Origin of the sequence: Brachybacterium vulturis (assembly GCF_043641765.1) — a bacterium.
GTDB lineage: Bacteria > Actinomycetota > Actinomycetes > Actinomycetales > Dermabacteraceae > Brachybacterium > Brachybacterium vulturis_A.
Window position 1 is genome coordinate 84,927 of the sequence record NZ_JBHZRO010000002.1, and the last position, 56,931, is coordinate 141,857.

At 70.8% G+C, this 56,931-nt stretch carries 49 protein-coding genes and 3 tRNA genes (1 of these 52 cut by a window edge); 40 read left to right on the forward strand and 12 right to left on the reverse strand.

Annotated elements, in window-relative coordinates; genetic code table 11:
• The first annotated feature begins 226 nt into the window (after positions 1-226).
• From serA to ACHUEU_RS01895, 12 genes are all read left to right on the forward strand, one after another.
• The gene (gene serA, locus ACHUEU_RS01840) at positions 227-1,834 is read left to right on the forward strand and encodes a phosphoglycerate dehydrogenase (protein WP_394214178.1); all 1,608 of its coding nucleotides are present in this window, start codon (positions 227-229) and stop codon (positions 1,832-1,834) included.
• A 34-nt stretch (positions 1,835-1,868) separates the two neighbouring features.
• Positions 1,869-2,966 (forward strand): 3-isopropylmalate dehydrogenase, encoded by a 1,098-nt coding sequence (locus tag ACHUEU_RS01845; RefSeq protein WP_394214179.1) that lies wholly within the window; start codon positions 1,869-1,871, stop codon positions 2,964-2,966.
• A 49-nt stretch (positions 2,967-3,015) separates the two neighbouring features.
• On the forward strand, positions 3,016-4,107 hold the full coding sequence (locus ACHUEU_RS01850; RefSeq protein WP_394214180.1) for a branched-chain amino acid aminotransferase: 1,092 nt from the start codon (positions 3,016-3,018) through the stop codon (positions 4,105-4,107).
• A gap of 4 nt (positions 4,108-4,111) precedes the next feature.
• Positions 4,112-5,740, forward strand: coding sequence for a citramalate synthase (cimA, locus tag ACHUEU_RS01855; protein ID WP_394214181.1), 1,629 nt, complete (start codon positions 4,112-4,114; stop codon positions 5,738-5,740).
• A 48-nt stretch (positions 5,741-5,788) separates the two neighbouring features.
• Positions 5,789-6,343, forward strand: coding sequence for a glycine cleavage system transcriptional repressor (locus ACHUEU_RS01860; protein WP_394214182.1), 555 nt, complete (start codon positions 5,789-5,791; stop codon positions 6,341-6,343).
• Between the two features lie 249 nt (positions 6,344-6,592).
• Positions 6,593-7,816 (forward strand): MFS transporter, encoded by a 1,224-nt coding sequence (locus ACHUEU_RS01865; protein WP_394214184.1) that lies wholly within the window; start codon positions 6,593-6,595, stop codon positions 7,814-7,816.
• Positions 7,817-7,880: 64 nt separating this feature from the next.
• Positions 7,881-11,633: a nitrate reductase subunit alpha gene (locus tag ACHUEU_RS01870; RefSeq protein ID WP_394214185.1), complete on the forward strand. Its 3,753-nt coding sequence runs from the start codon at positions 7,881-7,883 to the stop codon at positions 11,631-11,633.
• A gap of 37 nt (positions 11,634-11,670) precedes the next feature.
• Positions 11,671-13,305, forward strand: coding sequence for a nitrate reductase subunit beta (gene narH / locus ACHUEU_RS01875; protein WP_394214186.1), 1,635 nt, complete (start codon positions 11,671-11,673; stop codon positions 13,303-13,305).
• Positions 13,305-14,126: a nitrate reductase molybdenum cofactor assembly chaperone gene (gene narJ, locus ACHUEU_RS01880; protein ID WP_394214187.1), complete on the forward strand. Its 822-nt coding sequence runs from the start codon at positions 13,305-13,307 to the stop codon at positions 14,124-14,126. Before narH ends, narJ begins: the two co-directional genes overlap by 1 nt.
• Entirely contained in the window at positions 14,123-14,854 is a 732-nt protein-coding gene (gene narI, locus ACHUEU_RS01885) for a respiratory nitrate reductase subunit gamma (RefSeq protein WP_394214188.1), read from the forward strand. The genes narJ and narI overlap by 4 nt, the downstream gene beginning before the upstream one ends.
• Positions 14,854-15,138: a DUF6457 domain-containing protein gene (locus ACHUEU_RS01890; protein ID WP_394214189.1), complete on the forward strand. Its 285-nt coding sequence runs from the start codon at positions 14,854-14,856 to the stop codon at positions 15,136-15,138. Before narI ends, ACHUEU_RS01890 begins: the two co-directional genes overlap by 1 nt.
• A 98-nt stretch (positions 15,139-15,236) precedes the next feature.
• A complete protein-coding gene (locus ACHUEU_RS01895) occupies positions 15,237-15,512 on the forward strand; it encodes a hypothetical protein (RefSeq protein WP_394214190.1) in 276 nt (91 codons plus the stop codon).
• Positions 15,513-15,590: 78 nt separating this feature from the next.
• On the opposite strand, the gene ACHUEU_RS01900 is transcribed toward ACHUEU_RS01895, so the two are convergent.
• A complete protein-coding gene (locus ACHUEU_RS01900) occupies positions 15,591-18,152 on the reverse strand; it encodes a DEAD/DEAH box helicase (protein WP_394214191.1) in 2,562 nt (853 codons plus the stop codon).
• Between the two features lie 21 nt (positions 18,153-18,173).
• Positions 18,174-19,163, reverse strand: coding sequence for a 3-methyladenine DNA glycosylase (locus ACHUEU_RS01905; RefSeq protein ID WP_394214192.1), 990 nt, complete (start codon positions 19,161-19,163; stop codon positions 18,174-18,176).
• Between the two features lie 173 nt (positions 19,164-19,336).
• Between ACHUEU_RS01905 and ACHUEU_RS01910 the strand changes: the two genes are divergently transcribed.
• Entirely contained in the window at positions 19,337-19,879 is a 543-nt protein-coding gene (locus tag ACHUEU_RS01910; protein WP_394214193.1) for a DUF2199 domain-containing protein, read from the forward strand.
• Positions 19,880-19,987: 108 nt separating this feature from the next.
• Here the strand turns inward: ACHUEU_RS01910 and ACHUEU_RS01915 are convergent, their stop codons facing one another.
• A complete protein-coding gene (locus ACHUEU_RS01915) occupies positions 19,988-20,512 on the reverse strand; it encodes a PH domain-containing protein (RefSeq protein WP_394214195.1) in 525 nt (174 codons plus the stop codon).
• Positions 20,513-20,673: 161 nt separating this feature from the next.
• Between ACHUEU_RS01915 and ACHUEU_RS01920 the strand changes: the two genes are divergently transcribed.
• Positions 20,674-21,690, forward strand: a complete 1,017-nt coding sequence (locus tag ACHUEU_RS01920; protein WP_394214196.1) for a hypothetical protein — start codon at positions 20,674-20,676, stop codon at positions 21,688-21,690.
• 4 nt (positions 21,691-21,694) lie between these two features.
• Here the strand turns inward: ACHUEU_RS01920 and ACHUEU_RS01925 are convergent, their stop codons facing one another.
• Positions 21,695-22,114, reverse strand: coding sequence for a hypothetical protein (locus ACHUEU_RS01925; protein ID WP_394214197.1), 420 nt, complete (start codon positions 22,112-22,114; stop codon positions 21,695-21,697).
• A 144-nt stretch (positions 22,115-22,258) separates the two neighbouring features.
• Between ACHUEU_RS01925 and ACHUEU_RS01930 the strand changes: the two genes are divergently transcribed.
• The 6 genes from ACHUEU_RS01930 (at position 22,259) to ACHUEU_RS01955 (ending at position 25,986) form a co-directional block, all read left to right on the forward strand.
• The gene (locus ACHUEU_RS01930; RefSeq protein ID WP_394214198.1) at positions 22,259-23,035 is read left to right on the forward strand and encodes a fumarylacetoacetate hydrolase family protein; all 777 of its coding nucleotides are present in this window, start codon (positions 22,259-22,261) and stop codon (positions 23,033-23,035) included.
• A 5-nt stretch (positions 23,036-23,040) separates the two neighbouring features.
• Positions 23,041-24,603, forward strand: coding sequence for a glutamate--tRNA ligase (gene gltX / locus ACHUEU_RS01935; protein ID WP_394214199.1), 1,563 nt, complete (start codon positions 23,041-23,043; stop codon positions 24,601-24,603).
• Between the two features lie 182 nt (positions 24,604-24,785).
• A tRNA-Gln gene (locus ACHUEU_RS01940) sits at positions 24,786-24,857 on the forward strand.
• A 35-nt stretch (positions 24,858-24,892) separates the two neighbouring features.
• Positions 24,893-24,965: transfer RNA gene (locus ACHUEU_RS01945), tRNA-Glu, on the forward strand.
• Positions 24,966-24,993: 28 nt separating this feature from the next.
• A tRNA-Glu gene (locus ACHUEU_RS01950) sits at positions 24,994-25,066 on the forward strand.
• Between the two features lie 101 nt (positions 25,067-25,167).
• Positions 25,168-25,986 carry a universal stress protein gene (locus ACHUEU_RS01955; protein WP_394214200.1) on the forward strand — a complete coding sequence of 273 codons (819 nt, stop codon included), beginning with the start codon at positions 25,168-25,170 and terminating at the stop codon, positions 25,984-25,986.
• A gap of 24 nt (positions 25,987-26,010) precedes the next feature.
• Here the strand turns inward: ACHUEU_RS01955 and ACHUEU_RS01960 are convergent, their stop codons facing one another.
• The gene (locus tag ACHUEU_RS01960; protein WP_096802871.1) at positions 26,011-26,745 is read right to left on the reverse strand and encodes an IclR family transcriptional regulator; all 735 of its coding nucleotides are present in this window, start codon (positions 26,743-26,745) and stop codon (positions 26,011-26,013) included.
• A 141-nt stretch (positions 26,746-26,886) separates the two neighbouring features.
• Between ACHUEU_RS01960 and leuC the strand changes: the two genes are divergently transcribed.
• From leuC to ACHUEU_RS01995, 7 genes are all read left to right on the forward strand, one after another.
• Positions 26,887-28,326, forward strand: coding sequence for a 3-isopropylmalate dehydratase large subunit (leuC, locus tag ACHUEU_RS01965; protein ID WP_394214201.1), 1,440 nt, complete (start codon positions 26,887-26,889; stop codon positions 28,324-28,326).
• A 24-nt stretch (positions 28,327-28,350) separates the two neighbouring features.
• Positions 28,351-28,959, forward strand: a complete 609-nt coding sequence (leuD, locus tag ACHUEU_RS01970) for a 3-isopropylmalate dehydratase small subunit (protein ID WP_394214202.1) — start codon at positions 28,351-28,353, stop codon at positions 28,957-28,959.
• Positions 28,960-29,067: 108 nt separating this feature from the next.
• Positions 29,068-30,387 carry a UDP-N-acetylglucosamine 1-carboxyvinyltransferase gene (gene murA / locus ACHUEU_RS01975; protein ID WP_394214203.1) on the forward strand — a complete coding sequence of 440 codons (1,320 nt, stop codon included), beginning with the start codon at positions 29,068-29,070 and terminating at the stop codon, positions 30,385-30,387.
• Positions 30,388-30,389: 2 nt separating this feature from the next.
• On the forward strand, positions 30,390-30,965 hold the full coding sequence (locus ACHUEU_RS01980; protein WP_394214204.1) for a hypothetical protein: 576 nt from the start codon (positions 30,390-30,392) through the stop codon (positions 30,963-30,965).
• Positions 30,965-31,768 (forward strand): lysophospholipid acyltransferase family protein, encoded by an 804-nt coding sequence (locus ACHUEU_RS01985; protein WP_394214205.1) that lies wholly within the window; start codon positions 30,965-30,967, stop codon positions 31,766-31,768. Before ACHUEU_RS01980 ends, ACHUEU_RS01985 begins: the two co-directional genes overlap by 1 nt.
• Complete coding sequence (locus ACHUEU_RS01990; protein ID WP_394214353.1) at positions 31,768-32,778, forward strand: NAD(P)H-dependent glycerol-3-phosphate dehydrogenase; 1,011 nt, start codon at positions 31,768-31,770, stop codon at positions 32,776-32,778. Before ACHUEU_RS01985 ends, ACHUEU_RS01990 begins: the two co-directional genes overlap by 1 nt.
• A 14-nt stretch (positions 32,779-32,792) precedes the next feature.
• A complete protein-coding gene (locus tag ACHUEU_RS01995; protein ID WP_394214207.1) occupies positions 32,793-33,908 on the forward strand; it encodes a D-alanine--D-alanine ligase family protein in 1,116 nt (371 codons plus the stop codon).
• A 15-nt stretch (positions 33,909-33,923) separates the two neighbouring features.
• Here the strand turns inward: ACHUEU_RS01995 and ACHUEU_RS02000 are convergent, their stop codons facing one another.
• The gene (locus ACHUEU_RS02000) at positions 33,924-34,421 is read right to left on the reverse strand and encodes a DUF3515 domain-containing protein (protein WP_394214208.1); all 498 of its coding nucleotides are present in this window, start codon (positions 34,419-34,421) and stop codon (positions 33,924-33,926) included.
• 39 nt (positions 34,422-34,460) lie between these two features.
• On the opposite strand from ACHUEU_RS02000, the gene thiL reads away from it, so the two are divergent.
• Both thiL and ACHUEU_RS02010 read left to right on the forward strand, forming a co-directional pair.
• Positions 34,461-35,486 (forward strand): thiamine-phosphate kinase, encoded by a 1,026-nt coding sequence (gene thiL / locus ACHUEU_RS02005; RefSeq protein ID WP_394214209.1) that lies wholly within the window; start codon positions 34,461-34,463, stop codon positions 35,484-35,486.
• Between the two features lie 63 nt (positions 35,487-35,549).
• Positions 35,550-36,626: an NAD(P)-dependent alcohol dehydrogenase gene (locus ACHUEU_RS02010; protein ID WP_394214210.1), complete on the forward strand. Its 1,077-nt coding sequence runs from the start codon at positions 35,550-35,552 to the stop codon at positions 36,624-36,626.
• Between the two features lie 405 nt (positions 36,627-37,031).
• Here the strand turns inward: ACHUEU_RS02010 and rpmB are convergent, their stop codons facing one another.
• Positions 37,032-37,229, reverse strand: a complete 198-nt coding sequence (gene rpmB / locus ACHUEU_RS02015; RefSeq protein ID WP_096802882.1) for a 50S ribosomal protein L28 — start codon at positions 37,227-37,229, stop codon at positions 37,032-37,034.
• Positions 37,230-37,502: 273 nt separating this feature from the next.
• On the opposite strand from rpmB, the gene ACHUEU_RS02020 reads away from it, so the two are divergent.
• From ACHUEU_RS02020 to ACHUEU_RS02065, 10 genes are all read left to right on the forward strand, one after another.
• Positions 37,503-39,722: an ATP-dependent DNA helicase RecG gene (locus ACHUEU_RS02020; protein ID WP_394214211.1), complete on the forward strand. Its 2,220-nt coding sequence runs from the start codon at positions 37,503-37,505 to the stop codon at positions 39,720-39,722.
• 1 nt (position 39,723) lies between these two features.
• On the forward strand, positions 39,724-40,302 hold the full coding sequence (locus tag ACHUEU_RS02025) for an RsmD family RNA methyltransferase (RefSeq protein ID WP_394214212.1): 579 nt from the start codon (positions 39,724-39,726) through the stop codon (positions 40,300-40,302).
• A gap of 375 nt (positions 40,303-40,677) precedes the next feature.
• Entirely contained in the window at positions 40,678-42,300 is a 1,623-nt protein-coding gene (locus ACHUEU_RS02030; protein ID WP_394214213.1) for an HNH endonuclease signature motif containing protein, read from the forward strand.
• Between the two features lie 41 nt (positions 42,301-42,341).
• Positions 42,342-42,914: a GNAT family N-acetyltransferase gene (locus ACHUEU_RS02035; RefSeq protein WP_394214214.1), complete on the forward strand. Its 573-nt coding sequence runs from the start codon at positions 42,342-42,344 to the stop codon at positions 42,912-42,914.
• A gap of 3 nt (positions 42,915-42,917) precedes the next feature.
• Positions 42,918-43,298 carry a DUF3224 domain-containing protein gene (locus tag ACHUEU_RS02040; protein WP_394214215.1) on the forward strand — a complete coding sequence of 127 codons (381 nt, stop codon included), beginning with the start codon at positions 42,918-42,920 and terminating at the stop codon, positions 43,296-43,298.
• A gap of 32 nt (positions 43,299-43,330) precedes the next feature.
• A complete protein-coding gene (gene coaD, locus ACHUEU_RS02045) occupies positions 43,331-43,822 on the forward strand; it encodes a pantetheine-phosphate adenylyltransferase (protein WP_394214216.1) in 492 nt (163 codons plus the stop codon).
• Positions 43,823-43,853: 31 nt separating this feature from the next.
• The gene (locus ACHUEU_RS02050; RefSeq protein ID WP_394214217.1) at positions 43,854-44,441 is read left to right on the forward strand and encodes a YceD family protein; all 588 of its coding nucleotides are present in this window, start codon (positions 43,854-43,856) and stop codon (positions 44,439-44,441) included.
• The gene (rnc, locus tag ACHUEU_RS02055; RefSeq protein ID WP_394214218.1) at positions 44,441-45,193 is read left to right on the forward strand and encodes a ribonuclease III; all 753 of its coding nucleotides are present in this window, start codon (positions 44,441-44,443) and stop codon (positions 45,191-45,193) included. The genes ACHUEU_RS02050 and rnc overlap by 1 nt, the downstream gene beginning before the upstream one ends.
• A gap of 4 nt (positions 45,194-45,197) precedes the next feature.
• On the forward strand, positions 45,198-46,148 hold the full coding sequence (gene mutM, locus ACHUEU_RS02060; protein ID WP_394214219.1) for a bifunctional DNA-formamidopyrimidine glycosylase/DNA-(apurinic or apyrimidinic site) lyase: 951 nt from the start codon (positions 45,198-45,200) through the stop codon (positions 46,146-46,148).
• 13 nt (positions 46,149-46,161) lie between these two features.
• The gene (locus ACHUEU_RS02065; protein WP_394214220.1) at positions 46,162-46,797 is read left to right on the forward strand and encodes a response regulator transcription factor; all 636 of its coding nucleotides are present in this window, start codon (positions 46,162-46,164) and stop codon (positions 46,795-46,797) included.
• A gap of 3 nt (positions 46,798-46,800) precedes the next feature.
• On the opposite strand, the gene ACHUEU_RS02070 is transcribed toward ACHUEU_RS02065, so the two are convergent.
• The 5 genes from ACHUEU_RS02070 to ACHUEU_RS02090 are packed head-to-tail and all read right to left on the reverse strand — an operon-like array spanning position 46,801 to position 53,965.
• A complete protein-coding gene (locus tag ACHUEU_RS02070) occupies positions 46,801-47,964 on the reverse strand; it encodes a sensor histidine kinase (protein ID WP_394214221.1) in 1,164 nt (387 codons plus the stop codon).
• Positions 47,961-49,625 (reverse strand): thiol reductant ABC exporter subunit CydC, encoded by a 1,665-nt coding sequence (gene cydC / locus ACHUEU_RS02075; protein WP_394214222.1) that lies wholly within the window; start codon positions 49,623-49,625, stop codon positions 47,961-47,963. Before cydC ends, ACHUEU_RS02070 begins: the two co-directional genes overlap by 4 nt.
• On the reverse strand, positions 49,622-51,307 hold the full coding sequence (gene cydD, locus ACHUEU_RS02080) for a thiol reductant ABC exporter subunit CydD (protein ID WP_394214223.1): 1,686 nt from the start codon (positions 51,305-51,307) through the stop codon (positions 49,622-49,624). The genes cydC and cydD overlap by 4 nt, the downstream gene beginning before the upstream one ends.
• Complete coding sequence (gene cydB / locus ACHUEU_RS02085) at positions 51,307-52,389, reverse strand: cytochrome d ubiquinol oxidase subunit II (protein ID WP_394214225.1); 1,083 nt, start codon at positions 52,387-52,389, stop codon at positions 51,307-51,309. The genes cydD and cydB overlap by 1 nt, the downstream gene beginning before the upstream one ends.
• Before the next feature lie 19 nt (positions 52,390-52,408).
• A complete protein-coding gene (locus ACHUEU_RS02090; protein WP_394214226.1) occupies positions 52,409-53,965 on the reverse strand; it encodes a cytochrome ubiquinol oxidase subunit I in 1,557 nt (518 codons plus the stop codon).
• A gap of 370 nt (positions 53,966-54,335) precedes the next feature.
• On the opposite strand from ACHUEU_RS02090, the gene ACHUEU_RS02095 reads away from it, so the two are divergent.
• On the forward strand, positions 54,336-56,931 hold the 5' portion of the coding sequence (locus ACHUEU_RS02095; protein WP_394214227.1) for an Rne/Rng family ribonuclease. Its footprint extends 212 nt past the window's final position; 2,596 of the gene's 2,808 nt are visible here — the first part of the coding sequence; the start codon lies at positions 54,336-54,338; its stop codon lies beyond the right edge, outside the window.

The following is a 56,931-nucleotide window of genomic DNA, read 5'->3' on the forward strand; positions in this document are numbered from 1 at the left end:
CGGGGCCCCCCCCGGCCTCCCCCCCGGATCCCGGCGCGGGCCCCCCCCCCCCCCCCCCCCCCCCCCCCCCCGGGGGGGGGGGCCCCCGGGCGGGGGGCCCCCCGCCGCCGTGCGTCTCGCATCCTGACTGGGATGACCGCATGGCGGACAGCGGTTTACGCTGTACCGGTACCCGTCGCTCCCGAGGATGCGTGCGACGACAACCATCCTTACCGGAGGAGTTCCCGTGACGCGTCCCGTCGTGCTCATCGCCGAAGAGCTGTCACCCGCGACCGTCGAGGTCCTGGGGTCCGAGATCGAGGTCAGGAACGTGGACGGCACCGACCGCGCCGCGCTGCTGGAGGCGGTGAGGGACGCCGATGCGCTCCTGGTCCGCTCCGCGACCCGGGTCGATGCCGAGGTCTACGCCGCCGCCCCGCAGCTCAAGGTCGTCGCCCGCGCCGGGGTCGGTCTGGACAACGTGGACGTTCCCGCCGCCACCACCGCGGGCGTCATGGTCATCAACGCCCCGACCTCGAACATCACCTCCGCCGCCGAGCTCGCGGTCGCCCTGATCCTCGCCTCGCTGCGCAACCTCGGTCGCGCCGACGCCTCGGTGAAGGCCGGGAAGTGGCAGCGCAAGCAGCTCGCCGGGGTCGAGCTGCTGGGCAAGACCGTGGGCGTGGTGGGCTTCGGACGCATCGGCCAGCTGGTCGCTGAGCGGCTGCGAGCCTTCGGCGTGAACCTCCTGGCCTACGACCCGTACGTCAACCATGCCAGGGCCGCCGAGCTGGGCGCCCGCGTGGTCGAGCTCGATGAGCTGATGCGCGAGTCCGATGTGGTCACGGTGCACATGCCCAAGACCCCCGAGACCACCGGCCTGATCGGCGCCGAGCAGCTCGCGCTCGCCAAGCCGTCCCTCCATGTGGTCAACGCCGCCCGCGGCGGGCTGATCGACGAGGAGGCGCTGTTCGAGGCGCTCAGCAGCGACCGCATCGCGGGCGCCGCGCTGGACGTGTACTCCTCCGAGCCGCCGGCCGCCTCCGAGACCGCGAAGCGACTGCTCGACCTCGACAGCGTCACCCTCACCCCGCACCTGGGCGCCTCCACCGCGGAGGCGCAGGAGAAGGCCGGCGTGGCGGTCGCGAAGTCCGTGCGACTGGCCCTGGCCGGTGAGCTGGTGCCCGATGCCGTCAACGTCGCCGGCGGCGCCATCGACGACGAGGTGCGTCCCGGTGTGGCCCTCGCGGATCGGCTCGGTCAGCTGTTCACGGTGATCGCGGGGGAGTCGCCCGAGCTGCTGGACATCGAGGTGCACGGCGAGATCGCCTCCCGCGACGTCACCGCCCTCAAGCTCTCCGCGCTGCGCGGCGTGTTCCGCTCGGTGGTCACCGAGCAGGTCAGCTACGTCAACGCGCCCGTGCTCGCCGAAGAGCGCGGCATCACGGTGCAGCTGGTCACCGACGAGACCTCCGAGCGCTTCCGCAATGTCGTCAGCCTGCGCGGCACGCTGCGCAACGGCGAGGTCGTCACGGTCTCCGGCACCCTCAGCGGGGTCGACCAGGAGCACAAGCTCATCGAGGTCCTCGGGCATGCGCTGGACGTGCCGCTGAGCGACCACCTGCTGATCATCCGCTATGAGGACGGTCCCGGCCTGATCGGCACCTACGGGATGCGTCTCGGCGACGCCGGGATCAACATCGCCGGCATGCAGGTCTCCCGCGCAGGCAGCGCCCGCGGTGCCGAGGCGCTGGTCGTCCTGGACCTCGACGAGTCCGTCGACCGTGAGTTCGCCGAGGAGCTCGGCGCCACCATCGACGCGCGGTCCATCCACGCCGTCGACCTCGTCTACTGATCCCCGTCCTGCACCTCGTCGAGGAGAGAACCCCATGAGCACCACCACCCCCAGCGCTGTCGCTCCGAACGCTGCCGAGTCGAGCACTCTGCGCCTGGCCGTCATCGAGGGCGACGGGATCGGCCAGGAGGTCGTGCCGCAGGGTCTGCGCGCTCTGCGCGCCGCACTCGAGCCGATCGGCGTCACCGTCGAGACCACCGACTTCGACCTCGGTGCGGGCCGCTGGCACCGCACCGGGGAGACGCTCACCGACGAGGACATGTCGGCCCTGGCCGAGCACGACGCGATCCTGCTGGGCGCGGTCGGCGATCCGGGCGTGCCCTCGGGGGTGCTCGAGCGCGGGCTGCTGCTGAAGCTCCGCTTCGCCTTCGACCACTTCGTGAACCTGCGCCCCACCCGGCTGTACCCGGGCGTCGCCTCGCCGCTGGCGAACCCGGGCGAGATGGACTTCGTCGTGGTCCGTGAGGGCACGGAGGGCCCCTACGTCGGCAACGGCGGCTCGCTGCGCACCGGCACCGAGCTCGAGGTCGCCACCGAGGTCTCCCTGAACACGGCCGTCGGCGTCGAACGGGTGGTCCGCTTCGCCTTCGAGCAGGCCGAGCGCCGCCGCCAGAAGCTCACCCTGGTCCACAAGCACAACGTGCTGGTCCACGCCGGCCATCTCTACCGCCGCATCGTCGAGCAGGTCGGCGCCGAGCATCCGCGCGTCGAGGTGGACTACGCCCACGTCGACGCGATGATGATCTATCTGGTCCAGGATCCCGCCCGCTTCGACGTGATCGTCACCGACAACCTCTTCGGCGACATCGTCACCGACCTCGCCGGCGCCGTGGGCGGCGGCATCGGTCTGGCCGCGAGCGGCAACATCAACCCCACCGGTGCCTTCCCCTCGATGTTCGAACCGGTCCACGGCTCGGCGCCGGACATCGCCGGGAGGAACCTCGCCGATCCCACCGCCACCGTGCTCTCGGTGGCGCTGCTGCTGGACCACCTGGGTCACGTCGAGCCGGCGGCGGCGGTCCGCGCGGCGGTCGAGAACGACCTCGCCGCCCGTGCCGGATCCGCGGATCTCGCCTCCCGCGGCACCACCCAGATCGGTGAGGCCCTGGTGGCCGCGATCGCCGGACGCTGAACGCCCGGTCCTGTCAGACTGACCCTGCCCCCGATTCGAGGAGATCCCCGTGAGCGCGCTCGACTTCACCCAGACCAGCACCACCCGCCGTGTCGGCGACGACGAGCGCGCCCGGATCCTCGCCGAGCCCGGCTTCGGCCAGTACTACACCGACTTCATGGTCCATGCCCGGTGGACCCTCGAGGACGGCTGGGACGGGGCGGAGGTCGTGCCCTTCGGTCCCGTGCAGCTCTCGCCCGCGGCAGCGGTCCTGCACTACGGCCAGGAGATCTTCGAGGGCCTGAAGGCCTTCCGCCACGCCGACGGCTCCGTGTGGACCTTCCGTCCCGAGCGCAACGCCGAGCGCATGCAGCGCTCCGCGCATCGCCTCGCACTTCCCGAGCTGCCGGCCCGGGACTTCCTGAGCTCCCTCACGGCGATCACCGCGGCGGACGAGCCGTGGGTGCCCGAAGCCACCAGCGAGGAGTCGCTGTACCTGCGCCCCTTCATGTTCGCCAGCGAGGAGTTCCTCGGGGTGCGAGCCTCCCACTGCGTGGACTACTACGTGATCGCCTCACCCGCCGGCCCCTACTTCCCGCGCGGGGTGCAGCCGCTGGTGGTGTGGATCTCCGACGAGTATGCGCGAGCCGGGGCCGGGGGCACCGGCGCCGCCAAGTGCGGCGGCAACTACGCCTCCTCCCTGCTGGCGAAGCGGGAGGCCGCCGAGAACGGGGCCGACGAGGTCATGTTCCTGGACTCCGAGACGCACTCCAGCATCGATGAGCTCTCGGGCATGAACGTCTTCGCGGTCACCGCCGACGGTCGCCTGCTCACCCCCGCGCTGACCGGGTCGATCCTCGAGGGGGTCACCCGCGAGTCGATCCTCCGCCTGGCCTCAGACCGCGGCCTCGAGGTGGTCGAGCAGCAGCAGGTGATGAGCGAGCTGCTGGGACAGATCGACCGCGGAGAGATCACCGAGATGTTCGCCGCCGGCACCGCCGCGGTCATCAACCCCATCGGCGAGCTGCGCGCCCGGGGCGGTTCCTGGACGGTGGGCGAAGGCGGCTCCGGCGAGGTCACTCTCGCTCTGCGCACCGAGCTCACCGACATCCAGTACGGCCGGATCCCGGACCGTCACGGCTGGCTGACCAGGCTGGTCTGATCCGATGACGAACTCGTCCGTGCCGACCGCCCCGATCTCTGGATTCCACCTCTACGACACCACCCTGCGCGACGGCTCCCAGCAGGAAGGGCTCACGCTCTCGGTGGCGGACAAGCTCGCCGTCGCCCGTCACCTCGACGATCTCGGCGTGACCTACATCGAGGGGGGCTGGCCCGGTGCGGTCCCGCGCGACACCGAGTTCTTCGCCCGCGCGGCAGGGGAGCTCGAACTCCGCCACGCCCGGCTCGCGGCCTTCGGCGCGACCCGCAAGGCCGGGGTCCCCGTCGCGGAGGATCCGCAGGTCGCTGCGCTCGTGGACTCCGGTGCCCCGACGATCACCCTGGTCGCGAAGTCCGATCTGCGCCACGTCACCGGCGCGCTGCGCACCACCGCCGAGGAGAACCTGGCCATGGTGCGGGACACCGTGGCGCATCTGGTGGGGCGCGGGCATGAGGTGTTCGTCGATGCCGAGCACTTCTTCGACGGTTTCCTCCACGATGCCGACTACACCACCGCCGTGCTGGTGGCCGCGCAGGAAGCGGGGGCCGGGGTGCTGGTGCTGTGCGACACCAACGGCGGGATGCTCCCGCATCAGGTCACCGAGATCATCGCGACGCTGCGCGGGCGCCTGGAGGCGGCCGGAGCGGGAGAGGCCCGCCTCGGTGCGCACACCCACAACGACACCGGCTGCGCGGTGGCCAATGCGCTGGCCGCGGTGCGTTCCGGGATCACCCACGTCCAGGGCTGCGTCAACGGCTACGGGGAGCGCACCGGCAATGCGGACCTCATCACCCTGATGGCGAACCTCCAGCTGAAGATGGACATGGACCTGCTCCCCGCCGAGACCCTCGCCGAGGCCACCCGGATCGCCCACGCCCTCGGCGAGATCGTGAACATGCCGGTGACCCCGCGCGCCCCGTACGTCGGGGCGAGCGCCTTCGCCCACAAGGCCGGTCTGCACGCCAGCGCCATCCGGGTGGATCCGGATCTGTACCAGCACACCGATCCGCAGCTGGTCGGCAATGACATGCGGATGATCATCTCCGACATGGCCGGACGGGCCTCCATCGAGCTCAAGGGCCGGGAGCTGGGCTTCGACCTGGCCGGTGAGCCCGAGCTGCTCTCGCGCCTGGCGGCCGCGGTCAAGCAGCGCGAAGCGGTCGGCTACTCGTACGAAGCGGCCGATGCCTCCTTCGAGCTGCTCCTGCTCGACCAGCTCGGGCGGGTCCCGAGCTATTCGACGGTGGAGTCATGGCGGGCCATCTCGCAGCTGGGCCGGGACGGCACCCTCGAGTCCGAGGCGACGGTCAAGCTCCTCGCCGACGGGGACGGTCCCCACGAGCGCAAGGTGGCGATCGCCGAGGGCAACGGTCCGGTCAACGCCCTGGATCGCGCCCTCCGCGAGGCACTGCGCGAGCGTCATCCCGAGGTCGACGAGTTCGAGCTGCGCGATTTCAAGGTGCGGATCCTGGACGCCCATCACGGCACGGACGCCACCACCCGGGTGCTCGTGCGCACCTCCGGGCGGGGCCTCGAGTTCCAGACGGTGGGAGTGGGGCCGAACGTCATCGAAGCCTCCTGGGAGGCGATCTACGACGCCTACACCTACGGCCTGTTCAAATCCGGGGTCTGAGCACCGGTATCCGTGGTCCCCGATGACCCTGGAGGCTACCCTGAGAGCATGACGACTCACGCGCCGACCACCGCTTACGTGCTCACCGCCATCGGAGACGACCGCCCGGGCCTCGTCGCCGCCCTGGCCGCCGCCGTCGACGAGCACGGAGGGAACTGGGTCGACAGCCAGCTCGCCCTGCTCGCCGGCAAGTTCGCCGGGATCGTGCGGGTCGATCTGCCCGATGAGCGCGCGCAGTCGTTCCTGCAGGCGCTGCCCGCCCTGGCCGACGAGGTCGGGCTGGACGTCGAGGCCACCGTCGCCGGCGACTCCGTCGACGTCGAGGTCGCGCCGCACAGCGCGCTGCACCTGCACCTGCACCTGCTGGGCCAGGATCGCACCGGGATGGTCCGGGAGGTGTCCTCGGCACTGCGTTCCCAGGGAGCCACGATCGACGCTCTGCGCAGCTGGACCCGGGAGGCCCCCGAGGGCGGAGGCATGCTGTTCGAGGCCGAGGCCGAGGTGCGCCTGCCGGCCGATGCGGACGAGGACGGGGTCCGCGAGGCCCTCGAGACGATCGCCGCCGAGCTGATGGTGGACCTGGAGCTCGACACCACCGAATGAGGCGGTCGCGCGGCGGAATATCGAAACGCCACCATTGCTGAATTCCTTTTCGCGAGGATTCCCGGGCCCCGCTGCAGACGTTTCCGTGCGGGGCCGACCGGATTCTTCTGAATACATGAATTCCGGGACCGAAGTCCCCTAGGATGGGGTCACCGGTCGAGGACCCTTGGGGGGTGCGGGATGCTCCCGCGCTGCGCCGTCGGACAGTCCTCGGCTCGCGTACTCGCCCCCGAACGTGGAGAACCATCGATGACCACGTCCCCTGCAGTCGCCTCTGCACAGTCCACCACGGTCCCGCCCGGTGCATGGAGGGCACTTTTCCTGGTCACGATCGGCTTCGGCGTGAACTTCTGGGCCTGGGCGCTGCTGAGTCCGCTCGGCCCCGTCTACGTCGAGCGCGGGCTGGCCGTGGACGCCTCGCTGATCGTCGCGATCCCGGTGCTGGTGGGCTCCCTGGGCCGCATCGTGATGGGCGCCCTGAGCGACCGCTTCGGCGGGCATCTCATGTTCCCGCTGGTCTCCCTGCTCACCGTCGTTCCGGTGCTCTTCCTCGGATTCGTCGGTCAGTACACGTACTCGACCCTTCTCCTGGGAGGATTCTTCCTCGGCATCGCCGGCACCACCTTCGCGATCGGTGTCCCGTATGTGAATTCCTGGTTCCCGCCCGCCAAGCGCGGCATGGCCACCGGCCTCTACGGCGTGGGCATGGGGGGCACCGCGATCAGCGCCTTCACCACCGTCCCGCTGCTGAGCTCGATCGGCGACGCCGCGCCGTTCGTGCTCACGGCGCTCGCCCTGATCGCCTACGCCGTGGTGGGCTGGCTGTTCATGCGCGATGCCCCCACCTGGAAGCCCTCGCGCAAGAACATCATCGAGCAGTCCGTCGCCGTGATGAAGCTCAAGGTGACCTGGCAGGCGTGCTACCTGTACGCCCTGTCCTTCGGCGGCTACGTCGCCTTCTCCGTCTTCCTGCCCACGATGCTGCAGAACTGGTACGGGCTCGATGCCGCCGACGCCTCCTTCCGGATGGCCGGCTTCGTGATCGTCGCCGTGATCATGCGCCCGTTCGGAGGCACCCTCGCGGACCGGCTCGGGGCTGCGAACACCCTGCTGGTCTCCTATGTCGCCGTCGGGCTGGCCGCCCTCGCCCTGACCTTCCAGCCAGACCTGATGCCGATCGGCACCAGCGCCTTCATCGTGATGGCCGCGGGCCTGGGCCTCGGCTCCGGCGCGGTCTTCGCGCTGGTCGCCCAGACCTCCGACCCGGCCGTCGTCGGCTCCGTCACCGGGTTCGTCGGCGCCGCCGGCGGGCTCGGCGGCTTCGTGCCGCCGCTGGTGATGGCCGCGATCCATGCCGAGAGCGGCACCTACGCACCCGGCATCGCCCTGCTGCTGGTGGCGACGTTCGGTGCCGTGGTCGTCACCCTGTTCATCGCCCGTGGAGCGCGTGCCGGCACCTCCACGGCGCCGTAGCCCGACCTGCCCCGCCCCGTTCTGCCACCGCTGACACGCACCCTCGCCCCCAGGAGGAGCACTCATGACCATCCAGGACCGACAGTCGCCGCAGGACCCCGCCGAGCAGCGCGCTCCCGGGATCGACTCCCCGCTGTTCGACGCCCTGATCGGCGCGCGCAGGATGTTCTCCCGCTCGGAGAAGATCAGCGAGGACAACCGCGAGACCCACAAGGTGGGCGGGCGCAGCGGTGACTCCTTCTACCGTGAGCGCTGGAGCCACGACAAGGTGGTGCGCTCCACCCACGGGGTCAACTGCACCGGCTCCTGCTCCTGGAAGGTCTACGTCAAGGACGGGGTCATCACCTGGGAGTCCCAGGAGACCGACTATCCCTCCGTGGGCCCGGACAAGCCCGAGTACGAGCCGCGCGGCTGCCCCCGCGGCGCCTCCTTCTCCTGGTACACCTACTCACCCACCCGCGTGCGCTACCCCTATGTGCGCTCCGAGCTGCTGCGCCTGTACCGCGAGGAGAAGGCGAAGGCCCCCGGCCATGATCCGGTCGAGGCATGGAAGGCGATCGTCTCCGATCCGGTCAAGGCCATGCGGTACAAGCAGGCCCGGGGCAAGGGCGGCCTGGTGCGCGCCTCCTGGGACGAGGCCGTGGAGATGGTGGCCGCCGCCTATGTCCACACCGTCAAGGAGTACGGGCCGGACCGGGCCACCGGATTCTCCCCGATCCCCGCGATGAGCCAGGTCTCCTTCTCCTCCGGAGCCCGCTTCCACCAGCTCATCGGCAGCCCCATGCAGTCCTTCTACGACTGGTACGCCGACCTGCCCCCGGCCTCCCCGCAGGTCTTCGGCGACCAGACCGACGTGCCGGAGTCCGGCGACTGGTGGGACGCGGCCTACCTCATCATGTGGGGCTCGAACGTGCCCCTGACCCGTACCCCGGATGCGCACTGGATGACGGAGGCCCGCTATCGCGGCCAGAAGGTCATCTCGGTCGCCCCCGACTACGCGGAATCGGTGAAGTTCGCCGACGAATGGCTCGCACCGCACCCCGGCACCGATGCGGCGCTCGCCATGGGCATGGGCCACACGATCCTGCGCGAGTTCTACGTGGACCAGCAGGTCCCGTACTTCGAGTCCTACTCGACGCAGTACACCGACCTTCCGTTCCTGGTCCAGCTCGAGCGCCGTGAGGACGGCGCGCTGCTGCCGGGCAAGTTCCTGGTCGCGAGCGAAGCGGGAGAGCACCGCACCGCCGAGGCCACCACCGAGCATGCGGACTTCAAGCCGATGCTCTTCGACCGCGGGCGCGGCCGCATCGCCACCCCCAACGGCACTCTCGGGCACCGCTTCTCCGCCGATGGCGAGGGGCGCTGGAACCTGGAGCTCGGCGATCTCGACCCGGCGCTGTCGCTGCTGGGCCATCACGAGGACGTGGCCGAGGTGCTGCTGCCCCGCTTCGACACCGTCGGCCAGGGCGGCCGCGGGGACGTGCCGCGCGGAGTGCCGGTGCGCACGATCGACGGGCGCCTGGTCACCACCGTTTTCGACCTGCTGCTGGCCGAGTACGGCGTGGGCCGCGAGGGGCTCCCCGGCCAGTGGGCCACGGGCCTCGACGACGCCGAGGCCCTCTACACCCCGGCGTGGCAGGAGGCCATCACCGGCGTGCCCGGCCAGGCAGTGGCGCGCATCGCCCGCGAGTTCGCGCAGAACGCGATCGATTCCGGCGGGCGGTCGATGATCATCATGGGCGCCGGCACGAACCACTGGTTCCACTCCGACACCATCTACCGCTCCTTCCTCACGCTCACCAACCTGTGCGGCACCCAGGGGGTCAACGGCGGCGGCTGGGCCCACTACGTCGGGCAGGAGAAGGTGCGGCCGATCACCGGCTGGTCGCATCTGGCCAACGCCCTGGACTGGTCGCGCCCGCCCCGGCAGATGACCCAGACCACCTACTGGTACATGCATTCCGACCAGTGGCGCTACGACCGCTTCGGCGCGGACACCCTGGCCGCGACCACCGGGGCCGGCGCCTTCGCGGACATGACCACCGCCGACGCCATCGCGCTCTCGCAGCGGCTGGGCTGGCAGCCCTTCTACCCGCAGTTCGACATCAGCTCGCTGGAGGTCGCCGACCGCGCCGCGGCCGCGGGACAGGAGACGATCCCGTACCTGGTCGACCAGCTCAAGAACGGTGGCATCAACTTCGCCGCCGAGGACCCGGACGCCCCGGAGAACCACCCGAAGATCTGGTCGATCTGGCGCGCGAACACCCTCGGCTCCTCCGCCAAGGGAGATCAGTACTTCTTCCGCCACCTGCTGGGTGTGGACAGCTCCGCCACCGGCGAGGAGACCCCCGAGCACCTCCGGCCCCAGGACGTGCGCTGGCGGGAGGACGCCCCGATCGGCAAGGTCGATCTGATGCTCACCCTCGATTTCCGCATGACCAGCCACACCCTGCACTCCGACGTGGTGCTGCCGGCCGCGACCTGGTACGAGAAGCACGACCTCTCCACCACCGACATGCACCCCTTCGTGCACTCCTTCAACCCGGCGATCTCCAATCCCTGGGAGTCGCGCACGGACTGGGAGACCTGGTCGACGATCGCAGAGCGCTTCAGCCAGCTCGCCGAGACGCATCTGGGCACTCGCAAGGACGTCGTCGCCTCCCCCCTGCAGCACGACAGCCCCGGGGCGATGGCCACCCCGCACGGCCGGGTGCGGGACTGGAAGAAGGGCGAGTGCGAGGCGGTCCCGGGCCTGACCATGCCCGCCCTGGTGGAGGTCGAACGGGACTATACCCAGATCCATGCGAAGTACACCTCGGTCGGCCCCCTCCTGGAGGAGAAGGGCATGACCACCAAGGGGCTGACCTACGACGTCACGGAGTTCGTCGAGGAGCTCGGGCACCTCAACGGCGTCCACCGCACCGGGCCCGCCGCGGGACGTCCCAAGCTGGTCACCGATCTGCACGCCTGTGAGTTCATCCTGAGCCTGTCGGGCACCACCAACGGACGCATGGCGACCGAGGGCTTCAAGACCCTGGAGAAGCGCACCGGCACGCACATGCACGATCTCGCCGCCGAGCACGAGGGCAAACGGATCCACTTCGCCGACACCAAGGCGGCGCCGGTCCCGGTGATCACCAGTCCGGAATGGTCCGGCTCCGAGAGCGGAGGGCGCCGGTACAGCCCGTTCACCATCAACGTCGAGCGCAAGAAGCCCTGGCACACGCTCACCGGGCGCCAGCACTACTACCTCGACCACGACTGGATGCTGGAGATGGGGGAGGCGCTGCCCGTCTTCCGACCGCCGCTCGACATGACCGCCCTGTTCGGCGAGAAGTCGATCGGGGAGAGCGATGGCACCTCGATCTCGGTGCGCTACCTGACCCCGCACAACAAGTGGGCGATCCACTCGATGTATCAGGAGAACTTCTTCATGATGAACCTGTCCCGTGGTGGGCAGAACATCTGGATGAGCGTGCAGGACGCCGAGGCCGTCGGCATCACCGACAACGACTGGGTCGAGGTCACCAACCGCAACGGCGTGGTCTCGGCCCGCGCCGTGGTCTCCCACCGGATGCCCCCGGGCACGGCCTTCATGCACCACGGGCAGGAGCGCACGGTGAACGTGCCGCTGACGGAGCGGGACGGGAAGCGGGGCGGGATCACGAACTCCCTGACGAGGATCATGATCAAGCCCTCGCACCTGATCGGCGGATACGCGCAGCTGTCCTTCGCCTTCAACTACTACGGCCCGACCGGGAACCAGCGGGACGAGGTCACGATGATCCGCAAGCGCACCGCCCCCGTCGAGTACTGAGCCCCACCCTACGAACGAAGAGCGAAGGAGAGCCACGATGCGAGTCATGGCCCAGATGTCGATGGTGATGAACCTCGACAAGTGCATCGGCTGCCACACCTGCTCGGTCACCTGCAAGCAGGCGTGGACGAACCGGTCCGGCACCGAGTACATGTGGTTCAACAACGTCGAGACCCGGCCCGGCCAGGGGTATCCCCGCGGCTACGAGGACCAGGAGAAATGGAAGGGCGGCTGGGAGCTCGGGAAGAACGGCCGCCTGAAGCTCAAGGCGGGCGGCCGCCTCACCAAGCTGATGCAGCTGTTCTCGAACCCGAAGCTGCCCAGCATCGAGGACTACTACGAGCCCTGGACCTATGAGTACGACAACCTGCTCCACGCCCCGGCGCAGCAGGAGACCATCCCCACGGCGCCCCCGAAGTCGCTGATCACCGGTGAACGGGTGGATATCCAGTGGTCGGGCAACTGGGACGACGACCTCGGCGGCACCTATCTGCACAAGGACAAGGACCCGATGCTCAAGGGCATCGAGGACAAGGTCCAGTTCGAGTTCGACCAGACCTTCATGTTCTACCTGCCGCGCATCTGCGAGCACTGCCTGAACCCCACCTGCGTGGCCTCCTGCCCCTCGGGCGCGATCTACAAGCGCGAGGAGGACGGGGTGGTCCTGGTCGACCAGGACGGCTGCCGCGGCTGGCGCATGTGCATCACCGGCTGCCCGTACAAGAAGATCTACTTCAACCACCAGACCGGCAAGGCCGAGAAGTGCACCTTCTGCTACCCCCGCCTCGAGCAGGGCGAGCCGACGGTGTGCGCCGAGACCTGCGTGGGGCGCCTGCGCTACATCGGTCTGGTGCTCTACGACGCGGACAAGGTCACCGAGGCCGCCTCCGTCACCGATGAGCAGGACCTCTACCGCTCCCAGATGGATGTGATCCTGGACCCGCACGACCCCGAGGTCATCCGCGGGGCCGAGGCAGCAGGCATCCACCACGACTGGATCCTCGCCGCGCAGAACTCCCCGACCTACAAGCTCATCAAGGAGTACGAGGTCGCGCTGCCGCTGCACCCGGAGTACCGCACGATGCCGATGGTCTGGTACATCCCGCCGCTGTCGCCGGTGGTGGACGTGGTCCGGGACACCGGCTACGACGCCGAGGACGCGGAGAGCCTGTTCGCCGCGATCGACGCGCTGCGGATCCCGGTGGAGTACCTCGCGAACCTGTTCACCGCCGGAGACGTGCCCACGGTGGAGCGGGTGCTGTATCGGATGGCCGCGATGCGCTCGTACATGCGGGACATCAACCTCGGCAACGCGCCCCGGGAAGGGATCGCCAACGCCGTCGGCATGGACGGCGAGACGATGCAGGAGATGTACCGCCTGCTCGCGATCGCGAAGTACGAGGACCGCTATGTGATCCCGGTGGGGCATCACGAGTCCGCCCATGATCTCGAGTCCACCGGCACCGACTGCCCGCTGAACGCCCCCGGCGGTCCCGGCATGGGGATGTCCCTGCCGGAGGAGTCGATGGGGATGTCCGGACCCGGGTTCTCCAGCAAGCGGCAGGAGAACGCCGTCGAGCGCCCCGAGGGCGTACGGATCAACCTGCTGAACTGGGACGGCAACGGACGGCCCGACGGGCTGTTCCCGGCTCCCGCGACCGGGAGCGCCTGATGGGCGCCCTCGCACGCCTGCTGAGCCGACGCAGCGATGCCGGCGCCGGGACGACGGCGACCCTGCCGGCGCGCGGTCGTGCGCCGAAGGATCTGCTGCACGCCTCCGGGATGAGCACCGAGCAGATGCGGGTCACCTGGATCGCGGTCTCCTGGCTGCTGACCTATCCGGACGAGGAGGCCCTGGCGCGCTACCCCCTGGTGCGGCAGCTGGCGGCTGAGCTGCCGGAGCCGGTCCGGGGCGGGCTGCTGCGCACCATCGATCTGCTGGGCGAACGGGATGCGGTCGCCGTCCAGGAGGAGTACGTCGACACCTTCGACACCCGTCGCCGGGGATGCCTGCACCTGACCTACTTCAGCCATGGCGACACCCGCCGTCGAGGGATGGCACTGCTGCGCATCAAGCAGGACTTCCGCACCGCGGGTCTCGAGATCGGCAGCGAGGAGCTGCCGGACCACCTGCCGGTGGTGCTCGAGTTCGGCGCGGCCCACGACGCCGAGCGGGGCGCGAAGATCCTGCGCTCGAACCGTCCGGGAGTCGAGCTGCTGCGCCTGCACCTGGCGGACATCTCCTCCCCGTGGCACGGCACCCTGGTGGCGCTGTGCTCGACCCTGCCGCCGCTGGACGCCGACGACCGGGCCGCCGTGCTGAAGCTGGCCGAGGAGGGCCCGGAGGACGAGACCGTGGGCCTGGACGGCTACGGGCTCGACGGCGACGCCGGAGACCTCGCCGGGCAGACCTTCGCCTCGAGCGGCTGCGGCTCCGACTCCGCCGCTCCCGGACCCGTCCCTGTGGACCTGTTGAGAGGACGACCCTCATGAACGACGCGACGACGCTCCAGCTGCTGCTGTGGGTGGTGTTCCCCTACATGGTGCTCGCCGTGTTCGTGCTCGGGCACATCTGGCGATTCCGCCAGGACCGCTTCGGCTGGACCACCCGCTCCAGCCAGCTCTACGAGTCCAAGCTGCTCTCGATCGGCTCCCCGATGTTCCACTACGGCATCATCGGGATCTTCTTCGGTCACGTCGTGGGCCTCGGCATCCCGAAGTCCTGGACGCGCTTCGTCGGGATCACCGACCACATGTACCACCTGATGGCGATCATCATCGGTCTCGCCGCAGCGGTGGCGTGCGTGGGCGGGCTGCTGATCCTGCTGTACCGGCGGCGCACCAACCGGCGGGTCTTCGGGGCCACCACCGCCGGGGACAAGCTGATGTATCTGATGCTGGCGATGACCATCGTGTGCGGCGTCCTCGCGACCGTGGTGCACACGGCCTTCGGCTCCTACGACTACCGCGAGGGCGTCTCGATCTGGTTCCGCCAGTTCTGGACCCTGCAGCCCTCCGTCGAGCTGATGACCCAGGCGCCGATCTTCTTCCAGCTGCACGTCCTCAGCGCGATCGCCCTGTTCGGGATCTGGCCCTTCACCCGCCTGGTGCACGTCTTCGCCGCGCCGCTGGGGTACCTGACCCGGCCGTACATCGTCTACCGGAGCAAGGATCCCCGTAAGGAGGCCGAGCGTCGCGGCTGGGAGAAGGTGAAGTTCTGATGGCGACGAAGCCGCCGGTGACCCTCCAGGAGGACTGGGAGAGCACCCTGCTGCCGTGGTTGGACCGGGTCTCCGCACAGCTGGACGTCGAGTGCGTGGACCTGGATGTGGATCGGGTCCATCTGATGACCGGGGTGGTCGCCGAGGGTGTCCAGCGCTCGATGGCGCCGATCTCCGCGTTCCTGGTGGGCGCGGCGGTGGCCCGCGGAGCGAGCCTCGAGCAGGCCTGCGCCGCGGTCGAGGAGGCCACCGGTGCGACGCTCCGGGCTCCCGGCGTCGGATGACCGATCACGAAGAGACCTTGTGGTAACTCTCACACCGGGTATTCTGGGCACTGCGGACTTCCCTGACACCGCACCCCTTCCTCGAGAGGACGAATGTTGTGACTGCTGACAAGGATGTGACGAGTGCGGATGCTCGCCGCTGGACCGGTCGTGCCGCGAGACTTGCCGGGGGACTGACGCTGGGGGTGGCGCTGGGCATCGCCGGTGCCGGAGCGGCCTCGGCCGTCGAGATCAACCCGCAGAAGCCCTCCGTGCAGTCCGTGGAGATCAACCCGCAGTACGTGGAGATCAACCCCCAGGTGGAGATCAACCCCCAGGTGGAGATCAACCCCCAGGTGGAGATCAACCCCCAGGTGGAGATCAACCCGCAGTGATCCCCGCCTGAGCGGTCCCGCACGGCGGATCGCTCATCGCAGGCCGGCGCCCCTCGGGGTGCCGGCCTGCTGCGTCGCTCACGGCCGGCTCGAGGCCTCGCCGACGTGCGTGATGGCCAGCACCGGTTCGCCGCTCTCGTCGGTCGCCTCGAGGTCGAGCTCTGCCTCGATCGCCCAGTCGTGGTGGCCGTCGGGATCGGCGAACGCCTGGCGGATCCTCCACACCTTCGACTCCTCGGTGATCTGCAGCAGCTGCGGAGAGCGGGCCGGACCATCGATGCCCACGTGGTCATAGGTGTCGTAGTAGTCGTCCATCGCTGCGGCCCAGCGGGGACGATCCCAGCCGGAGTCGCCGTCGAGCTCCGCCAGACGCGCCTCCCGCTCGAAGGCGAAGTGCTCGATGCGCTGCCACATGGCGGCGCGCACCATCGTGCGCAGCACCTTGGTCTGTGCCGAGAGCCCCCGCGGGGTGCTGGGCCGGATCTCGGAGGCGCCGTCCTCCTCGAGGTCCTCCGGGTGGGTGAGGGCCTCCCACTCGTCCAGCAGCGAGGAGTCGATGCCCCGCACCAGCACGCCGAGCCACTCGATCATGTCCTCGAGGCCTTCGGTGCGCAGGTCCTGAGGGATGGTGCGGCGCATCGCCTGGTAGGCATCGGAGAGATAGCGCAGCACGATGCCCTCGGAGCGCTGCAGGCCGTAGCGCTGCACGAATTCGCTGAAGGTCTGCCCGGTCTCGTAGATCTCCCGGACCACCGACTTGGGGGAGAGGTCGTCCGCTCGCACCCAGGGCCGGGAGCGCGCATAGATCTCCAGCGCCCCCTCCAGATCCTCCTCGAGCGGCTTCGGCCAGGACACCTCGTCCAACCGCGCCATCCGCTCGGTGTATTCGACCCCGTCGGCCTTGAGCTCTCCCAGCAGCTCGCCCTTGGCGGCGTTCTGCTGGGCGAGCAGGATCTGGCGGGGGTCCTCGAGGATCGCCTCGATGATCGAGACGGTGTCCAGGGTGAGGGACTCGGACTCCTCGTCCAGGGAGTCGATCATCGCGATCGCGAAGGGCGCCAGCGGCTGGTTCATGGTGAAGTCCAGCTGCAGGTCCTCAACCAGTGCGAACCGTCGGCCGAGGTGGTCCGGCTCCTCGAGCACTTCGATGATCTCCGCATCCCGCAGCCCGCGGAAGATCTCCACCGCGTCCTTGACCAGCGCGAGCTTCTGACCCGAGGTCTGATGGCTGGTCATGATCAGGTGCCGGCCAGAGGCGATCGCATCCCCCGGCCGTGAGATCAGGGCCAGCACCATGGCGGCGGTGATCTTCAGATGCGGCCGCAGCGATTCGGGGGCGTTCTCGACCAGCTTGGTCATGGTCGCCTCGGACCAGGAGATCGCGCCCTCGGGGATCCGGGGCTTGGGCTCCTTCTTGCGCTTCTTGGCGTTGTTGGAGACCTTGCCGGCCTCCTCCCGCAGCCGATGCTTGGCCCGCTCCTTCTCGAACTCGATGGTCCAGGTCGGCGCCTGCACCACCACGTGGCCGATGGTGTCGTACCCGGCGCGCCCCGCACGCCCCGCGATCTGGTGGAACTCCCGCGCGTTCAGCAGGCGCATCCGCTTGCCGTCGAACTTCGCCAGCCCGGTCAGCAGCACGGTGCGGATCGGCACGTTGATGCCCACGCCGAGGGTGTCGGTGCCGCAGATGATCTTCAGCAGCCCGGACTGGGCGAGCTTCTCCACCAGGCGCCGGTACTTCGGGAGCATCCCGGCGTGATGGACACCGATGCCCTCGCGCACCAGGCGGGAGAGGATCTGGCCGAAGCCCTTGGAGAAGCGGAAGTCTCCGATGATCTCGCGGATCTGCTCCTTCTCCCCGGGGCCGAGGATCTTCTGGCCCTGCAGCGCCTGGGCCTGCTCGAGAGCATCCTTCTGGGTGAAGTGGACGATGTAGACGGGGGCATCACGATCGGTGAGGATCGTCTGGATCGTCTCCGGCAGCGGCTCGAGGGACCAGCGGAAGTCCAGCGGCACGGGGCGCGGGGCGTCGTCGATGACGCTCACGTCCCGCTCGGTGCGCTCGGTGAGGTCCTCGACGAAGCGCGACACATCGCCCAGGGTCGCGCTCATCAGCACGAACTGGCAGTCGGGCAGCTCGACCAGCGGCACCTGCCAGGCCCAGCCGCGCTGCGGGTCGCCGTAGTAGTGGAACTCGTCCATCACCGCCAGTCCCACCTCGCTGCCCGGGCCGTCGCGCAGGGCATGGTTGGCGAAGATCTCGGCGGTGCACACGATGATCGGGGCGTCGTGGTTGACCGCCGAATCACCGGTCATCATGCCCACGTTCTCGGCCCCGAACTGGGAGACCAGATCGAAGAACTTCTCGCTCACCAGCGCCTTGATCGGCGCCGTGTAGTAGGAGCGCTCCCCACGGGCCATCGCGGCGAAGAGCGCGGAGTACGCGATCGTGGTCTTCCCGGACCCGGTGGGGGTGGCGGCGATGACGTGGTCGCCGGCCGCGATCGCCAGCAGCGCCTCCTCCTGGTGCGGGTACAGGGTGCGGCCGACGGACTCCTGGGCCTCGATGAAGCCGTCGACGATCGCGTCCTGTCCGGCATCGGCGGAGCTCTCGGGCACGAACGGCATCAGGATCGACATGCTCCCAGTCTGCCAGGGCACTCAGCCGGTGGCGGACTCCCTGGTCACATCAGGGCGTTCCGCCACGAGCGGCGCGACCGCCGTCAGCAGCCGCTCCCGCAGCACGTCGGCCCTCGCGGCCAGCGCCCGCTGACGCCGCACGTACTCGGCCTTGCCCGCGGGCGTCTCGATCGGCACCACCCCGTAGCCGAGCGGTCGCACGTCATACGGGCTCGCCTCCATGTCCAGCACCCGGGTCTCGCGGGCGTGCTCGAAGCAGTCCAGCACCAGCGAGGAGGGCACCAGCGGCGTGAGCTTCATGGCCCACTTGTACAGATCCATCCCGACGTGCAGGCATGCCGGGTTGTCGTTCTGAACCTGGGAGGCGCGAGTGGGCTCCAGCGCATTGCGCGGGGCAGCGGACGGGGTGAAGAAGCGGAAGGCGTCGAGGTGGGAGCACACCAGCTTCTCCCGTTCCACCACCGCATCGGTCTGCGCCGGGGAGAGCCGCAGCGGCAGGTCCTCATGGCGCTGCTGGCCGTCGGGCACGCGGTGCACCATCGCCCACTCATGGAGACCGAAGCAGCCGAACTCCGGCCGCCTCCGCGTGAGCGAGGACGCCGACAGCAGCCGGGTCATGAAGTCGAGCGCATCGGCGCGCTCGGTGACGTATCGCGTGACGTCGGCCCGACGCTGGGGCTCCGGGCCGGAGGGCCCCCCGGAGGTGTCCCGATACCAGGAGCGGTGCCCGGAGCCGTCGACGTCTGTGATCAGGCTCGACCCCTCCTCGTCCACATCGGCCGCCGGGTCATAGGCGACCTCCCATCCCGGATGCCAGCGGCGCAGGCGGGCGGGGGAAAAGGGGTAGTAGGTGAACAGGAAATCCTCGACCGCATGTTTCTCGCCGCGGGCCCTGCGCTCTCGGTGAGCGGCGGTGAGGGCATCGGCTCGCGCCTCGTGCGCGCGTCGAGCGATCGTGACCTGTGCGCTCGAGAGCACCCGCACCGGAGCGACGAGGGTCGAGCTGCTCACGGGGCCTCCTGGCGTGCGGGATGGACAAGGGCACCATCCTACGAGCCCCCACGATCCCTCCCCATGCGGTGCTCGTCCACATCGGGACGCCCCTCGTGGCCCCGGCCCACCGGCGGTTCCTAGCGTGGTCGCCATCGAGCGGCAGGGTGTCGCTGGTGGGGAGGGCGATCCAGATGCCAGGCATCGACTACGACTGCGCGGGCTGCGGCCGCCGCCACACGGGGGCGGACGGCACCGAGGACAACCCGTGGCCGCTGATCGAGTTCGGCCGTCCCGCGGCGTTCCTGCGGATGAGCCCCTGGGAGCAGCTGATGCGCACCCGGTCCACGGACGAGCTGTGCCTGATCGACAACGGCCGCTCGGTCGACTGCTTCCTGACGGGGTTCCTGTCCCTCGCCGTGCATGGGGGTGGGTCGCGGCTGATCTATGTGCCGTGGGTGCAGGTGGACGAGAACGACTACCTCGACCTGGTGGAGCACTGGGAGCATCCGCGCTACCGCGGTGACTTCCGCGGCACGCTCGCCAGCGAGCTCCCCGGTCATGGGGGCTCGTTGTCGGTGCCGGTGCGGGTGAGCGCCCCCGGCCGGCTGCCTCCGGTGATCACGCCGGAGGCGGGGTGCGGGCATCCGCTGGTTCAGGAAGCGCGCGAGGGCATCAGCAGGCGGGAGGCCGAGCTGCGGATCCGTTCGATGCTGCTGGAGGACCCCGCGTGCTGAGCGCGCAGATCATCGCGACGATCGTGCGTGCCCCGGTCCCGGACGAGCCGATGCACAGCGCGCTGTGCGGCAGCTCCCGGCCGAACTCGGCGATGCCGGCGACTCGGGTCAGAGGGCCCCGTGCAGCCAGCGGCGGTGGGTGTCGATCGCGGCGCGCGCTGGGCGTGCCGGCTGCAGCAGATCCGGGCCGTGGTCGAATGTCGATTCTCCGCGGTACAGCGCGAAGCGAGAACCGGTCAGTGCGATCGTCACCCGCCTGCCGTCCCTGGTGACGATCACGACGGCACCGCGATTCATCAGCGAGCGGTCGATCTCGACAAGTGCCACCTCCGGCCAGTCGAGGCGACGTGTCCGGAGATATCCGCGCACCTCCATCCCTCTGGTCGTCACCGAGAAGGCAGGATGCAGCAGCAGGCCGATTGCCCCGCCGAGGACGACGAGCATCACCAGAGCGGCAGCCGCGAGGAGGAGATGCGGCCGCTCTGGGACCAGCAGGGCCAGGAGCATTCCTCCCAGCAGGGAGATCGCGAGGATCGCCAGAACGGCTCCGATCAGGACCTTGAACGGGATCGAGGGTCCGGCGCGATAGACGAGCCTCGGCTCGCCCGCACGGCCTGATCCGGGTGTGCTCACGATGGGGTTCCTTGCCTCGACGAGTGACGGCGCACATCGTATCGGGGAGGCGATGGGGAGTTCTCGCCGTAGCGACGGTCGCGCCTGCCTGCCCAGGATCGCCATGACGACGGACGGCACGCCCCCGCAGTGGTGTGCAGATCGAGGGGGAGGTGACGGCGATGGCGTTTCTCGGGGCGGACACGGGGCAGCTGCGCGATCAGGGCACGACGACCAGGGACGGCGCTCGACGGCTCGAGGAGCTGTGCGAGGCGTTGGACGGGGCGGTGCGTGCGATCGAGTGGACCGGCCCCGACGCGGACGACTTCCGCCGGCTCTGGGAGGGTCAGGTGCGCTCCCGGGGCAGGGGTGCCTGCGAGCAGCTGGATCAGCGTGCCGTCCGGCTGGAGGAGGAGGCGGACGAGCAGGACACCTGCAGCGACGACGGATCGGGCGAGAGCGGGTCTGGCGGGTGGGCCGAGCCGGGCGGGTCGCCGTGGGACAGCTTCCAGGACTGGCTCGAGCACTATGAGGCGAAGGAGAGTGACGGCTTCTTCGGCGATCTGCTGGGCGGCCCCGAAGCGGGCTACTGGGGGAACCTCGGGTGGAGCGGGGCGTCGATCACCGGGGACATCGCCGGACTCGTTCCGGAGCCGACGGGCGTCGCCGCCGGGATCGGTCTCTACGACGCCGCCCAGTCCTTCCAGGACGGTGACCCCTTCGGCGCCTTCGACGGTCTCGTGACCGCAGGGATCAATATCCTCGACATCCCCGCCGGGGCGCTCTCCGTTGTCCCGTACCCTCCCGCGAAGCTCGTGGGGGAAGGGGTGGGGATCGCCACGGGATCGCTGGACATGGCCTGGTCCGCCATCACCGCACAGGCGCAGATCTCGGCGATCGCGGGTGGACCCGGTGACGGATCCGCGAGCCGCTTCATGATGGAGATGCCCGGGTGGGGTCTCGAGCAGATGACGGGGAACACCGTCCTCTCCGACGCCACCCGTAGCGGGGCGGGAGGTGTGGAGGAGGGCTTCGGCTGGGGGTCCGAGACCATCCGTGACGCCGTCCCGACCATCGATCCGATCCTCGATCTGCCCCAGCACGTCGTGGAGAATGTGATCCCGTCGGGCGGGCAGGACTGGATCGAGGGCACGGCGACGGACGCGAACGAGTGGATCCGCGATCGTATGCCGTGGTGACAGCTCAGGCCTTCGGGAAGCCCCCGGTGAGGACCTCCGCCAGCAGGTCATCTCGCTCCCGGGAGCTCACCACCGAGGCTTCGAGCGCACTTCGGGTGAGAGCGAGCCGGTCCTCGTCCTCGGTCGACCGGAGCACGACGGAGCCCGAGGGGAGGGTCCCGAGCCACAGCGTCTCCTCGGCCCCATCGGAACCGTCGAAGACGTCGAGGCGTCGCACCGCCGCCGATCCGTCGATGCCGAGCGCGGTGCTCACCTCCTCCCAGCCTCCCGAGATGATGCCCTGGGCCTCGCCTCGCTCGGCAACGTTCTCATCGTCGTCCTCGAGCAGGCTGCGCATCGCGCGCAGTGCGGATCCCGCGTCCTGCTCGCGGCTGAGGGTGACCCGCCGTCGCGAGGCTGCTCGACGGGCGATGATGCCCGTCACGACCAGACCGGCCCGCACGGCGGAGCCATCGCCGATCCGGGTGCGGCTCTCGAGCGTCGCGAGGGCCGCCTCGGGCGCGGTGAGGCCGCGGGCGCTCTGAGTCGGGAGAGGTGCTCCTGCGGGGCGACCACCTAGACTGACCGCATGCGCATCGCTCGATTCACCACCGGTGACGACCCCATGTACGGCATCGTCCAGTCCAAGGACGGCCAGGACATGGTCTACGGGATCACCGGCGACCCCCTGTACACAGAGATCCGCCCCACGGGCACGATCGTGCCGCTTCAGGACGTGCGCCTGTTGGCGCCCGTCATCCCGCGCTCGAAGGTGGTGTGCGTCGGCAAGAACTATGCCGCCCATGCCGCAGAGATGGGTGGTGAGGTGCCGGAGCAGGCACTGTTCTTCCTCAAGCCCAACACCGCCGTCGTCGGCCCCGGCGACCCGGTCGTGATGCCCGACTACTCCGAGGAGGTCAGCCTCGAGGCGGAGCTCGCCGTCGTCATCAAGCGGATGGCCAAGGACCTCACCCCCGAGCAGGTCGCGGGCCATGTGCTCGGCTTTACCTGCGCCAACGACCTCACCGCGCGGGACGCCCAGCGTGCGGAGAACCAGTGGTTCCGCGCCAAGGCCTTCGACACCTCCTGCCCGATCGGCCCCTGGATCGAGACCGATCTGGACCATTCGTCCCTCGCGATCTCCAGCGCCGTCGACGGCGAGACCGCCCAGCAGGGCTCCACCGCGGACATGGTCCGCTCCGTCGCCGAGCTGGTCGCCGAGATCTCCTCCGTCGTCACCCTGCTGCCCGGCGACCTGGTGCTCACCGGCACTCCCGCCGGCGTGCGCACCGTCCCCGCCGGCTCCACCGTCGACATCACCATCGAAGGCATCGGCACGCTGTCGAACCCCATCGTGCGCCGCTGAGCGGCATGTCGATCCCCACCGTCCCCACCGTTCCAGGAGTCCCTCGCGTGACCACCAGCCCTGCCCCGAGCCCCACCCCGACCGAGGAGGTCCGGGTCCGTTTCTGTCCCAGTCCCACCGGCACCCCGCATGTGGGGATGGTGCGCACCGCCCTGTTCAACTGGGCGCACGCCCGCCACCACGGCGGCAAGCTCATCTTCCGGATCGAGGACACCGACGCCGCTCGCGACAGCGAGGAGTCCTACCATCAGCTGCTCGAGGCGATGCGCTGGCTCGGGATCGACTGGGACGAGGGCGTCGAGGTGGGCGGGCCGGACGGTCCCTACCGCCAGTCCCAGCGAGGAGACATCTACCAGGGCGTGATCGAGAAGCTCAAGGCCTCCGGCCACATCTACGAGTCCTTCTCCACCGCGGAGGAGATCGTCGAGCGGCACAAGGCGGCGGGCCGCGACCCGCAGCTGGGCTATGACGGCTTCGACCGCGAGCTCACCGAGGCGCAGAAGGCGGCCTTCCGCGCGGAGGGGCGCGAACCCACCTGGCGTCTGCGGATGCCCCAGGAGGATCTCACCTTCACCGACATGGTGCGCGGCGAGATCACCTTCAGGGCCGGCTCCACCCCGGACTTCGTGGTCGTGCGTGCCAACGGGAAGCCGCTCTACACGCTGGTGAACCCGATCGACGACGCCCTCATGCGGATCACGCACGTGCTGCGCGGTGAGGACATCCTGTCCTCCACCCCGCGGCAGATCGCCCTCTACCGGGCACTGATCGAGATCGGTGTCGCCGAGCGGGTCCCGGAGTTCGGCCACCTGCCGTACGTGATGGGGGAGGGGAACAAGAAGCTCTCCAAGCGCGATCCGCAGGCCGACCTGTTCCACTACCGGGACCAGGGCTTCACCCCCGAGGGAATGGTCAACTACCTCGCACTGCTGGGCTGGGGCTACAGCGCCGACGAGGATATCTTCAGCCGCGAGCAGCTCGTCGAGCGCTTCGACGCCTCGGAGGTGAACCCGAACCCGGCCCGCGTCGACCTCAAGAAGGCCACCGCGATCAACGCCGACCACATCCGGCTGCTGCCGGAGGCGGAGCTCGCCGAGCGGCTGCTCCCGTACCTCCGGGCCGCAGGGGTGCTGGGCGAGCAGATCACCGCGGAGCAGCATGCGCTGGTCGGTGCGGCCACCCCGTTGGTCCAGACCCGCATGAACCTGCTCAGCGAGGCGCCGGACCTGATGGGCTTCCTGTTCATCGCCGACGAGGACCTGGTGGTCCAGGACGAGGCGCTGAAGAAGCTCGGCGATGATCCGGTCGCCGTGCTCGACCGGGCCATCAGCGAGATCGAGGCCGTCCGCGAGGACTCCTTCGCCGCCGCCGCGCTCGAGGAGGTGCTCCGGGCGGCGATCATCGAGGAGATGGGCATCAAGCCGCGCCTGGCCTTCGGGCCGCTGCGCAGCGCGATCTCGGGCCGCCGGATCTCCCCGCCGCTGTTCGAGTCGATGGAGCTGCTGGGCAGGGCCTCGAGCCTGGCGCGGCTGCGCTCCCTGCGAGACCGCCTCGCCGCGGAGGCCTGAGCGCCGAGGCGCTGTGGGGCGGGGTGCTCAGCCTCACAGCGCCAGGCGCCCGTCTCGCTTTGTCATGGCGAGGAAGACCCGGTAGAGTCTTACCTCGGTACGGCAAGGAAGTTCGGCCCGGAAAGTCCCCGGAATTCACTCGGGAAACTGATCGGGAAGAGCGGAAAAACGTGCTCTCACCATGGGGTATGGTGTAATTGGCAACACAGCGGTTTCTGGTACCGTCGTTCTAGGTTCGAGTCCTGGTACCCCAGCGCTTCGCGGCTTCTTCGGAAGTCGCGCAGTCCGCGCCCCGTTCGTCTAGCGGCCCAGGACGCCGCCCTCTCACGGCGGTAACACCGGTTCAAATCCGGTACGGGGTACGATGCGAGATCGCAAGGTCTCGCTCCGGCCCCGTTCGTCTAGCGGCCTAGGACGTCGCCCTCTCACGGCGGTAACACCGGTTCAAATCCGGTACGGGGTACGAATGAGGAGCCGGCACCTTCGGGTGTCGGCTTCTTCTGCATTCCGCTGCATTTCTCTGCTTTCCGGGCGCTATTGCGCGCCACGGAGTATCGTCGTGATATGGAACACAGCACTGCTCCCCGCATCACGGTCGGTGTGTTCGATGCCGACGAGTCCGATCACGCGGTCCGCTGGGCCGCTCGCCACGCCGCCGCCGTCGGCGGCAGCCTCCATCTCGTCCACGCCTTCGTCTGGACCGAGCTCGACGTCAACATCGACCCGATCTCCGGGTTGGCCGGCTCGGGATTCCGTGGGGCCGCCCACACCTTGATCCAGGACGCGGTCGCGCTCGTGCACGAGACCGGGGTCGAGGTCCCGGTGACCTCCGAGATCGTCGACGGCAATGCGGTGCCGGTGCTGGTCGAGGCCAGTGAGGAAGCAGATCTGCTGGTGCTCGGCGGGCGCGGCATGGGGCGATTGATGACGCTGATCGTCGGCTCCAAGTCGCTGGCACTGGCGGCGCGGGCCCACTGCCCGGTGGTGGTGGTGCGGGGCAGGATCGACGGGCGCGGCCCCATCGGGCTGGTCCACCACGACCTCTCCACCGAGGTGGTCGCGCGCGCGGCGGACCTCGCCGAGGCCTACGGGCGCGACATCCACCTGGTGGTGCGACCGGAGACCACACCGGAGGAGGCCCAGGAGATCCTCGCCGGCACCGCGCAGCGGATCGCCCTGACCCACCCCTCGGTGTTCGTCAAAGATGTCACGATCGCCGCTTCGGACAACCCCAAGCAGCTGATCCGGGCCAGCGAGGACGCCAGCGTGATGGTGGTCGCGGGGGAGCGCTCACCCGGTGCCGGGGGCAAGGTCGCCGCACCGCGGCAGCTGGTCAACGTGCTGCGCTTCGCGAACACCCCGGTCTGGATCGAACGGGACTGAGCCGCCTCCGGGCCGGCCGGGAGCTCAGGAGCCTGCGCGACGCAGCAGCTCGGTGAGATGGTTCGCCGAGCTCATCACCGAGGCGGCGTGCAGCCGTCCGGGCTGGCGGGTGATCCGCTCGATCGGTCCGGAGATGCTCAGCGCCGCGACCACCCGGCCGTTGGGTCCGCGCACCGGGGCGGAGACGGACCCCACCCCGGGCTCGCGCTCACCGATCGACTGCGCCCAGCCGCGGCGGCGCACGGCCGAGAGCTGGGTGGCGGTGAAGCGGGCCCCGAGCAGACCGCGATGCAGCCGATCCGGCTCCTCCCAGGCCAGCAGGATCTGGGCCGCGGAGCCCGCGCGCATGGTCAGCGCCGCCCCCAGCGGTACGGAATCCCGCAGGCCGATCGGCCGTTCGGCGGCGGCCACGCAGATGCGGTGGTCGCCCTGACGACGATAGAGCTGGGCGGATTCCCCGGTGTGGTCCCGCAGCGCTGCCAGCACGGGGCCGGCCGAGGCCAGCAGCCGGTCCTCGCCGGCTGCGGCGGCCAGCTCGCCCAGGCGCGGGCCGAGGATGAATCGGCCCTGCATGTCCCGCGCGACCAGATGGTGGAATTCGAGCGCCACCGCGAGCCGGTGGGCGGTGGGCCGGGCGAGGCCGGTCGACTGCACGAGCTGGGCGAGTGTCGCGGGACCCGCCTCCAGGGCGCCGAGCACTGTCGCCGCCTTGTCGAGCACCCCGACGCCGCTGCCGTTCTCCTCCGAGGTCTTGTCCATGGTCCGATACTGCCGTCTTATTGTGTGAGACGCAAGTGCGTCGCATCGTGGACCGGCACACCATGGAGTGAGCGCTCGCACCCCGAGCGCTGCTCAGCATTCAGGATCGTGCCCCCACGACGGGCGCAGGGAAGGATCGACATGGCGGGGACCCTCGCGGAGAAGGTCTGGGCGGATCACGTGGTCCGCCGCGGTGAGAACGGCGAGCCGGACCTGCTGTACATCGACCTCCAGCTGCTCCACGAGGTCACCAGCCCGCAGGCCTTCGACGGCCTGCGTCAGGAGGGCCGGACCCCGCGCCGCCTCGACCAGACGATCGCGACCGAGGACCACAACACCCCCACGATCGACATCGACAAGCCGATCGCGGACATCACCTCGCGCACCCAGATCGACACCCTGCGCCGCAATGCCGAGGAGTTCGGCGTGCGCATCCACTCCCTGGGGGACAAGGAGCAGGGGATCGTGCACGTCGTCGGCCCGCAGCTGGGGCTGACGATGCCGGGCGTCACCGTCGTCTGCGGCGACTCCCACACCTCGACCCACGGCGCCTTCGGCGCGCTCGCCTTCGGCATCGGCACCAGCGAGGTCGAGCACGTGCTGGCCACCCAGACCCTCCCGCTGAACCCCTTCAAGACCATGGCGATCACCGTCACCGGGTCCCTGAAGCCGGGCGTCACCGCCAAGGACATCATCCTCGCGGTGATCGCGAAGATCGGCACCGGCGGCGGTGCGGGATATGTGCTCGAGTTTCGCGGCGAGGCGATCCGCGCGCTCTCCATGGAGGGCCGCATGACGATCTGCAACATGTCGATCGAGGCCGGCGCGCGTGCCGGCATGATCGCCCCCGACGAGACCACCTTCGAGTACGTCAAGGGCCGCCCCCACGCCCCGCAGGGCGAGGACTGGGACACGGCGGTCGAGCACTGGAGGACGCTGCGCACCGACGACGACGCCACCTTCGACGCCGAGGTGGTCATCGACGCGGACACCCTCGAGCCCTTCGTCACCTGGGGCACCAACCCCGGCCAGGGCCTGCCGCTGTCCGGCCGGGTCCCCGCCCCGGAGGACTTCACCGACGACAGCTCCCGCCACGCCGCCGAGCGCGCCCTGGAGTACATGGATCTCGTCCCCGGCACGCTGCTGAAGGACATCAGGGTCGACACCGTGTTCATGGGCTCGTGCACCAACGGCCGCATCGAGGACCTGCGCGCCTTCGCCTCCGTGCTCGAGGGACGCACCAAGCATCCGGACGTGCGGGTGCTGGTGGTGCCGGGCTCGGCGCGGGTGCGCCTGCAGGCCGAGCAGGAGGGTCTGGACGCGGTGTTCCTCGCCTTCGGCGCCGAGTGGCGTCAGGCCGGCTGCTCGATGTGCCTGGGCATGAACCCGGACCAGCTGGCGCCGGGGGAGCGCGCCGCCTCCACCTCCAACCGCAACTTCGAGGGCCGCCAGGGCAAGGGCGGACGCACTCACCTGGTCTCACCGGTGGTGGCCGCGGCCACCGCCGTGCGCGGCACCCTGTCCTCCCCGTCGGACCTCGGCGCGGATGCCGCGCCCTCCGACCTCCAGCCCGTCGCCTGATCCGCCACTCCAGGAGTCCCCGACATGGAAGCCTTCACCACCCACACCGGCATCGGCGTCCCGCTGCGTCGCAGCAACGTCGACACCGACCAGATCATCCCCGCCGTCTACCTCAAGCGCGTCACCAAGACGGGCTTCGACGACGGCCTGTTCCACGCCTGGCGCACGAACGACCCCGAGTTCGTGCTGAACCAGCCCGCCTACGCGAAGGGCTCGGTCCTGGTGGCCGGCCCGGACTTCGGCACCGGCTCCTCCCGCGAGCACGCCGTCTGGGCGCTGCGTGACTACGGCTTCAAGGCGGTTCTCTCCACGCGCTTCGCGGAGATCTTCCGCGGCAACGCGGGCAAGCAGGGCCTGGTCGCGGGCATCCTCTCCCAGGACGACATCGAGCAGCTGTGGAAGATCCTCGAGGAGAATCCCGGCACCGAGGTCACCGTGGATCTCGAGAACCGGCAGGCCCATGCCGGGGACAGCACCTTCCGCTTCGAGATCGACGACTACACCCGCTGGCGCCTGATGGAGGGCCTCGACGACATCGGCCTGACCCTGCGCCATGAGCAGGACATCACCGCCTTCGAGGCGACGCGCCCTTCCTGGATGCCGAAGACCCTGCCCGCCCGCACCGCCGACTGAGGTCCGCCGCCGGGCATCCGCCTGCAGGCCCCCACCGGGTCGCTCCGGTATGGTGACCCGGTCAGAGAGGGGCGTCCGCGGACGTCCGACCGTCGAGGCAAGGACACCATGAGTTCGACATTCCATGTGCGCGGAGGACGCCCGCTCGACGGTGAGATCACCGTGCGCGGGGCGAAGAACCTGGTCTCGAAGGCGATGGTCGCCGCCCTCCTCGGCGAGGGCCCCAGCATCCTGCGCTCGGTGCCCGACATCAGCGACGTCCGGATCGTCTCGAACCTGCTGTCGATCCACGGTGTCAAGGTCGAGCACGATGTCGCCGCGGGCACGCTGCGGATGGATCCCTCGAACGTCGAGCGCGCGCACGTCGTGGACATCGACGCGCACGCCGGCAGCTCACGCATCCCGATCCTCTTCTGCGGGCCGCTGCTGCACCGGCTGGGCGAGGCGATCATCCCCGATCTCGGGGGCTGCCGGATCGGGGACCGCCCGATCAACTACCACCTCGATGTGCTGCGCAGCTTCGGGGCGGTGGTGGACAAGCGGGATGTGGGCATCTACATCACCGCACCGGACGGCCTGCGCGGCACCAAGATCCATCTCGAGTACCCCAGCGTGGGCGCGACCGAACAGGTGCTGCTCACGGCGGTCCGGGCGCAGGGCATCACCGAGCTCACGGGCGCCGCGGTCGAGCCGGAGATCGAGGACCTCATCGCGGTGCTGCAGAAGATGGGTGCGCTCATCTCGCTGCAGACCGACCGCACGATCACCATCGAGGGCGTCGAGACCCTGGGGGGCTATCAGCACTCGGCGCTGGGTGACCGCATCGAGGCCGGGTCCTGGGCCTGCGCCGCCCTGGTGACCAAGGGCGACGTCTTCGTGCGCGGCGCCCAGCAGAAGCCGATGGCGACCTTCCTCAACGTCTTCCGCAAGGTGGGCGGCGGGATGGAGATCCGCGAGGACGGCATCCGCTTCTTCCATCCCGGCACACCCCTGAAGGCGATCGCCCTGGAGACCGACGTGCATCCCGGCTTCATGACCGACTGGCAGCAGCCGCTGGTGGTCGCGCTCACGCAGGCCGACGGCATCTCCATCCTCCACGAGACCGTCTACGAGAACCGACTGGGATTCACCTCGGCGCTGAACGACATGGGCGCCCGCATCCAGGTGTACCGCGAATGTCTGGGTGGCTCGAGCTGCCGCTTCGGTCGCAGCAACTTCAAGCACTCCGCGGTCGTCTCCGGTCCCCACGCCCTCCACGGCGCCGATATCACGGTGCCGGACCTGCGCGGCGGCTTCTCCTACCTGATCGCCGCGCTCGGCGCCGAGGGGACCTCCACCATCCGTGGCATCGACCTCATCGATCGTGGCTACGAGTCCTTCCGGGAGAAGCTCTCGGCGCTCGGTGCCGAGTACTGGGAAGAGGGCTGAGGATGAACGACCTGCCCGATGAGGACCGGATCACCGGGCCGCTTCCCGGAGCGCTCGGCTCCCTGGCGCTGCGGGACATCCCGATCCCCGACTACTGCGACGTGGTGATCGTGCCCACCTCCGGTGTCGACGAGACCGATCCCCGGGTCTGGGCCGAGGCGATCTTCTCCCATGAGAACACTCCACTGTCCTCCCGCGGTCTGCGGGCGCTGCGTGACGAGACCATCCGCCTGTTCGACATGGTGCCGCCGCCGCAGAAGGAGTTCGTCACCGATGAGGTGGTCGGCTCCGAGGCCCTGATCATCGACGACGACGAGAAGCTGCGTGTCCGCATCGGCGTGGCGCTGCTGCCCGGCGGTGATCTGCTGCAGGTCACCACCGCGGTGAAGTACCGCTCGGTCCGCGGCCGTCTCGCCTTCGCTCCGCGTCGGCTGATGCATGCCGCAGCGGTCAACACCCTGGCACGACGTGCACCGACCACCCTGCGTCGACGTGCCCTGGCGAGCGATCCCCGGGGGGCCGCGCTGACCGGACAGGTCTCCCGCAGGGCGCTCGGCCGGGGCTCATCGACGCGCTGATGAAGAACCTGCTGCGCAGCTGGGACGTGGGCACCGCCCGGATCCCGCAGCGGCGTGCGGGCGCCGTCATCGGCGTCGTGCAGCTCCCGCTGCGCCCGCTGTTCACACTGCTCGCCAGGCCCCGCTGGCACGGCACTGCGCGTCTGCCCGCCACCGGAGCGGCGATCGTCTGCGGCAACCATCTCAGCGCCTACGACGCCTTCGGGTACGGTCATCTGCTGCAGGCCTCCGGGATCGCACCGCGGTTCCTGGCCAAGGAGTCGTTGTTCCGCATCCCGGTGCTCGGGGCGCTGCTGCGCGGCGCCCGCCAGATCAGGGTGCGTCGCGGCACCGCCCGCAGCCGTGACGCCCTGGACGAGGCGCGGGCCGCACTCGGTCGCGGCGAGGTGATCATGGTCTTCCCCGAGGGTTCCTATACTCGGGATCCCGAGCTGTGGCCGATGCAGGGACGCCTCGGCGCCGCCCGCCTCGCCCTGGAGACCGGCGCCCCGCTGCTGCCGATCGCCACCTGGGGCGGTCGTGCGCTGTGGCCCGTCGGCTCCCCGCTCCCGCGCCCCCGCCCCGGCCGTCACGTGCAGATGCTGGTGGGGGAGCCGTACACCGTCTCCCAGCAGGAGGGGGAGAGCCCTCAGCAGGCCGCCCAGCGCGTCTCCGAGGAGCTGATGGCGCGCATCGCCGCGCTGCTCGGGCGGCTGCGCGGGCAGCAGCCGCCGGACGTGCTGCATGACGGGCGCCGTGACAGCCATCGCCCGGAGGTCGGCAGGCCGCAGCGAGGTTATCGAGCCTGGAGGCAGACCACATGATGACCGCCCCACCGACCACTCCCCGCCGGCTCGCCGTCCTCGGTGCCGGCAGCTGGGGCACCACCTTCGCCCGCGTCCTCGTCGACGGCGGGTCGGAGGTCGTGCTCTGGGCCCGCCGTGAGGAGGTCGCGCGCGAGATCCGCGAGCAGCACCGCAACCACGCCTATCTCCCGGACCACTCCCTGCCCGCGACGATCCACAGCACGTCCGATCTCGGCGAGGCGCTCGCAGGGGTCGACGGAGTCGTGATCGCGATCCCCGCCCAGTCGCTGCGCGCGACCCTCGCGACCCATACCGCCCTGCCCGAGGTCCCGGTGCTGTCGCTGACCAAGGGGATCGAGCGTGGCACCGACGCCCGCATCAGCGAGGTCATCGCCGCGGCCGGGGGCGCGGCGCCGGAGCGCATCGGAGTGCTCTCGGGACCGAACCTCTCGGCCGAGATCGCCGAGCGCCGACCCTGCGCGAGCGTCGTCGCCGCTCCCTCCCAGCAGCTCGCGGAGGCCTTCGCCGCCTGGTGCCGAGCGCCCTACCTGCGGGCGTACACCTCCACCGACGTGGTCGGGGTGGAGATCGCCGGTGCCGTGAAGAACGTCATCGCGATCGCGGTCGGCGCGGCGGTCGGTCTGGGCCAGGGCCACAACACCACAGCCAGCCTGATCACCCGGGGCCTCGCCGAGATCACCCGGCTCGGCGTCGCCCTCGGCGGCCAGCGGGAGACCTTCGCAGGTCTGGCCGGGATGGGCGACCTGGTGGCCACCTGCGCGTCCCCGCTGAGCCGCAACCATCGCCTGGGCCTCGCGCTCGGGCGAGGGCTGGACGTGGAGGCCGCCGCCGCCGAGGTGGGCCAGACCGCCGAGGGCGTCGCCACCGCCCGCGCCGTCGCGGATCTCGCCGCGCGGCTCGGGGTGGACATGCCGATCACCCGAGCCGTGGTCGCCGTCGTGGACCGTGGCGAGAGCATCGATGAGGTCACCACGGCGCTGTTGTCCCGCTCGGTCCGCCCGGAATGAATATGCTCTGAAGCATGAGAACCACCGTCGCCCTCCTGTTCGGCGGCCGCAGCGGCGAGCACGGCATCTCGTGCGTCACCGCCGGCGGCATCCTCGCCGCGATCGATCGCGAGCGCTTCGAGGTGATCGCGCTCGGCATCACCCGTGAGGGCCGCTGGATCCACGTCTCCGACGACCCCAGCGACTGGACTCTGGTCGACGGCCGTGCCCCGGAGGTCGATCCGGCCGGGAACGAAGTGCTGCTTCCCGAGACCCGTCACCGTCCCGGGGAGCGGATCACGCTGCGCACCGTGCGGGACGGCGCCGTCCACGACCTGGCCGACATCGATGTCCTCTGGCCGCTGCTGCACGGCGCCTACGGTGAGGACGGCACCGTCCAGGGCATGCTCGAGATGCTCGACATCCCCTACGTGGGCAGCGGCGTGCTCGCCTCGGCCACCGCGATGGACAAGGCGGCCACGAAGCTCGTGCTGCGGAGCGCGGGCCTGGAGTGCGCTCCCGGCATCGTGGTCCACCAGGACGGCTGGGCGTCCGAGTCCCATCGGGTCGCCACCTACCTGCGCGACACCCATCCGCTGCCCTGGTTCGTCAAGCCCGCCCGGGCCGGGTCGAGCCTCGGGGTGACCCGGGTGAGCGATCCCAAGAAGCTGGAGGCGGCGATCGAGAGCGCCTTCGCCGTGGATCCCAAGGTCCTGGTGGAGGAGGGGCTCGACGCACGAGAGGTCGAGTGCGGTGTGCTCCAGTGCCGGGACGGCCGCGAGCCCAGCACCACCCTGCCCGGCGAGGTGAAGGTCGGCACGGACCTCGACTTCTACGACTTCGAGGCGAAGTACTTCGGCAAGGGCACCGTGAGCATCGACGTGCCCGCCTCGCTGCCCGATGCCGTGCTCGAGGAGGCTCGCGAGGTCGCCTGCCGCGCGTTCCGGGCGCTGGGCCTGGAAGGACTGGCGCGGGTCGACATGTTCGTCACCTCCGACCACCGGGTGCTGGTCAACGAGGTCAACACGATGCCGGGCTTCACCCCGTACTCGATGTTCCCGGTGCTCTGGGAGAACATGGGACTGAGCTATGCGGATCTCCTCGCCGAGCTGATCGAGCAGGCCCGTGCCCGTCGTCTCGGCGTGCGCTGAGAGCTGGGGCGGACGTTACTGCACATCCCCGGGTCCGATGCAGCGCTCCGTGGCCTCGATGTTCCGGGTGATCACCTGGGCGAGGTCCAGCGCCGCGCCGGAGGGCTGATCGGGTGCGGCCGAGCTCGGCACGGACACGTCGACCGCCGGCTCCCGTCCGTAGGTGGTGTAGAGGAACCCCGGGTCCTCGCCCTCGAGCTCCTGGACGATCCAGTCGACCTCCACCCCGTTGCCGTCGGCGAGGGTGGTGCACAGATCGGTGGTGGGACCGGGAGGGGTGACGCCGCAGCGCATCACGATGGTGTCCTCGCCGCTGCCCCAGGCCGCGGTGCCCTGGCTCGAGGTCTCCGTCTGCTCCATGCCCAGCACCTCGGGCGGGGCGCCGAGCACGATGTCGGCGCAGGTGGGATCCGCGGCCTCGGGGCCGGGCGGCACCTGCACAGTGCCGCAGGAGACGAGGCCGACGGCCATCAGGCCGGCGACGGGCAGGGCGAGCAGACGAGAGCGGAGCACCCCGCGAGCCTATCGGGCGCGGTCAGGCAGACTGGGCACATGGCAGGTGAACACTCCGACAGCATCCCCCGCGGCGAGGCCGCGCTCCTGGCCCGCATGCTCCCGCACCTGCGCCCCGGCCCCGAGGTCGAGGTGGGCCCCGGTGACGACGCCGCGGTGGTGCACCTGCCCTCCCCGCGCCTGGTGGTCACCACCGACACGCTGGTCGAGGGTCACGACTTCCTCGGCCACGCCACCACCGCCCGCTGGATCGGCCGCAAGGCCGCGGTCCAGAACCTCGCCGACGTCGCCGCGATGGGCGCGGCGCCCCTGGCGCTGGTGGCCGCGATCTCCGCCCCGGCCGGCATCCCGGCGACCGTCTTCGAAGAGCTGACGATCGGGCTCACGGCGCGCGCCGAGGCAGATGGTGCGAGCCTGGTCGGCGGTGACCTCGGCCGCGCGGAGCACCTCACCGTCACCGTCACGGCGATGGGGTCCCTCCCCGCGGACCAGGAGCCGGTGCGCCGCTCCGGAGCCCTGCCCGGGGACGTCCTCACGATCGGCGCCCCCCGCCTGGGCCGCTCCGCCGCCGGTCTCGCCCTGGTGCTGGGGGAGCGGGCCCTGGTGAGGCCGGGAGCCGAGGGCAGGCCGACCGTCATGCTCCGCGGCATCCAGGACCCCTCCGCCGCGCATCTTCTGCAATGGCACGACGCCCCCGATCCGGATCTCTCGCTCGGCTGGACCGTCGGCCGCACCGCGCGCGCCATGATGGACCTCTCCGACGGGCTGGTCCGTGACGGCCGCCGCCTCGCCGCCGCCTCGCAGGTCACCCTCGACCTGGATCGCGCGGCGCTGGCCCCCGACGTCGAGCAGCTCACCGGGCTCGCCGGGGAGCTCGACGCGGATCCGTGGACCTGGGTCCTCCACGGCGGCGAGGAGCACGCGATGCTCGCGACCTTCGCCCCCGGCGGCGTGCCGGAGGGCTTCCGACCCATCGGTCAGGTGCGGGCACCCTCGGTGCACGGCCCCGAGGTGCTGCTGGACGGGGCACCGATCGAGGGTGCCGGCTTCGACCACTTCGGCTGAGCCCCGATAGGCTGTCGGACGGTGCTCCTCCGAGCACCGCCACGATCTTCCGGAGGTTCTTCCATGCCGTTCACCGTCAAGGCGCTGCAGAAGACCGGACCCGAGCAGCCGTTCCGCGTCACCACCATCGAGCGCCGCGACCCGCGCCCCGATGACGTCGTCATCGACATCCGCGCCGCCGGGATCTGCCACAGCGACATCCACACCATCCGCAACGAATGGGGCGAGGCCAGCTTCCCGCTGACCGTCGGCCACGAGATCGCGGGCGTCGTCTCCGCCGTCGGCACGGACGTCACCGACTGGAAGGTCGGGGACCGCGCGGGCGTGGGCTGCCTGGTGAACTCCTGCGGGACCTGCGAGGAGTGCCGCGCCGACCAGGAGCAGAACTGCCTGCAGGGCAACGTCGGCACCTACAACGCGACCGACGTCGACGGCACCGTGACCCAGGGCGGTTACGCCGAGCAGGTCGTGGTCAACGAGCGCTTCGTGTGCCGCATCCCCGACGAGCTCGCCTTCGATGCCGCGGCCCCGCTGCTGTGCGCCGGGATCACCACCTACTCCCCGCTGCGCCGCTGGGGCGCTGGTGAGACGGTCGATGGCCGCGCCAAGCGCGTCGCCGTCCTGGGCCTGGGCGGGCTCGGCCACATGGGCGTGCAGATCGCCGCCGCCATGGGCGCCGAGGTCACCGTGCTCTCCCGCTCGCTGAAGAAGGAGCAGGACGCCCTCGCCCTCGGTGCGGCGCGGGTGCTGGCCACCACCGAGGAGAACTTCTTCCGTGAGCACCGCGGCGAGTTCGATCTGATCCTGAACACCATCAGCGCCGACATCCCCGTGGACAGCTACCTCGGCCTGCTGACCCCGCGCGGTGTCATGGCCGTGGTGGGCATGCCGCCCGCCGACCAGTCGCTGAGCTTCGGCTCGCTGATCGGCGGCAGCAAGGTGCTCGCCGGCTCCAACATCGGCGGCATCGCCGAGACCCAGGAGATGCTCGACTTCTGCGCCGAGCACGGCCTCGCCGCGAAGGTCGAGATCATCGGCGTCCACGAGGCCGATGCCGCCTACGACCGCGTGGTCGCGGGCGATGTGCACTTCCGTGCCGTGATCGACACCGCGACCTTCGCGGACGCCGCGGCGGAGTGAGTGCAACGCGGAGGTTCCGCCCCGCCACGCCGGCCACCGCTTCGCGTGGCTGAAGCCGGACGGCTGGCGGGTGGGCTTCCGTGCGCTGATGCTCGAGGTCGAGCCGGTGCTCCGCCCGCCAGGGCCGCGGTACAGCGCTTATTTACGAACTCTGCACATACAGCGTTGATTAGCAGTCAAGCATCGTGAGCTCCGGGTCGGACCGCGCTGGCTTCCTGCGTGCTCAGGGCGCGGTGAGCTACCTCGGCATTCCGCTGCAGGAACAGGCTCAGGTAGGTGCAGCACGCGGCCCGGATCTGCGGTGGGCGCGGACGCGGGCATAGGATTCTCCTCGATGCTCAGATGCACGAGAGCCCCCACCCCGAAGGGTGAGGGCTCTCGTGGATGAGTCCTGAAAGGTCTCGCTCAGGCACCGAGCGTGCTGACCTTGCCTGCCTTGAGGCAGGAGGTGCACACGTTCACGCGCTTGCTGGTGCCGTTGATCACAGTGCGGACCGACTGGATGTTCGGGTTCCAGCGACGCGAGCTGCGGCGGTGCGAGTGAGACACGGCCTTGCCGAAGCTGGGGCTCTTGGCGCAGATGTCACACGTGGAAGCAGCCACTGTCGTCTCCTGGTACGTCGATGTTCTGATCGCGGTGCCCGCTCCACCCCCGCGCCGGAACGGCGGGGTCGGTGACCTGGGTGAGCACGGAGGTGCGAGCCCCCGGCGGTCAGGGCAACCACGGAATCATAGCCCACATGGCCGCGTCCCTGAAGGGGAGGGCGCTCCGAGGCGCTGTGGATTCCGCCACAGCGTCACAGGGCAGTGGCACGATAGGACCTCGCAGGTCGCACCGTACGGGGCCGCGCACACCGAGCACGAGGAGACGTCCGCATGGCCAGGAGGCAGGAGACCGCCCGCGGCTCGATGCCGCTGAAGGAGCTGCTGATCTCCAAGGAGTCCACCGCGATGGCCTCCTTCGGCGTGCGGGACCTGGACACCATGATGCGCTTCGCCCCGCGGCGCTATCTGGTCCCGGCGCCCCTGCGCTCCTTGCACGAGGTGAGCCAGGGCGAGGAGGTCAGCGCCGTCGTCTCGGTGGTCTCGCTCCGGGACCGGGCGATGCGCAGCCGTCACGGCTTCATCCTCGAGGTCGCCGTCTCCGACGGGGTCGACGAGATCGTGCTGACGTTCTTCCTCACCAAGCAGCATCAGCTGCAGTGGCATCGCGGCAGGCTCCCCGTGGGTGCGCAGATCATCGTGCACGGCACCGTCGGCTTCGACGACTACCGCCAGGCCCTCCAGATCACCCACCCCGCCTACGAGCCGGTCGAGGACACGGAGGAGGGCCGGGCCTGGGCCCAGCGGCCGCGGCCCGTCTACCCGCTGCGGCAGAACATCGCCCAGGCGACCATGCGCTCGGCCACCGAGAAGGGTCTCGAGTTCGCCGGCTCGCTCAGCCGCCCCGTCCCCGACGAGGTGATCGCCCGCCGCGCCCTGCCCCCGCTCGAGGAGGCCGTGCGCCTGGTCCACACCCCGCTGACCGCCGAGGACGCCCGGCACGGCATGGCCCACCTCCGCTATGAGGAGGCCTTCGTCCTGCAGGCGATCTTCGCCCAGCGCCGAGGCCAGGACGAACGCACCCCCGCACCGGTCCTCGCCGCCGAGGGGCCGCTGCAGGGGCTGTTCGATGCGCGTCTGCCCTTCACCCTCACCGAGGGCCAGCGCGAGGTCGGCGCACGGATCGAGGAGCGGATCGGCAACGGCCATCCCACCAGCGTGCTGCTGCAGGGCGACGTCGGCTCCGGTAAGACCGTCGTCGCCCTGCGCGCCATGCTCCGCGCCGTCGACTCCGGTCATCAGGCCGCGCTGCTCGCCCCCACCGAGGTGCTCGCCGAGCAGCACCACCGCACCCTGCTCACCCTGCTCGGCGACCTCGCCCGGGCCGGACAGCTGGACGGGCACGAGGCGGCGACCCGGGTCCGTCTGCTCACCGGGTCCCAGCGCACCGCCGGCCGCCGCGAGACGCTCCTGGACGTCACCTCCGGGCAGGCCGGGATCGTGGTGGGCACCCATGCGCTGCTCACCGAGTCCGTGGAGTTCGCCGCGCTGGGCCTGGTGGTGATCGACGAGCAGCATCGCTTCGGGGTGGACCATCGTCGACGGCTGCGCACCAAGGGCCCGGCGGGCCAGAGCCCCCACGTCATCGTGATGACCGCGACCCCGATCCCGCGCACCGCGGCGCTGGCGACCGTGGGCGACCTCGACGTGCTCTCCCTGCGCGAGAGCCCCGGGCTGCGCGCCGGGGTCACCAGCTTCGTGGTCCACGAGAAGCTCCCGACGTGGGAGCGGCGGATGTGGCAGCGCGCCGGGGAGGAGATCGCGGCGGGCCGTCAGGTGTTCGTGGTCTGCGCCCGCATCGACGAGGACGATGCTGCCGACGACGCACCCGCCCCGCCGGAGCTCGACGAGCACGGCAACGAGAAGCCGCCCACCCTCGAGCCCGCCCGCGGCGTCACCCAGACCGCCGAGCGCCTGGCCGAGCGTCCCGAGCTCGCGGGCGCCCGGATCAGCATCCTGCACGGCCGACTGACCGGCGAGGAGAAGCAGGAGGTGATGGCGCAGATGGTGCGCGGCGAGATCGACGTGCTGGTCTCCACCACGGTCATCGAGGTGGGCGTCGACGTGCCCAACGCCTCGACGATGATCGTGCTGGACGCCGAGCGCTTCGGTGTCTCCCAGCTCCACCAGCTCCGCGGCCGCGTGGGCCGCGGCGAGCACGCCGGCATCGCCTTCTTCGACACCACCGCCGAGGTCGGGGCGGACCACTCCCAGCACCTCCGCCGCATCGCCGATGCGGTCGACGGCTTCGCGCTCGCCGAGCTCGATCTGCGTCGCCGCGGTGCCGGCGACCTGGTGGGGGAGGAGCAGTCCGGACTGCAGCGCACGCTCAAGCACCTCGACGTGATCCGCGATGCCCGCGTCATCGAGCAGGCCCGCGAGGACGCCTTCGCGGTGGTCGCCGCCGATCCCGCGCTCACCGACCATCCCGCTCTCGCCGGCGCCATCGCGGACCGCCTGCGGGACGCCGACCCCGACGTGGAGAGGAGCTGACATGCCGCGCATCGTCGCAGGCCACCTCGGCGGCCGCACCATCCCCGGCCCACCCGGCAAGGGCACCCGCCCCACCTCGGACAAGGTCCGTGAGGCCCTGTTCAGCCGCCTCGAGGGCTGGGGCGCGCTCGCCGGCGCCCGGGTGCTCGACCTCTATGCGGGCACCGGCGCACTCGCCTTCGAGACCCTCTCCCGCGGCGGCGAGCACGCCCTGCTGGCCGAACTGCATGGACCGACCGCCAGGCAGCTGCGTCGCACCGCGAGCGAGCTGGGCCTGGACGACCGCGTCGAGATCCGCGGTGGGAAGGCGGCCGGCGTCGCCGGCCAGCTCGCGGCGCAGCACACGGCTCAGCCGACAGCGCCCACCGCGACCCTGGTGTTCCTCGATCCGCCCTACGACGTGCCCACCGAGGCTCTCGAGCAGATGCTGCTCACCCTGCGCCCCGCACTGGCCGATGACGCGCTGGTCGTCGTCGAGCGCTCCTCGCGCACCCGCCCGCTTACGTGGCCCCAGGGGTGGGTCGATGACGGCACCAAGACCTACGGCGAGACCGTGCTGCAGTTCGGCGGGCCGGCCTGAGGGATGATCTGCTCCACATGCCGTCCACACATTCACTGCGAGGTTGCAGGAATCGATTCACTATGCAATGTGCGCGACATCGATGATGACCAGCAGGATCGTCGACGGTGGCATTGTCGAGGCCCCACGGCCCGTCGAGGATGGCGCATGCGCACCCTCATGTGACCTGCGGGTATCCACACGATGTGCATGAGATGTGGAATGGCCGAGCATTCCTCCGCACGTCGTGGTTGTCCACAAATTGTCAGCACTTCGTGGCGACCTCTGGTGCGAGTCGAGCAGGTGTTCTAAACTGGCGGCAGTCGGCCCTGAGGCCGATCCGCCGGCGCAGAGGCCGCGACGCAGCCTGACACCGAGGTCAAGGAGGGGAGCATCATGGAGCACCGTGCCGATCCCTCCGCGGTCCCGCCTGGCCCGGAGTGCTCCGCCTCTGCTCCCGATGAGCCGCCCCGGAAGCCGGTGCGCACGCGCACCCCGCTCACGGCGCAGGCGCTCGTGGACCGGGCCGACGTCACGCCCCGCACGCCGGAGGCCGCGACCGTGCTGCGAATCTTCTACCGGCGACAGCAGGAGCTCGCGGCCTTCTACGTCGCCGAGACGCGCGACCTCGCCACCTTGTGGTCCGAGGAGGACGAGGGCGACGAGAAGGCCCTCCACGCCCTGGCCGCCTCGGTGGGGATGCGTGCGAAGCTCCCGCGCGGCGAGGACCGCCTGCGCGATGCGCATGTCGCGGTCACCGACCTGCCCGCCTGCTTCGCGCGGGTCGAGAGCGGGGCCCTGCCCGTCGAATGGTTCGAGTGGCTGATCCGCAGCGTCCTGCGCCTCACCGCCCACCAGCGCCGCCAGGTCGACGAGCGCGTCGCCGCATGGCAGCTCGGGTCGATCGACGTCGAGCGCTTCTACCGCGAGCTGCACACGCTCGTCGTGTGGTTCGGCCGCGCCGCTGTCCAGGAATCGCCGCAGGAGCAGCGCTCGGTCTCCCTCGCCTCCTCCCCGGACTCCGACGGCACCGCCTGCCTCATGATCCGTGGCCCGATCCCCGAGATCACCGCCTTCGGGCAGCGGCTCGACGCCGCCGCCCGCGCCGTCCAGGATGCCCAGCGTCACGCGCTCGAGACCGGAGCGCCGATCCCCTTCGACCTCGATGGGGATGCCTCCCGCGAGGGACGCCACCTGTCGCTGTCCGCCCTGCAGTACGCGATCGCGGTCCGCTCCCAGCTCGATACCGGAGCCGTGGAGGTGCCCGATCCGGCCTTCCGGATCTCTGTCGTGGTGCCGGTGCTGACGCTGCTCGGTCGGTCGAACGCCCCCGCCACCCTGGACGGCACCGTCCCGATCCCGCCGCGCATGGCGCGCGAGCTCGTCGCGAAGGCCCCTGCCTTCGAGCGGGTGCTCACGGACCCGGTCACGGGGGACCACCACCCCTCGTCGTCCCGCACCTACCGTCCCTCCGCCGCGATGGCCGAGAGCCTCCGGCTGATCGACCCCGTCTGCGCGGTTCCCGGCTGCACCCGCAACGTCATGACCGTCGGGGAGATGGACCACATCGAGGAGTTCGACCTCGAGGATCCTGCGCGCGGCGGTCCCACCTCCCTCGACAACCTGCACCGCCTCTGCCGCACCCACCACCGGATGAAGACCGCCGGTCTGCTCGATCCCGAGCGCGACGAGACGACCGGGACCACCCGCTGGCGGCTGCTCGGGGCAGCGGTGTGCGACGTCGCCACGAACACGGACCTGGTGACCCGCGAACTCGGGGACCGCCTCCGGGAGGCCTGGCAGAGATACGCCGACGACCTCGAGTTCGAGGCGCTGACCCGGACCGGGTTCTTCGACGAAGCGCGCGCCGAGGACGCCGACCGGGACGAGGCGTACCGGTGGGGATGCCACCTGATCGACTTCTACTCCCGCTCCGAAGACGACGAGGCCGACGGGGCCGATGATCCCGGCCCGCCGCCGCTCCCGCCGCTGCCCGGCCATGAGCCGCCGCCGTACTGACCCTCGCCGTGCCCCGTGGCCCCCAGCACTACCCTGCACCGATGACACTCTCGCTCGCCGACCTCGACTGGCCCCTGCACACCGAGCGGCTCGAGCTGCGTCCGGGAGGCACGGAGGACGCCGCGGCCATCTGGCCCTGGTACCGACTGCCTGAGGTGCAGGAATGGACCACCACGCTCAGCCGGACCCTCGAGGCGCACCAGGAGCACTGGGACGAAGGGCTCGGGTGCGCAGTGATCGGCCTGCACCAGGGCGCCGTGGTCGCCGTCGGCAAGGTCGAGCGTCAGGATCCCTGGTCCCAGGCGGACATGAGGGACCGGGCCGCCGGGCAGCAGGCCGAGCTCGGCTGGGTCCTCGACCCGGCTGTGCAGGGCCAGGGCCTCGGCACCGAGTTCGCGGCCGCCCTGCGCGACCTCGCCTTCGAGGGGCTCGGTGTGCGCCGCGTCGAGGCTGCCTGCTTCGCGGAGAACCTCGCCTCCCGTCGCGTCATGGAGAAGATCGGGCTGCGGCTCGAAGGCGTCTTCCGCGAGGAGTCCCTGCATCGCAGCGGCCGCTGGCTCGACGGCATGGTCTACGCCCTGCTCGCCAGCGAGCACCACGGCACCGATACTTGAGTCATGAGCCACCTCACCGCCACCTTCACCATCGATCTGACCCCCGCCGAGGTCCTCCCCGGGGCAGCCGACCGCTTCGACCTGGCCAAGACCTGGACCGGGGCGCTGGAGGGCACCTCGCGCGGCATCATGCTCACTGCGGGCGACCCGGCCAGCGGCAGCGCCTCCTACATCGCCACCGAGACCTTCGAGGGCGCCCTGGACGGCCGGGAAGGGAGCGTGACCTTCCAGCAGCTCGGCACGATGGCGGGCGGGGAGCCCGAGCTGCGCTACGTCATCGCCCCCGGCTCCGGCACCGGTGCGCTCGCCGGACTCACCGGCACCCTCCTCATCGGCGCCATCGAGGAGGACGGCCGCCACCAGGTCACCGTCGAGCTCACCTGAGACACCCAGCCCCGGCGCACTAGAGTGGCGCTATGAGCACCGTCGTCCTGCCCGGCTCGTTCGACCCCTTCACCCTGGGGCACCTCGACCTCACCCGCCGGGCCGCCGCGCTCGGCCACCAGGTGATCATCGCGGTCTCCCACAACCCCTCCAAGCAGGGGATGCTGGACCTCGAGGCGCGCACCGCCTCGATCACCCAGACCCTCGTGCAGGAGGGACTCTCCGGTACGGTCGAGGTGCGCACCCTCCCCCAGGGACTGCTGGTCGACTTCTGCCGTGACGTGGGCGCCCAGGCCGTGGTGCGGGGGCTGCGCTCCCAGCTCGACCTCGCCTACGAGGAGCCGATGGCGCGGATGAACCATCACCTCGCCGACGTCGACACCGTCTTCCTGCTCACCGACTCGGCCTGGTCGCACATCTCCTCCTCCCTGGTGAGGGAGGTCCACGCCCTCGGCGGCGATGTCTCCGACATGCTCCCCGGCCCCTCCCTGGCGGCGCTGCGCACCGCCGCGGCCGCCTCCTGACCGACCCCACGAACGAACAGGATCTTCACCGATGTCTTCCGAGAACACCCCGACCACGACGCTCGAGACCGTGCTGCGGTTCGACGCGGTCGACCTCGTCGGCCGCACCGGCTCCCACCGGCGCATCGAGCGCACCGTCCCCGCCCCGCCCCGTGAGGCCGGCGGCGTCGCGATGCAGGTCCGCGAGGGCGAGGACATCGCCGTCGAGGCCGAGCTCGAGTCCGTGGTCGAGGGCATCTACGCCCACGGCACCGTCACCGCGCACCTCAAGGGCGAGTGCTCCCGCTGCCTGGACCCCGTCGAGCAGGACGTCACCGCCCGCCTCGACGAGCTGTTCATGTTCCCCGAGAAGGTCAAGGCCGACGAGAAGGAGGACACCGCCCTCCTCGAGGCCGACGAGGTCAACCTCGGGCCGCTGGTGCGCGACGCCCTCGCGATGGAGGCCGATGAGCGCCCCCTGTGCCGCGAGGACTGCCCGGGCCTGTGCGCCCAGTGCGGGTTCCGCATGGAGGAGGACCCCGACCATCACCACGACGTGGTCGATCCCCGCTTCGCGGCGCTGCAGGGCCTGCTCGACGACACGCAGCAGGACGCCACCCAGCAGGATGAGGAGGCCTGATGGCGCGCAGGCGCCGCGCCACCGAGGCCGCCGCCCCGCACGGCCTGCTGGACCGGCTCCCGCTGGATGCCGGGCAGGGCGTCGATCTGCGGGACTCCGGACTGCTGGAACTGGCTCTGACCCACCGCTCGTTCTCCTACGAGCACGACTCGCTGCCCCACAACGAGCGGCTCGAGTTCCTCGGCGACGCCGTGCTGCAGCTGGCCGTCACCGAGCACCTCTACGCCTCCCACCCCACGCTGCCGGAGGGGGACCTCGCTCGCCGCCGCGCCGCGACGGTGAGCACCCGCGCGCTCGCCGTGATCGCCTCCAAGCTCGACCTCGGCGCCTACGTGAGGCTGGGGCGCGGCGAGGACCTCACCGGCGGCCGGGCGAAGTCCTCGATCCTCGCCGACACCACCGAGGCCGTGATCGGCGCCGTCCACCTCGCGCTCGGCCAGGACGTCTCCCGCCGCTTCGTGCTGGATCTGCTGCGGCCGCTGCTGGACTCCGACGAGTTCCTCGAGACCGGCTACGACTTCAAGTCCCGCCTGCAGGAGATCGCCGCCGCCGGCGGGGCGAGCGTCACCTATGAGCTCACCGAGTCCGGCCTCGAGCACCAGAAGACCTTCACCGCCACCGTCACCGTCCCCGGCATCGTCACCGCCAGCGGTGACGGCGCTTCGAAGAAGGACGCCGAGCTCGCCGCCGCCCAGAACGCGGTGCGAGGCATCCTCGCCGAGCGCGACGAGCCCCTGATCCCCCGGGGCTGAGCGGATGCCCGAGCTGCCCGAGGTCGAGGTCGTCCGGCGCGGTCTCGCGCCCCGCACCGTGGGCCGCACCGTCACGGATGTCGAGCTGCTCGATGCCCGCATCATCCGTCGCCAGCACGGCGGCATCGACCGGCTGCGCGCCGCGCTGCAGGGGGTGACCCTCACCGCCGTGGTGCGGCGCGGGAAGTTCCTGTGGTGGCGGCTCGCCGATGCGGACGGCGCCGACACCGGCGAGGCGCTGATGGGACACCTGGGGATGAGCGGGCAGCTGCGGATCGCGACGGCCGACGGGGCGACCGTCACGCCCGGCGGACAGTCCCCTCCCTCCGAGGGGCCCGCCCCCGACCCGTTGCGTCACCGCCGGCTCTCCCTCCACCTCCACGACGGCACGCGGGTGGATCTCATCGACCAGCGCCTCTTCGGCGGCCTGTGGACCAGCCCGCTGGTGGAGGCGGCCGACGGCGCGCTCGCGGGCGTGGGCAGCCCCGATGCGCTGCTGCCCGAGGGTGCCTCCCACATCGCCCGCGACCTGCTGGACCCGGCCGCTGACCTGGTGGCGATCGCCCGGATCCTGCGTGCCCGGCGCAGTGCGGTCAAGGCCCTGCTGCTGAACCAGGAGATCGTCTCGGGGATCGGGAACATCTACGCGGACGAGGCGCTGTGGAGCGCCCGCACCCGCTTTGACACCCCCGGCACCGCGCTCAGCCAGCGTCGGGCGCTCGCGATCCTCCGCGGCGCCCGCGAGGTGATGGAGCGGGCGCTGGCGGTGGGTGGCACCAGCTTCGACGCGCTGTACGTGAACGTCGACGGGCGCAGCGGCTACTTCGCCCGCTCCCTGAACGCCTACGGGCGGGAGGGCGAGCCGTGCCCACGGTGCGGTAGATTGCTGCGACGAGTGATCTACCAGGGCAGGAGCAGTCATTTCTGCCCCCGGTGCCAGCGCAGGACGATATGAGGAAGGACGCTCCGTGACCGCGACCCAGCAGCCCGGCCCGATCCGCGTGATGCTCGTGGACGACCATGAGGTGGTCCGTCGGGGCATCGTCACCGTGATCGATGCCAGCCCGTCCCTCCAGGTGATCGGGGAGGCCTCCTCGGTGGCCGAGGCGAACCGTCGCCTGCCTGCGATCCGCCCCGAGGTGCTGGTGGTGGACCTCCAGCTGCCCGACGGCACCGGCATCGAGGTGATGAAGGCGGCGCGCGAGCTCGATCCGGAGCAGCGGATGCTGGTGCTCACCAGCTTCGACGACGACGCCGCACTGCGGGAATCCAGGGCCGCCGGGGCCTCCGGCCTGATGCTGAAGTCGGCCCGCTCGCAGGAGATCGTCGAGGCGATCACGGCGGTCCACAGCGGCAGGACGATCTGGCCGGCGGACCACGTCGACGACGGCCCGGACCTCTCCGAGTCCGATCACAGGATCGTGGAGCTGATCGGCGACGGCCACTCCAACCGCGAGATCGCGGAGGCGGTCGGCATCGCGGAGAAGACCGTGAAGAACCGAGTCACGGTCATCCTGCAGGCCTTCGACATGCAGCGCCGCACGCAGGTGGCCGCGATGGTCGCCGCCCGCCGACGGGCCGGCTGGAAGCCGCACCAGCCCTGAGCCTCACGCCGGCGGCAGCGTGACCCGCCAGGAGACCATGGTGCCCGGTTCGAGACCCAGGGCATCCACCCAGCCGGAGTGACGCCTCGCCCGCGAGGAGATGTTCGCCAGCCCGCTGCGACGCTGCACCGAGGGGTCGATGCCGCGGCCGTTGTCGGAGACGTTGACCTGGACCACGCGGTCCACCCCCTCGGAGAAGACGCTCACCGAGACCGCCACCGCGGTCGCGTGCGCATGGCGCGCCGCGTTGGCCAGGCATTCGCGCACCACCGCGACCACGTCCTCCGCGATCTCCGGTGGCAGCTCGGCGTCCATCTCCGCCGGATGCGGGGGCAGTCGCATCGAGGGGACGAAACCGAGGCCGGCGGTGGCCAGTCCCACTTCGTGCCGCAGCTGCTCGGTGAGCGTCGCGGCGGTGCGCTCCCGGCGCAGCGACTGCACGATCTGTCGGATCTGCGCGACCGCATTCTCGACTCCCTGCACGGAGGTCGCGACCGAGCTGCGGATCCGTGCGTTGGACGGGGTCATGCCCGGCGACTCGAGCGAGTCGACCATGGCCTCCAGCTCCATCCCCACGGCGAACAGCTCCTGGATCGCGAGGTCGTGCAGATCGCGGGCGATACGACTGCGCTCGTCGTCGATCTCGGTGCTGGTTCCCAGCGACGGGGCGCGCAGGGTGAGGGCGATCAGGCCCGCCAGCGCGTCGAGCCGTTCGCGATCCGCCGCGGTGTACGGGGCGGAGTCGGCGGTCCGCAGCACCGCGAGCAGCCCCAGGCCGTGCTCGGCCGCATCCACCGCGCCCAGCAGGGCGGGGCTGGAGGCTGGATCGATCACCAGGGTGGAGATCGCCTCGAGCGCGTCCACGTCGGCGCGGTGCAGGGCGCGACCGGTGGGGGAGTCCGCGGGGATCTCGGATCCCAGCAGGTCGGGCGCGTCGGCCCCGTCGACCATCTCCACCGCCCAGCGGTCCGTGCCCAGCGGCATCACCAGCACCGCGTCGCGTGCGGCGAGGTCCGTGCGGGCCGAGTGGAGCAGCAGGTCCAGCAGATCCTCGGGATCTCCGCCGGCGAGGACCGCGCCGCCGAGGTCCTGGATCCTGGTGCGATCGCCGCGGGAGGGCAGCGCGGCCGACGGGACCGGAGCGGTCGACGGGGAGGGAGAGCTCATCGGAAGTCCTCGAGTCGAAGGATCGAGGTCCCGGCCGGGATCGCCTCGATGCGGTGGGTGACCACCACGACGGTACTGCGCGCAGGGATCAGCGAGCTGTCCTCCGGGTCCAGCAGGGCGGCCAGCAGCAGGTCTCCCTGGGCGGTGTCGAGGTGCTCGGTGGGCTCATCGAGCAGCAGCACCGGGCCCCTGCGCACCACGGCACGGGCCAGCAACAGGCGTCGCCGCTCCCCGCCGGAGATGGTGGTGCCGTCCGGGCCCAGCATCGTGTCCAGTCCGTGCGGCAGGGCCGCGACCCAGTCGACCAGGCCCACCGCCGCGAGCGCCGCCCGGATCTCCTCGTCGCCGAGGTCGCCGCGCACCACCTTCAGGTTCTCCCGCACCGTGGTCGCGAAGATGTGGGCATCCTCGGCGAACATCGTCACTCCGGCCCGCACCCCGGCCGGCTCGAGGGCGGTGAGATCGCGACCGTCGAGCGCGACGTGCCCGGCGAGCGGCTCGAGCAGCCCGGCGAGGGTGGCCAGCAGGGTGGACTTGCCGCTGCCGGAGGCGCCGATGACCGCCACCCGCGACCCGGGCGGGAGGTCGAGGTCGAGTCCCCGCACGCGGGGAGCCTCGGCGGTCCAGCCGGCCGTGAGGTCGACGGCACGAAGCCCGGCTGCGGCAGGGCGCTCGGGAGCTGGGCCGGCAGGCCTTGCCGGTGCCTCCCCGACCAGCTCGGCGAGCCGCTCCGCCGCGGCCCGGGAGCGCGCATGCTGCGCGGCCGCCGCGGGAAGCGCCGTCGCCGCCTCGAAGGAGGACAGCGGCAGCAGGAGCAGCACGCCGATCTGTCCGGCCGAGGCCCCGCCGCTCGCCCACAGCGTCCCCGCCGCCAGCAGGGAGCCGGTCACCGCCAGGACCATCGTCAGCGGCACGGCGGCGGAGGCCACCGCCGCGGGCACCGCGGCCCGGTCGATGGCGGCGTCGTGCTCCGTCTGCCGCTGCCGCAGCTGGGCGAGCGAACCGTCGAGCCGGCCTTCGAGACGCAGGGAGGTGGCGTCGTCGAGGATCTCCAACGTCTGCGCGCTGAGACCGGCGCGGGTGGTGAGCACCGCCTGCTCGGCGATCCTCGCGGCGCGGTGGGCGGCCAGCGGGGCGAGCACGCCGGCCAGCACCAGGGCGGCGAGCATCACGGCGGCGGCGCTCAGGGACAGCGGCGCGAAGGTCGCCAGCACGGCCACCGCCATCACCACCGAGACCAGCGCCGGCACCAGTGCGGTGATGACGTGGTCGCCGAGCTCCTGGGCGTCGTCCCCGAGGCGGGCCAGCAGATCGCCCCGGCGCAGCCGCGTCAGGGCGTCGTCGGTGCGGGCGGCCAGTGCGGTGAACAGGTTGGTGCGCAGGGAGACCACGCCCCGCAGGGCCACGTCATGGGTGAGCATCCGCTCCAGCCAGCGGAACGCTCCGCGGGAGACGCCGAGCGCCCGCACCGCCACCACGGCGACCGTGAGGTCCAGGACCGGCGGCATCGTCCAGGCGCGGGTGACGAGGTAGGCGGCGACCGCGGCGAGGGCGAAGGCGGAGCCGAGGGTCGCCAGCGCGGCGAGCACCGCGGCCAGCAGCCGGGTGCGGGGGATCTCCAGGGCGCTGACCGCTTGCCGGAGGGAGGAGGGGGCGGTCATCGCAGGGCCTCCGCTCGCTCTGTCCTCACGCTGGCCACCTCGTCGGCGAGGTCCACCAGGGCGGAGCGGTGGGCGATCACCAGCACAGTGCGCCCCGCGGCGCGCAGCGCCGTGATGAGGTCCAGCACCACCTGCTCGGCGGCACCGTCGAGATGCGCGGTGGGCTCGTCGAGCACCACCAGCGGGGCGGGGGAGAGCACCGCCCGGGCCAGTGCCAGGCGCTGCCGCTCCCCGAGGGAGATGCCGCGGCCGGCCCGTCCCAGGTCCGCGTCCCAGCCGCGCTCGGCGATCACCGCATCCAGCCCGGTGGCCGCGGCCGCCGCCTCCAGCTGGTCCTCGCCGGCCCCGGGCCGCGCCCCGGCGAGCACGGAGCGGATGGTCCCCGGCGGCAGCACGGGGCGCTGGGGGAGCCAGGCCACCTGCGCCCAGAGGCTGCGGCGCTGCAGCTCCTGGACGGGCGTCGCGGTGCCGTCGGCGGCGATGATCTCGGCGCGGCCCGCATCCGCCGGCAGCAGACCCAGCAGCACCAGCGCCGCGGTCGTCTTGCCCGAACCCGAGGGACCGGTCAGGGCGAGCACCCGACCGGGTCGCACCGAGAGCTCGGCGCGGTGCGGAGCCATGCCGTCGCGCGAGCGCACCGAGACCTCTCGGAGGACGAGGGTGGAGGTCCGCAGGTCGGGGGCGGGGTGGTCCCCATCGGCCGGGGGCTGTTCCCCGAGCACCGCGAAGGCCGCGTCCACGGCGGCCAGGCCATCGGTGGAGGCATGGTACCGGGAGCCGACGTTGCGCAGCGGCAGGTACACCTCCGGGGCCAGCACCAGCACCGCGAGCGCCGGGGCCAGGTCCATCTGGCCGTACACCAGGCGCATGCCGATGCCCACGGCGATCAGCGCCACGCACAGGGTGGTCAGCAGCTCGAGCACCATCGAGGAGAGGAAGGCGTAGCGCAGCGAGCCCATCGCCGAGGCGCGGTGACGGTCGCCGAGGCGTCGCACCGTCGCCTCCGGCCCCTGCTCGCGACCCAGGGCCCGCAGGGTGGGCAGACCGTCCACCAGATCCAGCAGCTGGGACCAGAGGGAGCGCATGTCCGCGATGAGCTTCTCGGAGCGACCCGCCGTCAGTCTTCCCACCAGCACCATGAACAGCGGCACCAGCGGCAGGGTGAGGATCGCGATCACGGCGCTGAGGGGGTCCAGCAGGCCGATGGTCAGCAGGCACAGCGGGGTCACGGTGGCCGTCAGCAGCAGCTGCGGCACATAACCCACCAGGTAGGGGCGCAGGTTCTCGATGCCGGTGGTGGCCAGCGCGGTGAGATCCGCGCCGCGACCGGCACCCGCGCGCGGGCCGAGCCGGGCGGCATGGCCGACGATCCGCCCGCGCAGCTCGCTGATCGCGGAGGTCGCGGCCCGGTGGGCGGTCGCCTCCTCGACCAGCACCGCGCCGGCGCGCACCGCGAGCGCCGCGACCAGCACCAGCAGCAGCTCCGGTGCCTCCTGCGGGACGGCGCGGTCGATGAGCAGCCGGGAGCCGAGACGCGCGATCACCAGCGCCGTGACGATGACGCAGCCGGCCTGCACCAGGCCCAGCACCACCGTGCGCAGCACATGCCTCCGCGCCGCCGCGACCTCGCGCACCAGACGCGGATCCAGCGGCGGCCGGCGACGCCTCGCGGACTCCGTCATCAGCCCTGCTCGAAGGTGCTGCGGTAGCTCCGCTTCGCCGCCTCGAGCAGCCCGGAGCCGGGGGCGGGGGAGTCGTCATCGGTGATCCGGTGACGGAACACCCGGTAGGCCCAGATCGTGTAGGCGAGGACGATCGGCAGGAAGAGCGCGAGTGCCACCAGCATCACCGTCAGGGTGTGCGCGGTCGAGGAGGCGTTGGCGACCGTCAGCGAGTTCGCCGGGTCGTTCGTGGCCGGCAGGACGTAGGGGAACAGTCCGCCGAACAGCGTGAGCGAGGCCGCGGCGATCGCGGTGACGGTCGCGACGAACGCCAGGCCCTCCCGGCGCGCTCGGTTCAGCCCCACCACGGCCGCCAGGGCCGCAGCGGCGAGCGCCACCGGGATCCAGGTGAGCGGGGTGTGGGAGTGCACGAGCTGGAACCACAGCAGGAAGGCGGCACCGGCCAGGAGCGTCGGCCAGACCAGGAGGCCGGCCAGGCGGTTCGCGTCCTGCCGCAGCGGTCCGTCGATCTTGAGCGCGAGGTAGAGGGTGCCGTGCAGCCAGAACAGCAGCACGAAGACCACCCCGGCCAGCAGGGCGAAGGGGTTCAGCAGCCCCAGCAGCGAGGTGGTCACCCAGTGGTTCTGGTCGATCTCCGCCCCGGCGACGATGTTGCCGAAGGCGATGCCCCACAGCAGCGCCGGGGCGACACCGCCGATCACGTGGACCACGTCCCAGGCCCGCCGCCAGCGCAGGCTGTCCACCTTGCCGCGCCACTTGAAGGCGCACACCCGCACGATCAGCACCAGCAGCAGGAGCAGCAGCGCGAGGTAGAAGCCGGAGAACAGCGTGGCGTACCACTCGGGGAAGGCGGCGAACAGCAGCGCGCCGCCGGTGATCAGGAAGACCTCGTTCCCGTCCCAGACGGGACCGATGGTCCGCAGGATCGTGCCTCGGGCCCCGTCACCGCGCCGCCAGAGGGCGCCGACGGTCATCTGCACCCCGAAGTCGAAGCCCTCCAGCACGAAGTAGCACAGGAAGAAGAAGGCGATGAGGAAGAACCAGAGAGTCTGGAGGACCGTGGGGTCGAGCATTGCGTCCATGAGCGGAGCTGGTCCTTTCTCAGTAGTCGAAGGACAGGGTGGGGGTGTCGAGCTCGTCGGTCTCGGGATCACGCTGCGCGAGCGGGACGCCCTTCAGCGCCGCTTTCCGCATCATCTGGAACCAGAGCACGGCGAGCACGCCGTAGACGAGGGTGAAGGCGAGCAGCGAGGTGAGCACCATCCAGCCCGGGTTGGCCGAGACGCCCTGCATCGTCATCAGTCGCACGACGGGGTCCTCGGGGTGGGGATGGACCACCCAGGGCTGGCGACCGATCTCCGTGAACACCCATCCCGCAGTGTTCGCGAGGAACGGCATCGGGATCGACAGCACCGCGAACCACTGGAAGGCCTTGGAGCCGGTGGTGCGGGCGGTCTCGCCCCTGCCGCGGGTCACCCACAGCGCCCACAGCGCGAGGACCCCGCTGAAGGCGGCCAGCCCCATCATCAGGCGGAAGGACCAGTAGGTCACGAAGAGGTTCGGCCGGTAGTCGACGGCCACCTCGTTGCCGTGGATATCGGTGGCGGTCGCGCCGAACTGCTCCTTGTACTGGGCGTTGAGGTCGTCCACCCCCTGCAGGGTGGCGTCGAAGGTGTGGGTGGCCAGGAACGAGGTGACGTAGGGGACCTCGATCAGATGGGTGACGCCGTCGCAGTCGGTCGAGAAGGCGTCGGGACCGCCGACGGTGAGGATCGAGAAGGAGGCCCCGGTCTCGGTCTCGCACAGCGCCTCGGCCGAGGCCATCTTCATCGGCTGCTGCTTGAACATGATCTGCGCCTGGAAGTCGCCGGAGATCACCAGCACCAGGGCGGCGACGACCATGGCGAGCACGCCGAAGCGGACCGTGGGCCGGTAGAGGTCGCGGGCGGCGAGGTGCTGCTCCCGGCCCTCCTCGGTGTCGATCCCCAGCTCCCGGGCGCGATTGTGGTGGCGCACCATGTGCCAGGCCGCGACGCCGGTGAGGAACGCGCCGGCGACCAGCCAGGCGCCGGAGACCACATGCGGGAAGGCGGCGAGCGCGGTGACGTTGCTCAGCACGGCGAAGATCGACCCCTGCGAGGGATCCAGCTCGGCACGGCCGGTCTCCGGGTTCAGCACCGCCCCGACGGGGTGCTGCATGAAGGAGTTCGCGGCGATGATGAAGTACGCCGAGAGGGTGCTTCCCAGGGCGACGGCCCAGATGGTCAGCAGGTGGATCTTCTCCGGCAGCCTTCCCCAGCCGAAGATCCACAGCCCCAGGAACACCGACTCCAGGAAGAAGGCGGCCAGCCCCTCCAGTGCGAGCGGGGCGCCGAACACGTCGCCGACGAAGCGGGAGTACTCCGACCAGTTCATGCCGAACTGGAACTCCTGCACGATGCCGGTGGCGATGCCGATGCCGAAGTTCACGATCAGCATCGAGCCGAAGAACTTCGTCATCCGGGTCCAGGCATCCTTGCGGACGGTGTCCTTCGTGAAGACCGCGCGGGTCTGCATGATCGCGACCAGGAGCGACAGGCCGATGGTCAGCGGGACGAAGACGAAGTGGTACACGGTGGTGATGCCGAACTGCCACCGTGCGAGGTCGAGGGCATCCATGGGAACTCCAGAGTGGGTGACACGCTGTCACGAAACCTACGGCCGTGCGGGCGCCGTGCACGGGGACGATGGTCCCCCTGCAGCGGTGATCCCGGACCGCCTCGGGCCGCATGTCGACCTCGGACGCTGAATTGCCCTGTGCCATACTGACCGAGGCACTCTCCTGCTCCGTACCGGGCGGGGGAACCTCCCGGCGTCGAGGCGTCGGAGCATCGGCTACGCGGACCACCGCGACCGTGATGTTCCACGGCCGGCATCGCAGCGCTTCCCGCGGGGAGCTGCGCGACGGCGAGGGCTTGAGACTTCCGTCCCCAGGGACGATGACCAGACGGGACCAGGGTGCGCTGGTCCTCCAGAAGGAGACGGCCCCATGGCTGACAGCACCCACGAACCCGAGAACGACTCGTCGCAGGAGACGCAGAGCCCGGCCCGGCGCCGCCGCCGCGCCGGCGCACCGGCCGGAGCCCCGGCGTTCACCCCGCCGACGGTGGCGGAGCCGGAGCGCACCGCGCCCCGCACCGTCGTCGCCCCGCAGGAGGCGGCGAGCACCGAGCCCGCACCGACCACCCCTGCCAAGCGCCCCCGCCGTCGCGCCGGCGCTCCTGCGGGAGCCCCCGTGATCCCGGTCGAGACCGAGCCCGCTGTGACCGAGCCGGCCGCGGAGGCCCCCGTCGAGGACGAGATCCTCGAGGACGCCCCCGCGCAGGAGGCGCCCGTCGAGGTGCCGCAGGTCGACGGCAACCCGGTGGTCGAGGACCTGCGCGCCCTGGCCTCCACCCGCGGCGCGGCCGCGGAGGAGCCGACCGTCGACGACGATCGCGCCAGCCGCCGTGAGCAGGTCCAGATGGACTTCGCCTCCCTCCTGTTCCAGGCCCCGACCCCGCAGCCGCGCACCACCGTCGGCGACCAGGGCTCCGCCGAGGTCACCGAGACCACCGACGCCGAGACCACCGACGCCGAGGACTCCGGCCGCACGCGGGACGAGGCCTCGCCGGAGGAGGAGCGCAGCTCCCGCTCCCGCCGCAGTCGCAGCCGTTCGCGCCGCTCCTCGCAGCGTGAGGAGGGCACTGCGGAGGAGGGTCGGGACGACTCCGCGGGCGAGAGCGAGGACGAGGACGACTCCACCGACGAGAACGGCTCCGAGGACCGCTCCTCGGGTGGCGGCAGCGGCAGTTCCCGTCGGCGCCGCCGCCGCGGGGGGCGTGGCCGTCGCGGCCGCGGGCGCGGCGAGGACGACGACGCCGAGGGCGACGACGAGTCGCAGGACGGCTCCGAGCACTCCTCGCAGGAGGACGCCGGAGACGAGTCCACCGGCGACGGGACGGACTCCGACGGCGACTCCTCCTCCGGCTCCTCCAGCTCGCGCCGGCGCCGGCGCCGGCGCCGCTCCGGCGGCGGCAGCGACGACTCCAGCTCCTCGGACGATCCGCCGAACACGGTGGTGAAGGTTCGCGAGGCGCGGGACGAGGTCAGGGCCGTCAAGGGCTCGACCCGCCTCGAGGCCAAGCGCCAGCGCCGCCGCGATGGCCGCGACGCCGGTCGCAAGCGCAATGTCATCACCGAGGCCGAGTTCCTGGCCCGGCGCGAGTCCGTCAAGCGCTCCATGGTGGTGCGCGAGCGCCCCGGCCGCACCCAGATCGCCGTGCTCGAGGACGATGTGCTGGTCGAGCACTACGTCGCCCAGAAGTCGCAGACCTCGATGGTCGGCAACGTCTACCTGGGCAAGGTCCAGAACGTGCTGCCCTCCATGGAGGCGGCCTTCGTGGACATCGGCAAGGGCCGCAACGCCGTGCTGTACGCCGGCGAGGTCAACTGGGACGCGGCGGGCCTGGAGGGGCAGCCGCGCCGCATCGAGCTCGCCCTGAAGAGCGGCGACCCGGTGCTGGTCCAGGTCACCAAGGACCCGATCGGCCATAAGGGCGCGCGCCTGACCAGTCAGATCTCGCTGCCCGGCCGCTACGTGGTGTTCGTGCCCGCCGGGTCGATGACCGGCATCTCGCGCAAGCTGCCCGACACCGAGCGGGCGCGACTGAAGAAGATCATGCGTCAGATCATCCCCGAGGACGCAGGCGTCATCGTGCGCACTGCCGCCGAAGGGGCGAGCGAGGAGGAGCTCACGCATGACGTCGAGCGGCTCCGCGCCCAGTGGGACACGATCCAGAAGGCGCAGAAGAGCAAGTCCGCGCCGGTGGCCCTCTCCCAGGAGCCGGACATCGCCATCAAGGTGGTCCGCGACGTCTTCAACGAGGACTTCACCTCGCTGATCGTCGAGGGCGGCAAGGTCTACGACGAGGTCCACGCCTACGTCTCCGAGGTGGCGCCGGACCTGCTCGACAGGGTCACCAGGCACGTCGGCGAGAAGGACGTGTTCGCCAAGCACCGCATCGACGAGCAGCTGCTGAAGGCCATGGACCGCAAGGTCTACCTGCCCTCCGGAGGGTCGCTGGTCATCGACCGCACCGAGGCGATGACCGTCATCGACGTCAACACCGGCAAGTTCACCGGCTCCGGCGGCTCCCTCGAGGAGACGGTCACCAAGAACAACATCGAATCTGCCGAGGAGATCGTGCGTCAGCTGCGGCTGCGCGACATCGGCGGCATCATCGTCATCGACTTCATCGACATGGTGCTTGAGTCCAATCGTGACCTGGTGCTGCGGCGCCTGGTCGAGTGCCTGGGCCGGGACCGCACCAAGCACCAGGTGGCCGAGGTGACCTCGCTGGGACTCGTGCAGATGACCCGCAAGCGGATGGGCCAGGGCCTGGTCGAGACCTTCTCCAGCACCTGCGAGCACTGCCACGGCCGCGGCCTGATCGTGGACGCCGAGGGTGAGCACCATCACGCCGACGGCGGCAACGGCGGCGAGGACTCCTCCAAGTCCTCACGGCGCCGGGGCCGGCGCCCGCGCGGCGGGTCGAAGGACGAGGTCGAGGGCGGCGAGCACGGTGCCGAGGAGAACGGCGGCG

Bases quoted from the DNA above. Each gene is read 5' to 3' on its own strand.
- ACHUEU_RS01845 (WP_394214179.1), top strand. From the start codon at position 1,869: ATGAGCACCACCACCCCCAGCGCTGTCGCTCCGAACGCTGCCGAGTCG.
- cimA (WP_394214181.1), top strand. From the start codon at position 4,112: ATGACGAACTCGTCCGTGCCGACCGCCCCGATCTCTGGATTCCACCTC.
- ACHUEU_RS01860 (WP_394214182.1), top strand. From the start codon at position 5,789: ATGACGACTCACGCGCCGACCACCGCTTACGTGCTCACCGCCATCGGA.
- ACHUEU_RS01865 (WP_394214184.1), top strand. From the start codon at position 6,593: ATGACCACGTCCCCTGCAGTCGCCTCTGCACAGTCCACCACGGTCCCG.
- ACHUEU_RS01870 (WP_394214185.1), top strand. From the start codon at position 7,881: ATGACCATCCAGGACCGACAGTCGCCGCAGGACCCCGCCGAGCAGCGC.
- narH (WP_394214186.1), top strand. From the start codon at position 11,671: ATGCGAGTCATGGCCCAGATGTCGATGGTGATGAACCTCGACAAGTGC.
- narJ (WP_394214187.1), top strand. From the start codon at position 13,305: ATGGGCGCCCTCGCACGCCTGCTGAGCCGACGCAGCGATGCCGGCGCC.
- narI (WP_394214188.1), top strand. From the start codon at position 14,123: ATGAACGACGCGACGACGCTCCAGCTGCTGCTGTGGGTGGTGTTCCCC.
- ACHUEU_RS01890 (WP_394214189.1), top strand. From the start codon at position 14,854: ATGGCGACGAAGCCGCCGGTGACCCTCCAGGAGGACTGGGAGAGCACC.
- ACHUEU_RS01900 (WP_394214191.1), bottom strand. From the start codon at position 18,152: ATGTCGATCCTGATGCCGTTCGTGCCCGAGAGCTCCGCCGATGCCGGA.
- ACHUEU_RS01910 (WP_394214193.1), top strand. From the start codon at position 19,337: ATGCCAGGCATCGACTACGACTGCGCGGGCTGCGGCCGCCGCCACACG.
- ACHUEU_RS01920 (WP_394214196.1), top strand. From the start codon at position 20,674: ATGGCGTTTCTCGGGGCGGACACGGGGCAGCTGCGCGATCAGGGCACG.
- ACHUEU_RS01930 (WP_394214198.1), top strand. From the start codon at position 22,259: ATGCGCATCGCTCGATTCACCACCGGTGACGACCCCATGTACGGCATC.
- gltX (WP_394214199.1), top strand. From the start codon at position 23,041: ATGTCGATCCCCACCGTCCCCACCGTTCCAGGAGTCCCTCGCGTGACC.
- ACHUEU_RS01955 (WP_394214200.1), top strand. From the start codon at position 25,168: ATGGAACACAGCACTGCTCCCCGCATCACGGTCGGTGTGTTCGATGCC.
- ACHUEU_RS01960 (WP_096802871.1), bottom strand. From the start codon at position 26,745: ATGGACAAGACCTCGGAGGAGAACGGCAGCGGCGTCGGGGTGCTCGAC.
- leuC (WP_394214201.1), top strand. From the start codon at position 26,887: ATGGCGGGGACCCTCGCGGAGAAGGTCTGGGCGGATCACGTGGTCCGC.
- leuD (WP_394214202.1), top strand. From the start codon at position 28,351: ATGGAAGCCTTCACCACCCACACCGGCATCGGCGTCCCGCTGCGTCGC.
- murA (WP_394214203.1), top strand. From the start codon at position 29,068: ATGAGTTCGACATTCCATGTGCGCGGAGGACGCCCGCTCGACGGTGAG.
- ACHUEU_RS01980 (WP_394214204.1), top strand. From the start codon at position 30,390: ATGAACGACCTGCCCGATGAGGACCGGATCACCGGGCCGCTTCCCGGA.
- ACHUEU_RS01985 (WP_394214205.1), top strand. From the start codon at position 30,965: ATGAAGAACCTGCTGCGCAGCTGGGACGTGGGCACCGCCCGGATCCCG.
- ACHUEU_RS01990 (WP_394214353.1), top strand. From the start codon at position 31,768: ATGACCGCCCCACCGACCACTCCCCGCCGGCTCGCCGTCCTCGGTGCC.
- ACHUEU_RS01995 (WP_394214207.1), top strand. From the start codon at position 32,793: ATGAGAACCACCGTCGCCCTCCTGTTCGGCGGCCGCAGCGGCGAGCAC.
- thiL (WP_394214209.1), top strand. From the start codon at position 34,461: ATGGCAGGTGAACACTCCGACAGCATCCCCCGCGGCGAGGCCGCGCTC.
- ACHUEU_RS02010 (WP_394214210.1), top strand. From the start codon at position 35,550: ATGCCGTTCACCGTCAAGGCGCTGCAGAAGACCGGACCCGAGCAGCCG.
- ACHUEU_RS02020 (WP_394214211.1), top strand. From the start codon at position 37,503: ATGGCCAGGAGGCAGGAGACCGCCCGCGGCTCGATGCCGCTGAAGGAG.
- ACHUEU_RS02025 (WP_394214212.1), top strand. From the start codon at position 39,724: ATGCCGCGCATCGTCGCAGGCCACCTCGGCGGCCGCACCATCCCCGGC.
- ACHUEU_RS02030 (WP_394214213.1), top strand. From the start codon at position 40,678: ATGGAGCACCGTGCCGATCCCTCCGCGGTCCCGCCTGGCCCGGAGTGC.
- ACHUEU_RS02035 (WP_394214214.1), top strand. From the start codon at position 42,342: ATGACACTCTCGCTCGCCGACCTCGACTGGCCCCTGCACACCGAGCGG.
- ACHUEU_RS02040 (WP_394214215.1), top strand. From the start codon at position 42,918: ATGAGCCACCTCACCGCCACCTTCACCATCGATCTGACCCCCGCCGAG.
- coaD (WP_394214216.1), top strand. From the start codon at position 43,331: ATGAGCACCGTCGTCCTGCCCGGCTCGTTCGACCCCTTCACCCTGGGG.
- ACHUEU_RS02050 (WP_394214217.1), top strand. From the start codon at position 43,854: ATGTCTTCCGAGAACACCCCGACCACGACGCTCGAGACCGTGCTGCGG.
- rnc (WP_394214218.1), top strand. From the start codon at position 44,441: ATGGCGCGCAGGCGCCGCGCCACCGAGGCCGCCGCCCCGCACGGCCTG.
- mutM (WP_394214219.1), top strand. From the start codon at position 45,198: ATGCCCGAGCTGCCCGAGGTCGAGGTCGTCCGGCGCGGTCTCGCGCCC.
- ACHUEU_RS02070 (WP_394214221.1), bottom strand. From the start codon at position 47,964: ATGAGCTCTCCCTCCCCGTCGACCGCTCCGGTCCCGTCGGCCGCGCTG.
- cydC (WP_394214222.1), bottom strand. From the start codon at position 49,625: ATGACCGCCCCCTCCTCCCTCCGGCAAGCGGTCAGCGCCCTGGAGATC.
- cydD (WP_394214223.1), bottom strand. From the start codon at position 51,307: ATGACGGAGTCCGCGAGGCGTCGCCGGCCGCCGCTGGATCCGCGTCTG.
- cydB (WP_394214225.1), bottom strand. From the start codon at position 52,389: ATGGACGCAATGCTCGACCCCACGGTCCTCCAGACTCTCTGGTTCTTC.
- ACHUEU_RS02090 (WP_394214226.1), bottom strand. From the start codon at position 53,965: ATGGATGCCCTCGACCTCGCACGGTGGCAGTTCGGCATCACCACCGTG.